This is a genomic window from Paenibacillus xylanilyticus, from assembly GCF_047246825.1.
Lineage (GTDB): Bacteria > Bacillota > Bacilli > Paenibacillales > Paenibacillaceae > Paenibacillus > Paenibacillus xylanilyticus_B.
In genome coordinates, this window is the sequence record NZ_JBFOLB010000001.1 from 288,358 (window position 1) to 346,028 (window position 57,671).

Here is a 57,671-nt window from a genome sequence, read left to right on the forward strand (position 1 = left end):
CCGGCACTGACCAAGCAGGACCTGTTATGGCCCATTGATGAATACACCAAGAATGATAAGGTATTTAATCAGAAAACGACGAACGAATACTTTCAGTATGAAGGCAGAGGTTATGGATTCACCGAAGATCAATCCTCATTTATCAGTGGGATCTTTTACAACCGGACACTCATGCAGGAGCTTGGCATGAAGCCATTACAGGAGTACGTGGACGAAGATCAATGGAACTGGGATACGTTCATTGAAGTAGCCAAACAAGCAAACAAGGACCGCAACAACGATGGAAAGCTCGACACATGGGGCTTGGCCCAAACGGGACTGCTTGAGCCTGTCCTGTACTCCAACGAAGCGTCTCTGACCAAGGATGACAAACAAAATCTGGAGGACCCAAAAACAAAAGAAGCGCTGAGCTTTGTATCCAAATTGGCGACTGAGAAGATAGGAAGACCTACGGAGGGCGGGGACTGGACGGAACCGGCGACCTTTTTCCGTCAGGGGAATACGCTCATGTACTCGGGAGCCATGTATGAAATTGAAGGCATTCGAACAGATATGAAGGACTACGACATTGGGTTTGTTCCTTTTCCTAAAGGGCCAAGTGCTACAGCGTACCATTCCGGGGAATCGCGTTACCAGGCATTGACTATTCCTAAGGCAGTAGAGCATCCTGAACAGCTGATGTATATCTGGGAGAAAATCAATGAAATTGAATCCATCTACGATTACCCTAGCCAGTCCACCCTGGAGACTCATCTGACGGATGAGGCCGATATTGAAAATGCCAAAACCGTTGCCGAGGGTATGCTTGTGCTGGACCACAATACGTTCCCATCTCTGCCATTCTGGGATTTCAATGGTGAGTTGGTCGACGGAGTATCTGTATCTACCGTTATCGAAAAATACAAGGCACCTTTCCAGGCGGCCATCGATGAAGTATACAAATAACGCACTTAGCCGCTCTCTCGGGACAAAAGGGGTTACATGCCCCTGTTCCGAGAGGCATTTCAATCCATACCAACTTACTCCACGGCAGAAGGAAGGGGGACGTATTCGAACATGCGGTCACGAAAGAAAAAGGTACTGATCCTGCTGATGGCCATGGTGATGATCATCTCATTAGGGAGCACTTATCTTACGAGAGATCGTGGTTCTGGCATCGTTCAGGCACGCGAGGATTTCGAAGCAGTATCAGGTACAGAAGACTCTCGCAGCTATGAGCATTACCTATCTGTTCATGCTGACGCAGACAAGCCGGAGCAGACCATACGGATTGAGGGAGAGTCATTCACTCAGGCGGTGAACGGGGAGTTCGAGATTGTCAACGCGTATGCCGGTTTGGACGGGAAAGCCGTCATCACTCCGGAATCCGGCACAATCAGTTGGGAGGTTCCTGTTCAAGCCAGCGGGTTATACCAAATGCGAATACATTATTATCCTGCTGCAGGCAAAAGCTCAGGGATTGAACGGCAGCTAGAACTGAATGGAGAGGTTCCGTTCAGAGGAGCCGATGTGCTGTTATTTGACAGGGTATGGGGGAATCGCGATGACCGTGTTCGCAGGGACGATCGCGGGAACGACCTTCGGCCACGGCAAGTTGAACAACCAGCCTGGCAGCTGGCCTCTTTTAAGGACAGTGCGGGTTACTTCGAAGAGCCATACCAATTTTATTTTGAAAAGGGAAAACAAAAACTGTCTCTGACTTCGCTGCGCGAAAGCATGGCGATCGATTATATCGAGCTGTACCGGGAAGAGAGCGTTCCAACCTACACAGAGCTGCAGGCTGATTATGAAGCAGCAGGTTTGAAGCCGACGGATCCTGTCATGATCAAAGTACAGGGAGAGGAGGCAGTGAGTAAATCCTCACCAACCCTTGCCCCCATCTCGGATCGCTCAAGCCCGTCTCTGGAACCGTATGATGTATCCAAAATTCGTGTCAACGCCATAGGGGGCCTCAACTGGAAGCTTCCTGGTGAATGGATCGAATGGGATGTGGATGTACCGGAGGACGGATTGTACCAGATTGCGCTCAAAGTGAAGCAGGATCAACTTCGCGGCGTGTATGCCACACGAAGTCTGACGATTGACGGCAAAATTCCTTTTGAAGAAATGAAGCGCATTCGATTCAACTACAGCCCGGATTGGCAGACACGTGTGCTGGGCATGAGTGAGAGTGAGCCTTACCTGTTTCATTTGAAGAAAGGAACTCACCGATTGCGCATGACAGTTACGCTGGGGGATATCGCTCCACTGCTGCGTACAGTGGAATCAAGCGTGCTGGAGTTGAACGAGATGTATCGCAAAATTCTGATGATTACCTCCAATAAACCTGATCCCATGAGGGATTATCAGCTGGAAAATCGCATTCCGGAGATGACCGAGGTTTTCAAGCTGCAGGCAGACATTCTAACATCGGTTGCTGACTACTTGGAGAAGGCGACAGGTGAACAGAGTGACAAGGTAGCCATTCTCCATGCCATGGTTATTCAGTTAGAGGACATGGCGGCAAGACCGGAAACCGTGCCCAAACGTCTGGATACCTTCAAAATTAACGTAGGCGGGTTGGGCACCTGGATTCTCTCCGTACGTGAACAGCCTATCTCACTGGATTATGTCCTGGTATCCTCACCGGATCAGGAGCTGCCGAAGGCAGAGGCTACAATGCTGGAGCAGATGAAACATGAAATGGGAGCCTATGTCGCTTCGTATACGGAGGATTACGACAGTATCGGAAACGTTGAACAAAATAAGGAATCCATTACGGTATGGATTACAACAGGACGCGATCAGGCCCAGGTCCTGAAAGGTCTGATTGATGATTCTTTTACGCCGGAAACCGATATATCCGTTCAATTGCGCCTCGTTCCGCCCAATATTCTGCTGCCTGCAACGCTTGCCGGGGAAGGACCGGACGTTGCCATGCAGATGGGCGAAGATATTCCGGTGAATTACGCCATGCGGAATGCAGCGGCGGATCTGAGTAAATTTCCGGATTTTGAACAGGTTGCGAGCAGATTTCGCGCAAGCGGACTGACGCCATACCAATTCAACAACGGAGTGTATGCCCTCCCGGAGCAGCAGCATTTTCCGATGTTGTTTTATCGAAAGGATATTCTGAATGAGCTTGGCCTGGAGCCGCCAAAAACGTGGCAGGATGTCTATAATGCCATTTCGGTGCTGCAAAAACACAACATGGAGTTCTACCTACCCATTGAGGATACGACGAACAATGCCAACATGGTACCCAACGCAACCTTTGCCATGCTGCTCTATCAGAACGATGGCGAATTTTATTCGGAAGATCAGAAGGAAAGCGCGCTGAATTCGGAAATCTCCATGGACGCATTCAAGCGCTGGACCCAATTTTATACCAATTACAAATTCCCTCTGAAAGCTGATTTTCCAAACCGTTTCCGTACCGGGGAGATGCCGATTGGTATTGCGGATTACACCACCTACAATATGCTGACGGTCATGGCGCCGGAAATTCGCAACCTGTGGGATTTCACAATTGTTCCCGGCACGCAGCTGGAAGACGGATCCATTAGGCATGAGGTGGCAAGTGCCACAAGTGCGGTCATGATGCTGGAGAACGCCAAGAACAGAGATGCTGCCTGGGAGTTCATGAAGTGGTGGACCGACAAGCAGACTCAGATCGAATATGGCAGAGAAATGGAAGGGCTCATGGGGGCAGCGGCGCGTTACCCGACTGCCAATATTGAAGCACTGGAGCAGCTGCCATGGCCGGTTAAGGATTATCAAAACCTGAAGAAACAGTGGGAGTGGGTAGAAGGCATTCCTCAGGTTCCCGGCGGGTACTTTACGGGCCGTCATCTGGACAATGCATTTCGTAAGGTGGTCAATGCCAATGAGAATCCCCGTGAAGCCTTGGCTGATTATGTCCTGTACATCGATGATGAAATCGAGCTGAAGCGCAAGGAATTCAATCTGAAGTAGAGAGAAGGGAGGGTAACGGTTGCACTCAGAAACCACCAAGTCATCCACTGCTCCTGCCATCAACGCAAGGCAGAGCAGCTGGTGGTCCCTATTGAAAAGGGATATATACCGAAGCAGGCACTATTATGTGCTGATGGCACCGTTTATGCTGATCTTTTTCATGTTTACTGTCATTCCGGTTGGCATCTCGCTGGGACTCAGCTTTTTCCACTTCAACATGCTGGAGCTGCCCCGATTTGTCGGCTGGCAAAATTATTCGCGGCTGTTCCTGAACGATGATGTTTTTTTGACGGCGCTTAAAAATACACTGCTGTTTGCCGTTATTACGGGTCCTGTCAGCTATATTGCCTGCTTTCTGTTTGCATGGATTATCAATGAGCTGTCACCCAAAATCCGTGCAATCATGACACTTGTGTTTTATGCACCTTCCATTTCCGGAAACGTTTTTTTTATCTGGTTAATCGTTTTCTCGGGAGACAGCTATGGATACATGAACGGTTTCCTAATGCGCCTCGGCGTTATTCTCGAACCGATTCAATGGCTTTCCAATGAGAAGTACGTGCTGGCCATAGTCATCATTGTACAGCTGTGGCTCAGTCTCGGCACGAGCTTCCTTGCCTTCATTGCCGGACTACAGACCATCGATCGTTCCCTGGTCGAAGCGGGTACGGTGGACGGTATCAAAAACCGCTGGCAGGAGCTTTGGTATATCACGCTGCCTTCCATGAGACCGCAGCTGATGTTTGGTGCGGTCATGCAGATTACAGCCTCGTTTGCCGTAGCCGAAATCTCCATCGCACTGGCTGGTTTTCCGAGCGTTAACTATGCAGCACATACCGTTGTAACCCATTTGATGGACTTTGGAACCATTCGGTTCGAAATGGGCTATGCATCTGCAATCGCAACCGTTTTGTTCGCCCTGATGCTGGGAACAAATGTTTTGACACAAAAAATGCTTAGAAAGATAGGTGAATGACAATGACCAGCAAGGTTCGTGCCGTTTTCGGCATGCCAAGAAGACTCAATCGGTCATTTACCGTCAGTCTGATGCTGTTTGCACTGCTGGGTCTGTTCGGCTCATTTATGGTATTGCCGCTGATTTATACGATCAACAATGCCTTCAAACCTCTGGATGAGCTGTTTATTTTTCCGCCGCGGTTCTGGGTGAATAATCCGACGATGGAGAATTTTGCGGATCTGATCAATCTGATGGGAAACTCCTGGGTTCCTTTATCCAGATACATTGCCAATACGCTATTGATTACGCTGCTTGGAACGGCTGGTCATATCCTACTCGCTTCCGCAGCGGCTTACCCGTTGGCCAAATACCGGTTTCCCGGTTCGAATGTGCTGTTCACCATCGTCATTCTGTCCCTGATGTTCTCACCACACGTCACGTCGATTCCAAACTACATGGTGATGTCCTGGCTAGGATGGATTAACACACATGCGTCCATCATTGTGCCTTCTCTCGCATTCTCGCTAGGTCTGTTTCTGATGAAGCAGTTCATGGAGCAAATTCCGGATGCGCTGCTGGAGGCCGCCAAAATCGACGGGGCGAACGAATACCGTATATTCTGGAGCATCGTCATGCCCAATGTGAAGCCCGCTTGGCTCACGCTCATGATTTTGCAATTTCCGGCATTATGGGGAACAGACGGCGGTAGTTTCATTTACAGTGAAAACCTGAAAACACTGCATTATGCGCTCAGTCAGATTATCCAGGGGGGTATCGCCCGGGCAGGTGTCGGTGCAGCGGTAGCGCTGCTGCTCATGATCGTGCCCATTACCCTGTTTATCATCTCTCAGAGCAGTGTTATGCAGACGATGGCAACTTCCGGTATGAAAGAGTAGAAGGGGGGCAGCAACATATTGAACAGCGTGTGGAAAAAATGCGGATGGCTCACCCTGGGTCTTGCCTGCCTCCTATGCTTTGGAAACGCAGCGTCAACGGCATTCGCTGACGGACAGACGGATGCGTACAACTATTCCTACTGGGGAGATGCGGTACGTTCTCCTGCTGCATATGAGGCGACAGGAATAGTTACGGGCAAGGAACTGGATATTGGTATGTTCAAAGAACCGAACGATATGCACGTCACTGCTGATCAGCGGGTGTATGTGCTGGATTCTGGCAACAGCCGAATTGTTGAGCTGAATCCGGAGATGAAGCTGACAAGGGTTATCGATTCTTTTGATCATGATGGAACGAAAGATCAGTTCAAACTTCCACAAGGACTGTACGTATCGGACAACGGGCAACTGCTAATAGCGGATACGGGTAACCAACGGGTTGTGCATCTGGATGAGCAAGGTCATTTGATCAAAATTGTGGAACAGCCTCAATCCGAGCTGCTAAAGCCTGACTTTCAGTTTAAACCACTGCGGGTTGTTATGGATAAAGGCGAGCGGATCTATGTCATGGCGGAAGGGGTCTTTGATGGCTTCATGGAGTTTAATTCGGACGGAACCTTTGCTTCGTTCATTGGAGCCAACAGAGTCCAGGTTGACCCGGTGGAGTATTTGTGGAAACGGTTCGCAACCCGTCAGCAGCGCAGCCAGATGGTCATGTTCACACCCACCGAGTTCACCAATATGGACATTGACGGAGAGGGCTTCATTTATGCAACGAGTGGAGACAAGACCGGATTACCGATCAAAAAACTGAATGCACAGGGCTTGGACATTCTGAGAAGGGAAGGATATTATCCACCTCAGGGTGATTTGTTGTACAGCAATGAGAAGGGGCCTTCACGTCTCATTGATGTCGACGTTGGGGACAGCGATATGTATTCCGTGCTGGATGCCAATATGGGACGGATCTTTACCTATAACGGAGATGGTTATCTGCTTCACATGTTCGGAGGTATCGGAAATCGGCTTGGACAATTCAACACCCCTATTTCTCTGGAACATGTGGGGGATCGCATGCTTGTCCTGGACAAAGCGCTCGGGGAAATCACCGTTTTTCAAACCACTGAATATGGACGGACGCTTCATGAAGCTGTACGAAGTTATTTCAATGGGGACGAGGAGGGTTCTGCGGCGCACTTTGCCAAAGCAGCTGATCTGAATGCCAATCTCGAATATGCCTACGCAGGCATTGGAAAAGCGCTCTTGCGCCAGAAGGAGTATTCACAATCATCACAATACTTTAAGCGAAGCATGGAAAGAGAAGGGTATTCCAAAGCGTTTCTCCTGTATCGAAAAGAACTGCTCCGCGAGCATTTTTCATGGATCATGTCCGGAGTGTTACTGGTCATTGTCATGCTGGTGATCGCATTTATGGTTCGCAGACAGAGAAAGGGGAGCACACATGCAAGCATCAAGTAGACAGCTGATCCAATATCCGCTTCATCTTATTTTTCATCCATTTGACGGGTATTGGGAGCTGAAATATGAACGAAATCAGAAAACAACACTGATGATCGCATGGATCATTCTTGCTGTGCTGATGCTGACAACGATTCTTCAGGCCCAATACAGCGGTTTCCTGGTCAATTTCAACAATCCGAAACGACTGAACAGTCTGATGGAAATGGTCTACGTCATTGTCCCCGTGCTGTTCTGGTGCACAGCGAACTGGTCGTTAACCACCCTTATGGACGGTGAAGGCAAATTTTCTGAAATCTTCATGTCCACATGTTTCGCATTGGTTCCGCTAATTTTGATACAGTTTCCCTGGATTTGGTTAAGTTTGATCATTTCCAGTCAGGAAACCGCCTTTTATTATTTCTTTAACATGGCTGCCACGGCCTGGACGGTATACCTGTTATTTGTCGGCAATATGACGGTGCATCAATACTCGCCCGCCAAAACAGTGCTGACCATGCTTTTGACGCTGGTTGCCATGGCATTCATGGCCTTTCTCTGCCTGCTGTTCTTCAGTCTTGTGCAGCAGATTGTGTCCTTTGCAGCCACCATCTATCAGGAACTTGTACTCCGGGGCTAAGGAAGGAGAATGGAGATGAAATATGACTTGGCCAAAAAAATGATCGTAATCCTGCTTGCATTCGGCCTGTTTCTTGGCGGATGTCAGTCCGATTCTGCACCTGTAACCAGAATGTCGGCGAATGCAGATGAGCAAGCGGAAGTGCCTGTGCTGCCACCTGGAGAGAAGCTGGCATCGTCTTTCAGTGATGCCCGTCTCCCGGATATGCTCGGGCTCGTTCAGAATGATCAGCTGCAGCTGCTCATCCAGGAGGATACAGCCGAAATTGCGGTAGTTCACAAGCGGAGCGGGCAGGTCTGGCGCAGCAATCCCGAGGAGCGGAATCTGGATGCGCTCGCTGCAGGAATTAATAAGGACCTGCTGTCGGCGCAGGCCAAACTCACCTTCTATAACAGCCTGGGACAGAGCAGCTCGGTCAATTCCTATACCGATAGTGCAGCCCATCAACAGATAAGCTACGAATTGATACCAAACGGTGTTCGGGTGAATTACCAGTTTGGAAGTGATGAGAGCTCAATCGAGGATCTGCCTGTCAAAATCAGCAAAGAGCGCTTCGAGCAGAAGCTGCTTGCTTCTCTCGACAAGGCCGGGCAGCGGGCTTTGAAAATTGGATATGCTCAGGATAAGGATGAAGATATTTATGTTCGGAACGACAAGGCGCTGCAAGGGCTTCAGCTAACGCGTGCCCTGAAGGCTTTTGAAACAGCCGGATATACTTCTGAAGACCTCGAACTGGACAATGCCGAGCACGGAATTGAGCAGGAGAAAAGCGGACCCCGCATGTTTATGGTTTCCATCGAATATGAACTGGACGGGGAAAACCTGGTTGTACGTGTCCCGGCAGCAGGCATCCATTTTCCAGAGCAATATCCGATTAACAGCATTTCTGTACTGGATTACTTCGGGGCAGGCGCAGCGGATCAGGAAGGGTCCCTGTTTGTCCCTGACGGCTCAGGAGCACTCATTCATTTCAATAATGGAAAGGTTCAATATCCTGCCTATCAGCAGGACATTTATGGGCCGGATCTAACAATGAAGCTTCGGGAAGTGGATTCCTCCGAGGAAAGAGCCAGGCTGCCGGTATTCGGCCTCATTCGTGAGGGCGGCGCATTTCTTGGCATCATTGAGGAAGGCGCGGCAGCGGCCGTTGTGAATGCAGATATCAGCGGAAAGCTCAATAGCTACAACAATGTGTATCCGAGCTTTTACCTTGTAAACAAGAGTGATATAACACTTCAGGCCAGCGACATGGTACGGACACTTCCCAAGTTCCAGAAGAAGCCGACCGCATCCGATTTTGTCGTTCGCTATGCCTTTGCTGGAGCAGAGAAAGCCTCCTATTCCGGTCTGGCTTCCTTATATCGTGACTACTTAATCCAGACGAATGGTCTTCCTGCGAAGCGAACGGCGGAGGGGGAAAAAGATATTCCGTTTTACTTGAAGCTTATCGGCGGAATGACGACCAAGAAACATGTGTTGGGCATACCTTACGACTCCACTGAAGCGTTGACCACCTTTGATGAAGCCCGTCAAATCTTGTCGACCCTCAAGGAAAAACAAGTAACCAACATTCAAGTTCGGTATGCGGGATGGTTCAACGGGGGGCTTCAACACCAGATGCCGGATTCCATCCAAGTGGATGGAGCCATTGGAGGACGAAAAGGCATGCAAGCCTTTAGCGACTATGCGCGTGAAGAGGGGATTGGCTTTTATCCCGATGTTGCTTTACTCAATGTACATTCCAAGAAAGGCTTCAGTCCTTCCAAGGAGGCTTCACGCACACTGACACAGGAACCGGCACTTCTGTATCCCATGGACCCGGCAAGACTGCGGCGTGACCGGGATCGACTCCCGTCCTATATCCTGTCTCCGCATTTGTTAATTGATGTGACTCAAGACATGTTAAAGGCTCTCCAACCCCTTCAGCCAGGTGGATTGTCCCTTCGTGATCTCGCTGGGCAGCTGAACAGCGATATGAATCCGAAAAAACTGATGGATCGTACAGGAGCACAAACTGCTGCCACCGAAACCTTGAAGCAAATTGCACAGCAAGGTATACCCGTTGTAGCGGAAGGAGGCAATGCTTATGCCCTGCCCTATGTGACAGGTCTGACGGATGCACCCATGTCCAGCAGCCGCTTCAAATTGGAGGATGAGGAAGTCCCGTTCTTCCAACTGGTTACACATGGAGGGATCAGCTATACGGGAGCTGCCTACAATCTGTCAACGTATACCGATGCGAGGCAATATGTGCTCAAGCTCGTGGAGTACGGTGCAAGTCCTTATTTCACTTGGTTTAACGCACCGAATCATGTTGTTAAGGAAACAGATTACGATGATCTGTATGCTGCACATTATGCGCAGTGGATGGATCTGGCAGCCGAAATGTATGAAGAGGTCAATCAGGCCAATCGCCCATTCGCAGACTCTCACATGGTTTCACACGAGAAGCTTGCTGAAGGAGTGTACCAAACGACTTACGAAAACGGCGGCTTCACGGTAGTGAATTATAACGACTTCCCAGTGCAGGCAGCAGGCCAGACCGTGGAAGCCAAAAGTTATGTGACAGGTGGTGAGCAACTCTGAAAGCGTTATGGAGAGGGAAGTGGGGGCGTCGAACCTATGCCCAGCAAAAGGCCGCTTGGGGAGTCATCTATGTGCTTCCCTGGCTTGTCGGGTTTGTACTGTTTTTCTTTGTTCCGCTGCTGGCTTCTCTGCGTTACAGTTTGAGCTCCATCCAGGCAAACGCGCAGGGCATATCCATCCAGTTCACGGGTATTGCTAACTATATCCAGGCATTGACGGTAAATACGAGCTTCAACCGGGCGCTTATTGAATCCATAACGGATGTTTTGGTCAATGTACCGCTGATCGTCATCTTTAGTTTGTTTCTGGCTGTGATTCTCAATCAGAAATTCCTGGGTCGGGCGATCGCGCGCTCCATCTTTTTCCTCCCGGTTATTCTGGCATCGGGGGTCATTATGTCACTGGAAAGCACAAGCCTGATCGAGGCTGTAAATCAGAACAGTACTGGCGGCAGTGCTTTGGGTACGTTTGAGCTGGAAAGCCTGATGCTGAACGCCGGGCTGAGTGAGTGGATTGTGACATATTTGAGCGGGGCTGTAGACCGCATTTATCAGATCGTTAGTCAGTCGGGTGTCCAAATACTGATTTTCCTGGCTGGCATCCAGACCATATCACCTCAACTGTATGAGGCATCCAAAATGGAAGGTGCTACGGGATATGAAGCCTTCTGGAAAATTACATTTCCGATGGTCAGTCCGCTTATTTTCGTCAACGTCATCTATACCATTGTGGATTCGTTTGCCAACAATGCCATGACAACGCTTATTCGGGATACGGGTTTCGTCAAATTCGATTTTGGATTAAGCTCAGCCATGGCGTGGGTGTATTTCGTGGCCATTGCCATCATATTGGTGCTCGTATCCCTCATTTTCTCCAAACGAGTCTTCTATCAAGATTAGAAAGGGGGTTGTTCGGATGATAATATCCAGACTGTTTTCACTTGAGCAGTGGAAAAGCTGGCTGTGGTCCATCGTGCGATTCACACTGATTGCCGGGCTATCCTTCGTGATTCTGTTTCCAATATTTCAGAAAATATCAACGTCCATCAAGGATAAGAGTGATTTGTATTCAGCCGTTGTGGTCTGGATTCCGCAGAATTTCTCCTTTGATAATTTCCGGGAGGCTATTCGTGTCATGGATTACTGGGCAACACTGTTCAATACATTTGCGTTATCCGCAACAACGACCATTTTGACAACGCTTTCCTGTGCACTTGCTGGATACGGGTTTGCCCGATTGAAATTTAAAGGCAGCAACCTGTTATTCGCCGGAGTCATCCTGACGATACTGGTTCCACCAACCACGATTCTCATTCCGGTGTACCTGAATCTGAAGAGCTTCGATCTCATGGGACTGATGACACTTCTTTCCGGCAAACCCGTGAATTTGCTGAATACATACTGGCCGTTTATCCTGACCGCCATTACAGCGAACTCACTAAAAGCAGGCTTGTATATTTTTATCTTCCGCCAGTTTTTCAGGGGAATTCCCAAGGAGGTAGAGGAGGCAGCTTACGTCGATGGTGCAGGCATCAGTCGTACGTTTGCACGCATTATGCTGCCTAACGCCATTCCGTCGATCGTTACGGTGCTGCTCTTTTCCTTTGTATGGCAGTGGAATGACAGCTTTTATACAACAACGTATCTGACATCCAGTAAAGTCATGTCAACCCAGCTTTCTTCCCTTCCTTACAATCTGGCCCAGCAGGTAAGCGATGGAGCATCCAAAGCCGATCCATTCTATCTAAGCATGATTCAGGATACAGGTATTTTGCTGGCGATCTTGCCTTTGATCATCATTTATCTGTTTGTACAGCGTTATTTCGTTGAAAGTGTAGAACGTACCGGAATCGTTGGATGACATATAGTCCAACTAGAGGATATTTACACTGGCACTCCGTTGACAGAATAACCTTCCGATCGCTGTTATCCCCAGATTTTTTGATTCCCTTCTCCAAAGGGAAAAATCCGGGGATAAAGGCGACCTCTTCGCTTCTCCAGGTTTCTTCTGTCCTCTCCGTTATAGTGTAAATGTTTAGTTGAACACATATAGGTGAGGAGGTGGTGCCGTCTGTTTCAAAGCTTCACAATTTAAAATAAAGGAGGGATAATATTTGAAAAGATTGCTGATAGCATTTAAATGTATGCTCGTTCTTGCTTTGCTGTTGTCCATTACTCCACTCGGGTCGGGACGCGCGGAAGCTTGGGTCGGCATGCCAATGGGCAAGCTTCACGTAAATGGAAAGAATCTGGTTAACAGTAATAATCAGCCCGTCGTACTGAGTGGTTGGCATCAGCCCTCAGGTGCTTATTGGACTTACCAGAACAGTAACTATTATCTGAATCTTCATGGCAATAACCGCCATGCTGCCACATTGGCTTATCTAAAAGACATTACGGATACATTCACAAGTACGAGTCCAAAGTACGGAAGCAGCCACGGCTGGAATATGAATCAGATTCGTCTGTTCATTGACCGTGAGGATATGGGTGACGTAGCAGCAGGCACTTACAATTTTGCTGGTGTACAAACGGTAACGCAGAATGTCATTATCCCTTATATACAATATGCAAAAACAAAAGGCGTCTATGTTACGCTCGGTCTCGACTTTACATTGAAGGATGACCAGGCTACCACCTCAGCCAATCTCCAAAAGTTTAACGAGATCTGGGGTTATCTTGCTTCCCGACCGGAGATCAAAAGTGCAGACAACGTACATTTCGAGCTGATTAACGAGCCTGTAAAATCATATGCGAACGGGCATTGGGGCGGCTACAACGGGGAGAATGACTTCGTGGACCACTGGAACGACCTGCGTAATTTCCAGAACTCCATCATATCCACAATTCGCAGCAAAGGTGCTGACAATGTGATCTGGGCAGCAGGCCTCGGATACAATCAGTTCTACAGTTTGACGGCGAGCCATCCTCTAACAGATCCGCTGAACAACTATGGTTATGCGGTTCATTGGTATCCGGGATATGGTGCCCATGACAATATGTCGATTCTGCAGGATCAGTGGAATACGAATGTGAAGGCTGCGGCCGATAAATATCCAATCAACATCACCGAAGTAACATGGTTCAAAAAGAAAGCGGGAGATTCGGAATACTGGAATCTGTTCAACGGCAGCAATGAAGGATTTGGAAACAATACGAAGACCATTTTCAACGCAGCTGGAAATGTCAGCATTGCAGCACACATGAACGGATTTATTTTGGATGCTGGACAACGTAGCTCCTTTGCCGACCCTACAGCAGGCCTAAAATGGGATGGCGATGCTTCACGGAGCGCGATGGGAAGGTTCCTCTTCGAATGGTTTTATGAACGTGCACAAACCTACCCGAACGGCGGCAATCCGTCAACCGGTCTGATCCCGGGTGCGACCTATAAGATTGTAGCCAGACATTCGGGGAAAGTAATTGATGTGCCGGGCGGGGTGAATGAGAACAATCTGCAGCTTCAGCAATGGTCCGATCTGGGAGGCAATCCTCAAAAGTGGGTCCTGAACCAGATTGCGGGTGGGATCTATAGTTTGACGAGTGTGAATTCGCCCGATAAGGTCATCGACATTCGGAATGGAACCAGTAACAATGGAGAAGCGGTTCAGCTTATGAGCAATTTGAATACCACAGCGCAGCACTTCAAAATCAATGATCTGGGCAATGGGTATTGGAGTATTATAAACGTTAACAGCAATAAAGCCATTGAGGTAACAGGTTCTGCGACGACAGATGGTGCAAAATTGCAGCAAAATACCTTTACCAATGCGACCAATCAGCAATGGAAGTTTGTTGCAGTCAATTAAAAAGCATGTATAAGTAAGGACCTTCAAGCCATGATTTGGCTTTGGAGGTCCTTACTTGTACTCAGGAGAGGAGTGAAAATCAGCAAAACATTGAAAACTAGCTTGCGCTTTAGAGTTAGCGGGTTTTCTTCTATTTAATAATACTGGATCTTTTAATTGGATTTTTAAGGATTTGTACCAAAAAGAAGAAGTTGTACCTTCACCTAGCGCAAATGAAGGGTGTATCATTAACAGAACACTTTTGTAAACGCTTACCAAAGGAGGAGGTACATATGAAGCACCTATGGTCCAAATTCTCGCCGTTGTTTCGCAGATTTATGATTTCTTATCTCATTATTCTCATGATTCCTCAAATCGCCGGATATGCCTCCTATAGAGCATCCATTGAAGCAGCGAGGACAAGCTCGATTGAGAACAGCCTCAAATCGCTCAACCTGAGCAAGGAAATTATCGAACGAAATCTTATGCTGGTGGAGGATTTTACGAGACAGCTGGCAATTAACCAGGATTTATACCGTTTAATAGCCGATCCTAAGCCGCACGACGCTAATAATGTCTACGGTTTGAGCCGCATGCAGCGCAGTCTGTCCATGTACAGCAGCACCAACGATTATTTGTCTCATTTCTTCATTTATATTCCGAACTATAACGTCATCATTACACCCACGACGGTCTATTACCGACCTGAACATTATTATGCTGCCAATCCACTGGAAAGCATGACGTTCGAAGAGTGGAAAGAAAGCATATTGAAAAAGCCGCATTTAAACGAAATTATTCCCCTTCGAAACTATAAGCATGAGATTCGCACCAATGTGCTTGTGGACGCACCTGCTATCACATTTCTTCAGTCACTTCCTTTAAACAGCTTCAACAAACCACAGGCTACCATTGGCGTCATGATTGATGAGAATCAGATGGCGAGTTTGACTCAGCATATTGTGGAGCAATATGGGGGTTGGACACTGGTGACAGATTCCAGTGGGGATATCATTTTCTCTCGCGGTATAAATGAAACCGAGGCGGAAAACTTGAAAGATATGCCTGCCGGCAAGGACGATGGAGTGCGGCCTACGGGTGACGGACGGCTGCTAATTTCCATTCACTCCAAACAAAATGGATGGAATTACATGGCTGGCATCCCCGAACGTGCGCTGATGGTAAAGGCAGATCAGATCAAGCACGTTACCTTAACCTTTACGCTAGCAACACTTGGTTTCGGATTATTGATTGGGCTTCTGCTGGCTTACCGACACAGCGCGCCGATTCATCGGCTTCTGTCCGTGTTCCGGGAACAGGATATTGGGCTGCCTGGAAAGGCAAGCAACGAATATGATTTTTTGGCAAGCAACATCACGAGCCTTATTACCAATAACCATTTACTCAAGAATGCAATAAATGAGCAGATTCCCATGCTGCGGGACGGGTTTATCAAGCGTCTGCTGACGGGTGAGTTTTACACCATCCGCGAGTTGGAGGCGATTTCTTCCCAGACCGGCATATCCCTCCATACCAGCCGGGGCTTTGTGGGAATCCTGAAGGTAGACGGTTATGGCAGTCCGGATAGCGAAGAAATTATTCAAGAACTAAGCTTAGCGAGACTTATCGTGCGCGAAACCATGACGACATGGCATGCCGACGTGTTGATAACAGACTGGGGAACAGATCAGATAGCTTTTGTGCATCCGCTGAGCAAAGAACCTTCAAATACAGCCTTACACACAACGGTATCCGAACTGAGCAAACGGATGAATGGTGTATACCAGGATTACCGGGTATCGACCACAATCGGAATTGGTTCTTCTTATGAGGTATGGAATGATGTTGGCCGTTCGTTTAACGAAGCCAGACAAGCGTTGGAATATGCCATTCATATGGGGACAGAGCATCTGGTGAGATTCGAGGACACCGTAAAGGAAACCGAATTGTACTACTATCCGATTGAGTCCGAACAGCGTCTGCTAAATACGCTGAAGGCGGGAGAAATGGAAGAATCCGATCGTGTTCTGGATCAGTTGTTCAGCCGAAATTTTACAGAGCGAGAGCTGTCTTATGACATGACACAGCAGTTCGTTGTGGAACTAAAGGGAACATTCCTGAAGTTGGAACCCAAGATCATGCTGGACGAAGCACATGTCGAGGAGTTTAAGAATCGGATTGCGGCCATTCAGGTAACGGACAGTGTTGGCGTACTCCGGGACAAGTTTCATCAACTGGCGAAAGACGTCTGCCGGGACGTACAACGCAAAAAATCCAACATGCATGCGGAAATTGTTAACGAAACGATGGCTTACATTCAGAAACGTTATGCCGATGCGACCTTGACGGTGTATCGGATTGCGGAACAAATGGGGAAACCGGAAAAATATATCTCGCAATTATTCAAGCAGTACACCGGGGAGAACCTTTCCGACTATCTGGAAGTGGTACGAATTAACAAAGCTGCTGAACTGCTGCGTGAGAGTCAGCAGACGATTGATGAAATTGCCCTGACAACCGGATATAACAGCGCGCATTCGTTCCGAAGAGCCTTCAAGCGAGTCAGAGGGGTTTTGCCTAGTTCATTTCGCCAGATGGAGGATCAAATGAAATAAAGCTGCACAATCATTATCACCAAACTAAGCGGAAACCACAAAAAAATCAAATTGAAAAGTAAAGCAATATCAGGCTTCCCGACCTTTTTGTCCTTGAATCGTACCTCATCGAGCAAAGTGTACCTTTACGCGACCAGGTGGGCCCTCTTATGATTACGAACAAGAAAGCGCTATCAAAAAATGAGGGCCTTATTCATATAGGCTACCTACTGGGGGGATGACTCTGAGAACGACAATTTCGAATGGCAAAACGGTAGTGAAACAAGGCAGGCGCTCTGCAGTGAAACTGGCCTTGTCCAGAAGCTGGAGGAGGCACTGGCAGCTGTACCTGTTGATGATTCCTCCAGTTGCATACTTCCTTATTTTCAAGTATGTGCCCATGGTTAATGCAGTGCTCGCTTTCAAAGATTACAACGTGATCAAGGGGATTTGGGGGAGTCCGTGGGTAGGCACCAAATATTTTGAGCTGCTTTTTCAAAACCCCGCGTTCGCTACCCTCATCAAAAACACGCTGTATATTTCGTTTTACAGTTTGGTCGTGGGTTTTCCGGTCCCGATATTGCTGGCACTGGCGTTGAATGAAGTCAAGAACGCCCGATTCAAGAAAACAGTGCAGATGGTTACTTATGCACCTTACTTTATTTCAACAGTTGTCATGGTATCCATTATCATGCTGTTCCTATCCCCGCGGCTGGGCATTGTAAACACGATTGCAGGGTCGCTTGGTTTTGAAGCAGTCAATTTTCTTGGAGAGCCTGGGCTGTTCCGTTCCATCTATGTGTTTTCTGATGTCTGGCAGAGCATGGGATATTCGGCGGTCATTTATTTGGCAGCACTAGCGGGTATTGATCCTTCATTGTATGAGGCAGCCAAGGTTGACGGAGCTAACCGGTTTCAGAAAATGTTGAACATCGATCTGCCCGGCCTGCTGCCGGCGGCAGTCATTATCCTGATCCTGAGCGTTGGCAATATCATGGCGGTCGGATTCGAGAAAATTTATTTGTTGCAAAATCCGTTGAACCTATCCGCTTCCGAAATTATCTCCACATATGTGTACAAGATGGGTTTGCTGAATGCCAATTACAGCTTTGCTACCGCTGTTGGCCTCTTCAATTCGCTTATTAACCTGATTCTGTTGTTAACAGTCAATGCTGCCGCCAAGCGTCTGTCCAATACAAGCTTGTGGTAATGCGGCAAAAGGAAGGGGGATAAAAGATGAGCAAATTGCAATCCCAAGCCAGTTCGGCGGTTAGTCGGAGGAGCACAATCAGAGAATCTTTTGGGGACCGGGTGTTTATAGCCATCATCTACGTCATTCTGACTGTAGTCTTGATTGCGGTACTCTATCCACTGATCTATATCGTAAGCTCTTCCCTGAGCAGCCCGGCAGCAGTTACTTCCGGAAAAGTTTGGCTGTGGCCCGTGGATATGACACTGGACGGCTATAAGTCTGTACTGCGCAACGATCAGGTTATTATGGGATATGCCAATTCGTTATTTTATACCGCAATCGGAACACTAATTAGTGTAGCGCTGACCATTATGATTGCTTATCCACTTTCCAAAAAGACCTTTGTCGGGCGCAGTCCTCTCATGATGTTCATTACGTTCACCATGCTTTTCTCCGGCGGATTAATTCCAACTTATCTGGTGGTCAAATCCATGGGACTGATCGATACTCGCTGGGCTCTTCTGATTCCAAATGCCATTTGGGTATGGCAAGTCATCATCGCACGCACCTTTTTTCAGAATTCAATCCCGGAAGAACTGTCCGAGGCAGCCGATATTGACGGATGCAGTGATATTCGTTTCATTTTCAGCGTCATTCTGCCTCTCGCCAAACCGATCGTGGCTGTTTTGTCTTTGATGTATGCCGTTGGACAGTGGAACGCATATTTTGATGCGCTAATCTATTTAAAAACGCAATCACTCTACCCGCTTCAGTTGATTCTCCGCAGCATTCTGATTCTGAGTAACAGCACGGGAAATATGGATGTGGGAGAGATGGTGAAACAGCAGCAGATGGCCGAGTTGATGAAGTTTTCGCTCATTGTTATGGCCAGCTTGCCCGTACTCGTCATCTATCCGTTTGTTCAGCGATATTTCGTTCAGGGCATGTTGATTGGCTCCGTCAAGGGCTAGTTCACGACAATCATTCATAAGGGAGAGGGTCTATTTGAGAAAAACAGGAACATTCGTACTTGCTTGTATACTGCTTCTGTCTGTGGCACTGGCGGGATGTTCATCCAGCGGGGAAAAGGGAGAGGGGGCTTCATCCGGAGACAACGCCTCCATTAACGTATTCGCTCACCAAAGCTCGGATACCAACCTTCAAACGAACAAGTTTACGAAAAAAATGGAAGAGAAGTTCAACATTAAGATCAACTGGACGACCGTTCCTTTTGACGGTGCAGCTGAAAAAAGACAGATTTCACTGGCTTCGGGTGACTACCCTGACCTGTATTTGCTCATTCCATGGGTGGACCGTTTTTCTCAAACAGACCTGTTAAAATTTGGCCAGCAAGGTGTCATTGTACCGCTCAATGATCTGATTGACCAATATGCGCCGAATATCAAAAAGGTACTGGACAGCAGTGAGTACTATAAAGCGATGAATACTGCGCCCGACGGCAATATTTACGGTCTGACGGGCTTGAATGAATGTTTCCACTGTTCCTATCCGAACAAGTTGTGGATGAATACCAAGTGGCTGAAGCAGCTCGGCTTATCCGAGCCCACAACGACAGAGGAATTTAAGGAAGTGCTGAAAGCATTCAAAACCAAGGACCCGAACGGCAACGGCAAAGCCGATGAAGTTCCACTTAGCGGTTCCATTGAAAATTTCGGCGTGCATATCATTCCCTATTTGATGAATGGGTTTATCTACGACGATGACAGAACCTATCTCATTGCGAAGGAAGGCCGGGTTGAGACGGTTGCGAGCAAACCGGAGTGGAAGGAAGGACTTGCCTATATCAAGTCGCTGTACGATGAAGGCTTAATTGACCCCGGTGCGTTCACGCAAAATGTTGGGGCATTTAAAAAAATCGGAGATAACGCTGATGCGCAGCTTCTTGGCGCAGGTGCAGCCATGCACCCGTCTCTTTTTGTAAATACGGCCGAGGATTCTCCGTATGGGAAGGATTACAATCCGATTCCTCCGTTGAAAGGGCCGCATGCCAATTATGCAACCTATAACTATCCAATAGATCCTGGAGCATCGTTTGTACTCACAAACAAGGCAAGCGAAGAAACGCAGATAGCAGCCATAAAAATGCTGGATTATCTCTACACAGAGGAAGGAGCCATGAGCGCATATCTGGGTGAGGAGGGCACGAGCTGGCGCAAGCCGCAAGAAGGAGAAGTGGCCCTTAATGATCAGGTGCAGCCACTCTACAAAGCAATTCCACTCCCGACAGGAGAGGAGCCGCGTAATGACAGCTGGGGTGCGCTCAGTCAGTACAATCACCACAGAGCTTACCGGGATGCCGAAGTACAAGGCAAGGACATCTATGCGGGTGACGGATATGAGCGCCGACTTTATGAGGCGACACTGCTGATGGAAGGCAAAGAACCCGATGAGATATTTCCGCATTGGGCACTATGGGTGGATCCGGCAAATGCAGATGAAACAAGCATGATGCAGACGAATCTCAAGGATTATATTGACCAGAACGCCCTGCAATTCATCACTGGAGCGAAGAGTCTGGAAAAAGATTGGGACGATTATGTGAAAGGGCTGGAGGGCCTGAATATGAATCGTTATCTTGAAATTATGCAGTCCGCGTATGATTCTTCAACCATTTCCAAGTAAGAAGAACATACCTGATTGAGTTTTAGAATCAGCTGTGCGAGCACAGACCGTCCATCTTCCTAAAAAAACGGACCCGGTTCGCAGTCCTGCGAATCAGGTCCGTTTTTTAGAAGATGGATACCCTTACTTTGTGTGCGCTTACAATGATCTGCTTTAATATATGCGATAGCAGCCGCTCAAAGCCAACAGACTGAAGAAATACAGACAGTTGTCATAGTACCGCCGCTCGCCCTGGCGCAGCGGAGTGTTCCAAAACTGGTGCACGAACTGGCTTACATGCGGACCGTCTGCGGCCAGAGAAGCCATGGCATTGGTGGCGAGAAGTCCAATGGGATGCAGCGACGGCTCATCGAAAGGTTCACCTTCGATGGTGTAACGACGATAATCGGATACTTGAATCTCACTGAAAAACGCCTGTATCCGATTGGACTGCTCCACTTGCCAACGATCCTTGCCGAACCATTCCCAGTCAAGGGCTACGTTGGCCGCAACCCGGTAAGCGTCACTGTAAAAATGTCTGAAATCTCCATGACGCTGAGGCGGTGCGGGTGTGCCATCAAAATTGGCATACTCGGGCGAGAGTCCGGTCACCGGGTGACATGCTTTGTGCAGGTACGCCCGGCTCGCTGTCGCAGCCTCTCTCCAAAAGGCTTGATCGCATTCATCTGCGTACTTCGCAAACAGTTCATAAAAATGGGGCAGATGATAGGAGGGGTCACTAAACGGTGATTCTGGCACAAATTTGATTAATTTGGTTTCCGGGTCCCACATGGGATCGCCCTCGCCATGTTCACCTTGATGCACGCAGGCGTGTAGGATTTTTCTCGCTTGCTGCGCATAATCATATGGCGCGGCTCCCTCTCCCCATCGGTTGGAGGCAAAGAATAGGGCCATAGCAAAAAATTCTTCCCCGTCCGGAGCAGGGCCTTGCGATATCCGCGTGCCGTCAGGTTTGCAATGCCATGCAAAATAGTCCTTGTATCGGCCATCGGCATGCTGCATGAATGTTTTCGAGTAATTCCAGAGTCGATCGAATTCTTCTTTTTTGTCCATTTGCACAGCCATCATCATGCCATAAGACATGCCTTCCGAGCGAACGTCGTTATTGCCGGTATCGAGAAGGTATCCTTTGTCCTCAGCCATGGGGTAATAAATTCGCGTATTAGGGTCACCGTAGAACAATTCGGTCCATGTGTCTTCGATTTTTGCTCTAATATCTTCGTCAGAGTAGCCGTGCTCCAAGAACAGATTTCTGTACTCGGAAGTATTGTAAGCGCCTTCAGTAATATGAGCCAAGTTAATTTCCTCCTTGATCGATCGTACTCACTTTAGTATAGCATGCGAGTTATGGATCAAATTAAAGCATTTTCCTTAAAAATCTTAGTTTATTGGCCTGAACTATTGGCCCGAAGAAAAATATGGGCAATAATTCAATAGTGTTTAACCGAAGTGAAATTTCATAATAAATCATCGCTATCGATTCACATATCATGAAAGAGTACTGATCTGCTGAAATACGTCATTTTTATTCCTTATTTGGCTGATAAAATTAGATTAAACTCATACAAATTTCACCTAATATTCGTATTGGAGGTTCACAATGAAGGAATCGAATCGGAACCATCGAATGTGGTACAGCAAACCGGCGGAGGTGTGGAACGAGGCTTTGCCAATCGGGAATGGTCGTCTCGGTGCAATGATATTCGGTGGCGCAGCTGAAGAGCGCCTGCAGTTGAATGAGGACTCGATGTGGTATGGTGGACCACGCGATCGTAATAATGAAGATGCACTGCCCAATCTGCCGCATATCCGCAAGTTAATAATGGAAGGGAAACTCCAGGAGGCTGAAGAGATTGCATCCATGACGATGGCCGGGCTTCCGGAAGCCCAACGACATTATCTGCCTCTTGGGGACCTGCAGTTATCATTCGTTAATCATGATGGTCCCATCGAGGATTATGTTCGAGAGCTTGATTTGAACCGGGGCATCTCCAGAGTTAGCTATCAAGTCAATGGTATCTGTTATACACGTGAGCTGTTTGCCAGCCATCCGGATCAAGCCATCATCATCCGAATTTCAGCAGACAAGAAGAATGCACTGTCTATAAAAGCCCGATTTAATCGACAGAAGTGGAGGTATTTGGAGAAAACAAAGAAGTGGGAGCAGAGCGGGCTCATCATGCTTGGTGAATGCGGTGGTAAAGACGGAAGTTCCTTTGCGACTGTTTTGAAAGCGGTGCCAACTGATGGTGCCTGCCGGCTCCTTGGCGAGTACTTGCTGGTGGAGGACGCGAGCTCGGTCACGCTGATGCTGGCTGCGGAAACGACTTTCCGCAATAAAGATCCGGAATTGTACACTAAACGTCGCGTGGAAGAGCTCAGCCGGACTGCTTATGATACGCTGCTTGCACGGCATACATCGGATTATGGTGAACTGTATAACAGAGTTGCATTGAACTTGACCCAAAGGATTGACTACCATGATCTTCCGACCGACGAGAGATTAAAACAGTTTCAACAGGGAGAAGAAGATCCCGGATTGATCGAAACCTATTTTCAGTTTGGTCGTTATCTGCTGATTTCCTCAAGCCGGCCAGGCTCTTTGCCTGCAAATCTTCAAGGGATATGGAATGACAGTTTTATGCCGCCATGGGACAGCAAATTTACCATCAACATCAACACACAAATGAATTATTGGCTCGCTGAAAACTGCAATCTAGCAGAGTGTCATGAGCCATTGTTCGATCTGATTGAGAGAATGCGTGAGCCCGGCCGAATTACGGCTCGGACGATGTATGACTGCCGGGGTTTCACTGCACATCATAATACCGATATTTGGGCAGACACGGCCCCTCAGGATACCTACCTACCAGCTTCCTTCTGGCCGCTGGGCGCTGCTTGGTTATGCCTGCATTTATGGGAGCATTATCGCTATAGTCAGAATCGCATTTTTTTGGAGAAGGCCTACGAAACCATGAAGGAATCTGCACAGTTTCTCCTTGACTATTTGATCGAGGATGCAGAAGGGCGCCTGATTACCTGTCCATCCGTTTCTCCAGAGAACAGTTACAAGCTGCCTAATGGCGAGATTGGGGTGCTCTGCGCAGGTGCTTCAATGGATTTTCAGATTATAGAAGCTCTGTTCACTGCCTGCATCCGCAGTGCCGAGTTGATCGGAAGAGATCTTTCATTTAGAAAAGAACTTGCTGCAGTACTGGAACGAATTCCGAAACCGCAAATCGGTAAAAATGGACAAATTCAGGAATGGATGGAGGACTATGAAGAAGTGGAGCCGGGACACCGCCACATCTCGCATCTATTTGGGCTGTACCCTGGAGAAAGTTTCACTCCAGAACACACGCCGGAGTTGGCGAAAGCTGCACGTACCACTCTGGAGCTCAGACTGAAAAATGGTGGTGGACACACCGGCTGGAGCCGGGCCTGGATCATTCATTTCTGGGCAAGGCTTCAGGATGGGCAGAAGGCTTATGAAAATGTCAGGGCTCTCTTGGAGCACTCCACGTTGCCCAATCTTTTTGACAATCATCCGCCGTTTCAGATTGACGGCAACTTCGGTGGGTCATCCGGAATTGCCGAAATGCTAATGCAGAGTCACACAGAAGTGATCCGGCTTCTGCCTGCCTTACCCGACAACTGGGATGAAGGGAGTGTTCAGGGACTCAGGGCCCGAGGCGGATATACACTGGACTTCTCCTGGATGATGGGAAGAGTTACTGAAGTCACCGTAAAAAGTACAATTGCTGGACTTTGTCAGTTGGAAGGCCCTGGCCTTGAGCCGATTTCCTTCCATGCAGAAGCTGGACGATCCTATACTTTTACTTAAACAGATTCCGTTCAACGTGTTGTTACAAGGTCAATTATCCGTAAACGAGTTACTCTTATTAGTGGGGAAAGGATGGTTTTCATGCAAGGTACAAGTGAGCCGCTTTTGGACTTCGAATCACAAGCTTATCGTGATCTGATTTCAAAATCGCTGTTGAATAAGGGGCATAACGCCAGACTGAAAAGGGCAATCGAGAAAACAAAACGAGGGGAGCCTGTAACGATTGCATACATCGGTGGCTCGATTACCCAAGGTGCTGGCGCTGAACCGATTCATATGAATTGTTACGCTTACCGATCCTTTGACCTTTTCAGGAAAATGTTCGCTCCAACAAGCAACGTGCCATTACGTTTTATTAAAGCTGGTTTGGGCGGCACGCCTTCCGAGCTCGGTATCATCCGTTATCACCGGGATGTACTTAGAGAAGGAACGGTTCAGCCAGACATCGTGATTGTGGAGTTCGCAGTGAACGATGCCGATGATGAAACCCAGGGGATATGTTATGAAAGCCTTGTGCTCCAAGCTCTTGGTGCTGACAATGATCCTGCTGTCATTCTGCTGTTCAGCGTATTTGAGAACGACTGGAATCTGCAGGATCGCTTGGCACCTGTAGGTTGGCATTATAATCTCCCGATGGTTAGCGTGAAAGATGCGGTTGTGGAGCAGTTTAAATATACCCCAGCGGAAGGAGGCATCATTTCCAGAGAGCAATTCTTTCACGACATCTATCATCCGAGCAATGCCGGGCATTTCATCATGGCCGATTGTCTGGGCTGGTTATTCGAGGTAACGAATCATTCTGACCTGGACAAAGAAAATTTGGCGATGGATAAACCACCGCTAATCGGAAATCATTTTGTAGATGTGAAGCTGCTGGATCGACTGAATGGCGACGCTATCGCCCGAATCGATGCGGGCGGATTTGGGAGAATAGACACGGATCTGCAAATGGCAGAAATGGATGATCACGCCGTCGGCACTCCTCATTTCCCTAATAACTGGATGCACACAGGAGATCGTGATGATGGAAATGGCAGCTTTAAAATGATCCTGCGGAGTAAATGACTCATTCTCGTCTTCAAGGACTCTGGAAGCGACGAGTTCGGGATCGCCAATATAAGCGTGGATGGTAAGCTGGTAAGAAAAGCCGACCCGAGTCAAATTAAGTGGACCCATTGTCATGCCATGCTTCTGTTTGATGAAAAGGATGCAAGGGAGCACACCATCGAGATTGAAATGGCTGAAGGCCATGAGGACAAACAGTTTACGATTCTGGGCTTTGGCTATGTCAATTAAAACGCGGTATGAAGCTTAACAGAAGTCACTGGATGCAAATGAAGGAAAGGGGAGGCTCGTAGCGAGCGTGAATTAGACTCGAATCATGCTTTCTTGAAAATTTGCTCAAGTGCTGTGCTTTTTGGAGTTCATCCAGAAAGTACAGAACAAATAGACAGGAGCATTCCTACTGTGGCTGTGCGGCAGGGAGCGTTCTTGTCTTTTGTTCTAATACCAAAAAAATACATAGCCCTCATAGACTGTTAAGAACTCAGTTTTATCAAAACGCTGTAAATGAGTAAAGCTTTGGATACTAAATCAAATATTGTCTGTTGTAAAAGAGCTGAAAGCTCTAGATAATTAAAAAGGTACGCTTTTCCAGGAAATTTGCATCAGAGTCCGGGTCTAGGATGCCCTATGGTTCGAAAGAAGGTAATGCTGCTCATTTACCAGGTAAAAGATATGCATCATATGATACTATTGGTTTGAAATGAAACGTGATCACATTCGCTGTCGAACACAAAACAAACTTCATTTAATGGGAAGGGGGAAACATGAAATGATGGATGTTTTATTGGTGGATGACGAGCCATGGGTGCTGGAAGGATTGAGAACCATGGTCAATTGGGAAAAACACGGTTTTCGAATCTGCGGAGAGGCCGAGAACGGAAATGCCGCCTGGACCATGATTGAGCTTCTTCATCCAGATCTGGTGTTTACAGATATTCACATGCCTTCCGTGAGTGGCCTTGATCTGATTGACCGTTCCAGACACGAGCTGGCCAAACCACCGCGATTTGTCATATTAAGTGGATACGATAGCTTCGAGTATGCGAAAACAGCACTGGAACAGCGGGTGGAAGATTACTTGCTCAAGCCCATAGATGAAGCCGAGATTGAAACCGTATTGGAGCAGATGAGCCGTAAAATCCAGAAAGAGCATGATTCAGAGAAATTGTATCAACGCGAGCGTGCCTTATATGTGAATTGTTTGTTCAAACGCCTGCTTCAGGGTGAAGAAAGCTGCGAACTAAAAGCGGAAGTAGAAGAAATGCTGCAAATGGAAGGTCATGAGAACATGGCATGTCTATTGATTGAAACAGATATGTGCAAAGAGGACGTACATGCACGGTTGCATGGTGTTGCTGAGGCTCATTGGTCAGAACCCTTTACGGATGCCGAAGGAAGAATTGGCGTGTTCGCCGCTGAAATTGAAGATTCTCTGACGCTGCTTGAGATGTTGGGGAGAAGTTTGTTTGAGATGCACTCTGCACATGCGTCAATCATTGTAGCATTCGGAAATGAATCAGGCGGAGTAGGTGCTATGCGGACAGCGTATGAAAAAGCACAATCTGCGATCAAATGGAAGCGCTATCATCAAGGGTGTGGAATTGTTCATCATCAGGATTTGCCACAAAATAATGCCTTGTCGAGTGTGAATCAAAAAGCGTTGACAAACCTGATGGAAATCATAATGTCCGGGGAAGAGGAGCGGTTGGAAGCAAAGGTACAAGCGCTGCTTGCCAAACCTGACTCAGGGCAGCCAGTGTCGGAAATCGAATACGTCAGGGTTCAATTGCTTGCTCTTGAAATGGGTGTCCTCAAGAAACTGAAGGAGCTGGATGGGGATGTGGACCACTTTATGCTTCACGTTCAAAATATGTCAGGCGGTATTACTGAAATAGACTCATATCCTGTGTTTTTGGAGTATGCACTTGTATTAAGTCTCCACGCTTTGAAGACGTTACAGGATCAGCGAAAAGAAAAGGAATGTAACACGATTTTCTGTGTGGTGCAGTATGTCAATCAGGAGTTCAGGGAGAAGCTGCAGCTTCAGGAGCTTGCACAAAAATTTCATATGAATGCCAACTATTTGGGGCAAGCATTTAAACAGCAGACCGGCAAAGCTTTTCGGGAGTATTTAAATGATAAACGAATTGAAGAGGCGAAGCGGCTATTACGCCAAAGCTGTATAAGTATTGCCGACGTTGCGGTGAATTCCGGTTATCCGAATGCCGACTACTTTGTAAGCCAATTCAAGCGAATGACTGGCATGGCTCCTTCTGCATATAGAAAGCAGCAATAGGCCTTTCGGAAGATGAGATGAACGAAGGATGGCGATAGCAAACATGTTCAGAAAAATCCGTTTCCGCAGCATCGTGAACGATATCCCGTTGAATTATAAGTTTATTCTGATCTATGTAATTGGAATTTTGCTGCCCATCTTTGCGAGTAATTATTTGTTTATGGATCGCATGTCCGGGCTGATCAAGGAGCGTGAGGAGCACAATTTGCAAATATCGCTGGAACGGGCAAGAAAGGACATTCATACCATGATTGATGGTGGCATTGCTGTCAGTCATGCCTTGATCACGGACAAATTATTGTCCGAATCCATGGATCGGGTGTATAACGGCCAACTGGATTTCTACAGCACGCTCGATGATCAGCTTCGGCACCGGGTGACCTCCTATATTCCTGTGAACAATCAGATTCAGCGAATTGGCATTTATACCGACAATCCAACCATTGTGCCTGGAGGGGATTATTATTTTCTGGATAGTACGACGCGCTCCAGCACGTGGTTCAAGCAGTGGAAAGCGGCGGGGGAGTCCCTGCGCGTGCTCGCCTACCGTGATCAGGCAGCCAATGATCGGGCTGCGACTTCTTCTTACTTTAGCGTGATCGAAAAAATGGACTATTACAATGCGGACAGCTCTTATCAGAAACTGGTCCGCATCGACTTTTACCTTAATCGTTTCTATGACGTGATCGCCAGAGAAAAGAGTTCGCTGGATCTGTATCTGGTTAATGCCCAGAATCAAATCATCGTGTCTGCGGATGACAAATATCAGGGCGAGGTGGATAGCAATTATGCGTTGTTCGATATGAGTAAGGCGGCAGACAAAGACCTACATATTGTTTCGATTGGCAATGCCAGCTATGTGAAAGGCTGGAAGCTGATTGGCGTGCCCCAGGAAACGCGTGTCAAAGAAGCGATGCTATCCATGCAGCTCTATTTCGGCATGCTGGCGGGGATCATTACCCTGATCACTTCCATTTTCATTTATGTCATGCTGCGGTCCTACAATTATCGGGTGAAACGCTTGTCCAGACACATGCAAAAAGTCGGGAATGAGAAATTCGAGCTGATCAACATAGACGGTGGACAAGATGAGATTGGTCACTTGATCCGGAATTTCAATATGATGACTGCCCAGATTCATTCATTGATCAACAATGTATACAAGCTGGAAATTCAGCAACGGAGCCAGGAAGCCGAGCGTATCCGCGCCGAGCTTAATATGTTGCAAAGCCAGATGAATCCTCATTTTTTATTCAATACGCTGAATGCACTGCTTGTGGTTAGCGCCAAAAATAATTATACGGATGTCAAGGATATCATAAAGGACTTGTCCAAGCTGCTTCGTCGTCTCTTGAATTGGAAGGACGATGTGGTCACGCTGGAGGAGGAGATGAGTTTTACAGTCATGTACCTGGGGATTGAAAAATTCCGTTTTCGGGACAAGTTTGAGTACTACATTGACATTACTGATGAGGCACGACAGTATAAAATACCGAAAATGAGCATCCAGCAATTGGCGGAAAACGCCTGCAAACATGGCATTCAGGCCATTGAGGGTCTTGGCTATGTGAGAATTCGAGCTGAGGTCGTGAGTGAGCGTCTGCGTATCGTTGTATCCGATAATGGCAAGGGCATGGACAAGGAGCGTCTGCAAGAGGTTCTCTATCATATGCGAAGCAAGGAGGAAAGTGGAGGAAGCAATATTGGCATGCGTAACGTGTATCGCCGTCTGGAATTGTACTATGACGATAAAGTGAGTTTTAACCTGGTGAGCAGAATGGAAGAGGGGACTGAGGTATCTTTCGAAATTCCGTTGCAGCTGCTGGAACGTCAGGAAAAAGGAGGCAAGGATAATGGCATTTAAAGTGCTACTGATTGATGATGAGCCATGGGCGCTCGAAGGCTTGCAGCTTTGGATTCCTTGGGAAAGTCTTGGCTTCGAGGTGTGTGCCGTCTGCGGAAACGGGGCGGAAGGATTGAAACAAATGGAGGAGCTGAAGCCGGATCTTGTCATGGTAGATATACATATGCCAATTATGGATGGACTGGAGATGATTGAGGAATGGCGGCACAGAGGCAACTGGACAACTAAGTTTATTATTCTTACGGGTTACAGCGATTTCGAATATGCGCGAAAGGCACTTAAATTCAGAGTTTCCCGTTATCTGCTCAAACCACTGGATGATGAACAGGTGGAGTCCGAAGTTCGCATCATGAGAAAGGAACTGCTCAAGGAGCAAGAGCAGCATCAAATTGGACAGATCGCACAGAGAGAGCAGAAAATGTTGACAATGAAGGAAGCGCTGATGGGCAGCACGCTATCGACAGAAGCTGCTCACTTAATGGAGTCGCTGTCCCGTGCAGCAGATGTCTGGAATGTATGCCTGATTCAGGTGTCCGCTGAAGATTATGGCCGATGGAGCAGTCATGCTGCGGAGTTTCTAAACGGATGGGATGCCGTTTATATGATTCGTTTGCGAAGTGATCTTGTTTCGATCGTGTTTGGCGAATTGGCCTCTGCAATCCAGGGAACGAAAGAAACGGTAAGAACGCGATTGGAGACACTGGCTCGCCGTTTGGCGGGCTTTCGTGTATTTATGGCGGTAGGCTTACCCGAATCTTCCCTCATTAGCATTAGCAATTCCCGCATTACAGCAGAGGAAGCGATGCTGCATGCCTTTTATGAAACGGAACGGAACAAGATTATAGAATATGAAGCGGTCAAGTATCACGCCTTTCAAAGGCACTACAATCAGGTAGAGCTGCTGGAGAGAGTACTGGGGGCGTTTCAGCTCATTGATCACACCAGTTATCAGTCCGCTGTGGGGTTTATTGAACAAACATTTCGGGAAACCAGGGTTCACCCGGAAGCGGCTCGCAAATTTGTAATATACCTTCTTCATGAAATTAGGGCTTATATGGGAGCAAAAATGGCGGAGGATTCAGCAGATTCAAACCGTCTATTTGAAATCCCGAATCTGGACGAAGCCCTTCTTACCTTTGATGATTTGATTGGCATGCTGCATTCGTGCGGACGAGTCTGTTTTGAGCTTTTGCTTAAGGAGAACGCCTCAGAAGCGCAAGGTATTGTACAGGATATTAACGATTATATTTATGCGCATTTCCGGGAGGGGTTGACCATTAAGATGCTGGCTGAACGCTTCTTTCTGCATCCGGCCTACTTGGGACAACTGCTGATACGAAAAAATGGAATCGGCTTCAATGAACTGCTCCATAATTTGAGGATTGAGGAGGCTTGTCGGCTGCTCCAGCTGAATCAGTACAAAAATAGCGAAGTTTCAGAAAAGGTTGGATACTCCAGCTACCATCATTTTCTGAAGCAGTTTGAGAAACGTATGGACATGTCTCCTAATGAATATAAGAAAAACGTCTAGGCAAAGTACCTTCAAAAAAGAAAGCAGAAGATTTAGCGGAATTTTTTTTCTTGCAATATCAGGAAAATAATGTCCTACAATGTAAACCTTTAGGTATTTATAGAAAACCTGAGCTTTTCTCGGAAAGAGCTATAATTCGAATATAGTTTCCATGCGACGTAAAATTTATAATGAAATTATTCAAATGAAAGGGCTTTCATCAAGGCGAGATCAAACTTTGGAGGTGCTTTATGGGGGACAGTAAAAAGAAGTTTTTCCGTATGGGGGCAACTATGCTGTTGTCACTGAGCGTTGTACTGGCTGGTTGTTCCGGCGGTACAAATGACCCAGGCAGCGGAGAAGAGGGAAGTGGTACAGAGGTAGGGCCTGACAATCCGATAGAAATCTCGGTATTCCTGAACGAGGCCGGACAGCAGCCAACCGCTGACAACAAGATTTACAAGAAAATGAAGGAAGAGCTTGGTGTTTCATTCAAATTCGAATTCCTGGCTGGTGACAAAAACCAAAAACTCGGTGTCATGATTGCCGGTGGGGATTATCCAGACCTGATCTCTGCGGATACCAAACTGACGGCAGCCGGTTCGGTTATTCCACTTGAAGATCTGATTGAGGAACACGCTCCCAATTTGAAGAAGCATTACGAAAAATACTGGAATCAAATGAAGGACCCGAATGATGGACATATCTACTACCTGCCAAACTATGGTGCATATAACGGCGAAGTAGCTGACACCTATTACAGCGGTCCCGCGTTCTGGATTCAAAAAGCCGTACTGAAAGAGTTCGGTTATCCGACTCCAAAAACACTGGATGAATACTTCGACCTGATCGCGAAATACAAAGAGAAATATCCGACTATTGACGGCAAGCCGACCATCGGTTTTGAGGTCCTGAACTATGACTGGAAAAACTGGGGCTTGTTGAACCCGCCTCAACATTTGATCGGTCATCCGAATGATGGCGGAGTGGTCGTCAACGATGGCAAGGCGGAGATCTTCGCCGATAAGGATTATGCCAAACAGTACTATCAGAAGCTAAATGAAATCAACGCCCAAGGCTTGCTAGATAAGGAAGCGTTTGCACAGAACTACGACCAATATATGGCCAAATTGTCCAGTGGTTCCGTACTCGGCATGTTCGATCAACATTGGAATTTCCAAAGCGCGGAAGATTCCCTTATAACGCAAGACAAAATCGAACGTACTTATGTAGGTTTCCCGCTTGTGTATGACAACAGCACCAAAGACTATTATCGTGACCGCGCAGCACTGAATCTCAACAATGGTTTCGGTATTACCGTGAGTGCCAAAGACCCTGTAAAAATCCTCAAAGTGCTCGACAAACTGATGGAGGAAGAATGGCAGAAAACACTCACTTGGGGCATTGTGGATGAAGACTATTATGTCAATGAAGAAGGCCGCTTTATGAAGACACAAGAACAGCGCGACAATGCTGCGGATGCTGCCTGGAAGCTTGCTAACAAAGCAGACGCATTTTATGGAACTGCACCGAAAGTCGAAGGGTACTTTAGCGATGGCAACGCAACTTCGGCAAGTAATCAGCCAGAAGAATACCAGGCAAGCCTGAAACCGTTTGACAAGGAAGTTTTGGATGCATATGGTTTCAACAGCTATATCGATTTCTTCAGTGCTCCACCAGAGAATCCGGTGACTTACCCTGCTTGGTCTGTCGATCTGGTTGAGGGATCTCCAGCCAAGATTGCCAATACGAAGTTGAACGAATTGTCGACCAAATATTTGCCAAAAGCAATCTTGGCCGGTACATCAGAGTTTGACAGTGTTTGGAATGAATACGTTTCTGAAATTCAAAAGCTGGACATCAAAACATATGAAGATCGCATCAATGAAGTGTTGAAGTGGAGAATTGATAACTGGTCTGTGAAATAAAAGATTAGCGTCAGGAAGGAAGGATGCCTTCCTTCCTGATTTTGTGAAAAACATGCTGCTGGACGCGGTCTGTCATCAAGGAAGATGCGTCGGCGGACGTTTTTCCTTACATTATAAAGATGGATAGGGGCTTGATATTATGGAGGAAATTGTAGTGGGAACCAAGCCGCACAGCCCGAAGAAAAAACCGAAAATCAGGCGGCTGACCTGGCAAAACATCAAAGCACAGAGACAGCTCATATGGATGTCTGTTCCTCTGCTTGCATACATTATTGTCTTTGCCTATGTGCCTGTCTGGGGCTGGACGATGGCCTTTCAGGATTACAAACCGGCCAGAGACTTCTCGCAGCAAACTTGGGTAGGATTCAAGCATTTTCAATTTTTATTTAGCGATGACAATTTCTTGCGGGTGCTTCGCAATACGCTCGCCATGAGCGTCATTAACATGGTTTTGGGTTTTGTTACCGCCATTGTTTTGGCATTGTTGCTCAATGAGATCAAAAAGATTATGTGGAAGCGGACGGTACAGACCATCTCGTACCTGCCCCATTTCTTATCATGGATTATCGTTACCGGCATCGTGGCGACATCGCTCGCTTCTGATGGGATTATCAACGATATCCTTATGAAGCTGCACTTGATAAATGAGCCTATTCTGTGGCTGACGGAAGGGAAATATTTCTGGGGAGTCGTAGCCAGTTCCCATATCTGGAAAGAAGTCGGCTGGAGTACAATTATTTATTTGGCGGCCATGGCCTCTATTGATCCGGCACAGTATGAAGCAGCCGATATTGATGGAGCCAATCGATATCAAAAAATGTGGAATATCACCTTGCCGGGAATCAAGCCTACCATTGTCATCCTGTTGATTATGTCCATTGGGCATATTCTGGAAGCGGGCTTCGAGGTTCAGTATTTGCTGGGTAACGGGTTGGTTGTTGACTGGGCGGAAACGATTGATATCTTCGTGCTCAAATACGGGATTGCACAGGGCAATTATTCGCTCGCAACTGCAGGCGGAATATTCAAAACCGTAGTCAGCATTACCATGTTACTTGTAGCGAATTGGACCGCCAAGCGGCTTGGGGAAGAGAGGCTCTTATAATATGAAAAAAACACCATTATCCGGTTTAGGGAATACAGCGGCACTTTCCGTACGCCGCCCTGGTGCCAGGGGCATCGAACCGTTTCTGTTCAACACTTTTAATACCATCTTCATGATACTGCTTGTCATTGTGACGTTGTATCCGTTCTTGAACACGATTGTCGTTTCGTTTAATGCAGGGAATGACACCATTCGGGGAGGCTTATATTTATGGCCTCGCGATTTCACCATGCAGAATTACAAAGCCGTATTTGCGTCAGGTACAATTTATAACGCGTTTATGGTTTCCGTTGCACGTACAGTTCTTTCTACCGTTCTGAATATTTTCTTAACTACCATGCTGGCTTATACGCTGAGTCGGCGCGATTATATTTTCCGCAAGCTGATTACAACCATATTTGTACTGACGATGTATTTCAATGCAGGGCTAATTCCGGGGTACTTCCTGATGAAGGATTTGCATTTGCTCAATTCCTTCTGGGTGTATGTCCTGCCATCACTGGTCAGTGCGTTCAACCTGATCGTTATTCGTACTTATATATACACGATTCCCGAAAGCTTGATCGAATCTGCCAAAATTGACGGTGCAGGAGATTTCAGAATTTTCTGGAAAATTATTTTCCCGCTATGTAAACCAGTGCTGGCGACGATTGCGCTCTTCGTCGCAGTTGGGGCCTGGAATTCCTGGTTCGATGCATTTCTGTACACGTCATCCCGTCAAGAGCTGAGCACCCTGCAATATGAATTGATGAAGCTGTTGTCTTCTAGCATGAATGCCAACAGTAATCCTTCCGTAGCCAATGGCGTGGGGGTGGAGCATTCAACACAGGTAACGCCAATTTCTATTCGAGCGGCAGTGACGATTGTCGCGTCTGTTCCGATTCTGCTCGTATATCCATTTATGCAAAAGTACTTTGTCGTTGGACTTAACGTAGGGAGTGTGAAGGAATAATGCCACAGCTTCAATCGCAGACAATTCATTATGCCAACCCGATTCTTCCCGGATTTTATCCGGATCCGAGCATTGTGAAGGCAGAGGATTACTTTTACCTTGTTTGCAGTTCGTTTGAGTATTTTCCCGGTGTGCCGATTTTTCGGAGCCGGGATCTGATTCATTGGGAGCAGATCGGAAATGTACTGGACCGGATGAGTCAGCTTGATTTGACCGATCAGAAGAGCTCGGACGGGATCTATGCTCCTGCGCTGCGTTATTACCAAGGCACGTTTTATATGATAACAACTGACGTGAGGGGCATCGGTAATTTCTACGTCACGGCAACCAATCCTGCCGGACCGTGGTCCGAACCAATTCGCATACCTTACGGTGGAATTGACCCATCTCTGTTTTTTGACGATGACGGCAAAGTGTATGTTACTGCACAGCAAGGTGCGGATTACAATTCACACGCCATTCAGTACGAGATCGATATTGCGACGGGAGAAGCGCTTTCTGAACCACAAGTCGTCTGGCATGGGGATGGTGGGCCTTGGACCGAAGGGCCGCATTTGTACAAAATCAACGGCATGTATTATATGATGTCTGCTTCCGGCGGGACAGCCAAAGAACATCGGGAAATCATCGGCCGAAGCGACAAGCCTTACGGGCCCTTTGAACGCTATCCCGAACCCATCCTGACTCACCGCAACCTGGACCATCCCATCCAGTATCTGGGACATGCCGATCTGGTGGAGGATCATCACGGCGACTGGTGGGCCGTATTCCTTGGCGTTCGATTGACCGAGGAGGGGTACAGTGTGCTCGGAAGGGAAACGTTCCTCGCACCGGTCATTTGGAACGAAGGCTGGCCGCACATTGACAACAATGAAGGAACGGTAAGCCTGGATATGGTTGTTCAGCGCCTGCCGATGACAGTGCCTGCCATACCGGAGAGCCACGCAGCAATCGTGGAGGGCCGTGAAGACTTTGATGCAGAGCTTGGGCCTCAGTGGCTGTTTGTGCGCAATCCGTCAGAAGGAGCATGCTCCATTACGGAACAACCAGGTTTCCTGACATTGTATGGTCAGGAGGCAGGTCTCAGTGACGTTGGCCAGATTACATTTATTGGCCGGAGACAGCAGCATCTTCAAGCCAGCTTTACAGCTAGCATGTCGTTTGTGCCAGCTGCCGATGGTGAAGAAGCTGGATTATGCATCCGCCGGGATGAGGATGCACACTATGAGCTTGGGGTAAGGCGATCAGAAGGACGCAACATGATCTTTGCCCGCCTAACGGTACGTGGAGAGTCGAAAATCGTGCATGAGAGCGAGACCGAAGCGGACGTGCTGCGGCTCCGAATCGAATCGACAGAAAAGGAATATAAGCTTAGTTGCTCCCCGGATGGAGAGAACTGGTTAAGCGTGGGTTCAGGTGCGGCGCGGGCCATTTCTCCAGAGGATTTTGTGCATAAAATGTGCTTTACCGGAGCGGTAGTCGGGCTGTATGCTACCGGCAATGGCAAGGCAAGCCTCACGCCTGCCCGCTTCGACTGGTTCGAGTATGTGATCTAGCTCTCAGGATACGTACAGGAGCCACAGGAGTGAGGGGATTCGGCAATACAGAGGAGGGAAATCATGGCTGCGTTGCGAACAGAGACTCCATTGAAGACATTGTACAAGGATGCTTTTCACATCGGAGCAGCAGTGAATCCGAGAACAATCGAAAGCCAGAAATCACTGCTTGAGTATCACTTTAACAGTATAACGGCTGAGAACGAAATGAAATTCTCCAGCGTGCATCCGCAGGAGGAGTTGTACACATTTGAAGACGCAGACGTCATTGCTGCATTTGCCAGAGAGCAAGGCATGGCGCTTCGTGGCCACACATTAGTCTGGCATAACCAGACCCCGAATTGGCTGTTTGAGAATGATAAAGGCGGTCTTGCGGAGCGTGACGTATTGTTGGCGCGGCTTCAATCACACATTCAGACAGTGGTTGGCCGATATAAGGACGTCATCTATTGCTGGGATGTCGTGAATGAAGTTATATCCGATGATGAGAACGATGAGAGCGCATTTCTGCGGCCTTCCAAATGGCTGGATATTGCCGGAGAGGACTTCATCGCGAAAGCGTTCGAATTCGCTCATGAAGCAGATCCGCAGGCGCTTTTGTTCTATAACGATTACAACGAGTCCAATCCGCATAAGCGGGAGCGCATCTATCGGCTCGTTCGTTCGCTGCTGGATCAAGGCGTACCGATTCATGGTGTCGGTTTACAGGCGCACTGGAATTTGTTCGATCCTTCTCTGGACCAAATGCGTACCGCGATTGAGAGGTATGCGCAGCTTGGCCTACAGCTTCAGCTTACCGAACTGGATGTGTCGATGTTCCGGTTCGAAGACAGACGTACGGATCTGGTTCAACCCACGCGTGACATGCTGGAATTGCAAGCCGAACGATACGAATCCATATTCCGCCTGCTTCACGAATACAGTGAACACATTAGTGCCGTGACATTCTGGGGGGCTGCTGATGATTATACCTGGCTGGATCATTTCCCTGTTCGGGGACGGAAAAACTGGCCATTCTTGTTCGATGAGGCACAGCGCCCCAAGGAAGCCTATCGACGTGTTGCCCGAATAGCTGCGCCCAAGTAAACATGAACTAATGAAGCATCATGAATCAGTTTTACATCTGGTAGAGATGGGCTCGATAGTATATTTTATGGAAGGAGTCATTGGGATGTCCAAATTATCTAACATGCATCAACCTCTAGTCACTCATATTTTCACTGCCGATCCGTCAGCGCATGTGTTCGAGGATCGCCTCTATATTTACCCTTCCCATGATCTGGATCACGATGGTCCGGTGAATGACAATGGAGATCAATACAAAATGGAAGATTACCATGTTCTATCCATGGCTGGCCCGGATTCACCCGTGACGGATCATGGCGAGGCGCTGCATGTGAAGGATGTTCCATGGGCGTCCCGTCAGATGTGGGCGCCGGATGCCGCATTTAAAAACGGCACGTATTACTTATTTTTTCCTGCGAGAGACCATGAAGGCATTTTTCGCATAGGCGTGGCTACATCACCATCACCGGCAGGCCCGTTCAAGCCGGAGGAGCATTATATTGATGGTAGCTACAGCATTGATCCTGCCGTCTTCATTGACGAGGATGAACAGTCCTACATGCTCTTTGGCGGGCTGTGGGGCGGACAATTGGAGAAGTGGCAGACAGGTAGTTATGTAGAACATGCAGAAGGCCCTGCTCCCGATGAACCTGCGCTCGGTCCAAGAATTGCGAAGCTGAGCGAGGATATGCTCTCAATGGCTTCGGAGGCGGTGGAAATTCTTATCGTGGATCAGGAAGGAAAGCCACTGACTGCAGGTAACGAGGATTGCAGATATTTCGAAGGGCCATGGATGCACAAGTATAATGGCAAATATTATCTGTCCTACTCGACGGGAACGACGCACAAGCTGGTGTATGCCATCGGAGACAGCCCAATGGGACCATTTACGTTTCAGGGAACCATCCTGCCGCCTGTTTCGGGTTGGACAACGCATCACTCCATTGTTCAATTTCAAGAGAAATGGTACTTGTTCTATCATGATTGTTCTCTTTCTGGAGGCATCGACTACAAACGCTGCGTAAAATTGGCCGAGCTGACGTACAATTCGGACGGTACTATTCGTATGATTGATCCCTATCCAGAGAAGTAACAGAACTAAAGGTACTGCATGAATGGCGGAAGTACCTATAATCGTGGCCTTTAAGTTGCCCTTGATTTGTTGTTTGTTTCAAGGGCACTGGCACGGTTTTGAAGTTCAGAGTGTAAGTGTAAGAAGCAAGCTATGCTTTTTACCCTCTTTTTATGTAAGCGCTTTAATAAGTATAGATCTTTATTTCCCTTAAACGAGCGGATTTTGCCAACCATGCATCCTGATTTACATAAAAACGTCTTTGCTTAATGCGGTTCGGCCTCATGGAAGGCATCAGGGCAGCTCGGTAAGCAAGTCCTATACTTTATCAGGTTGCTGTTAAATTATGTAAGCGCTACACTTTAAGAGAAGGAGTACGTTTGATACTGATATATCTGAAGTTTTGACTCCTTCAACATGCTTTTCTTGGATTGTAAAATCTTGCGGAAAGGATGGTGATGCTGTAACAGTTGGAAATTGGACGTGATGACCGGGATCTGCACCGAAGACACCGTTTATCCGGATATCTTCATTGTCAAAGTTGCAATAACAACGCTGGAGAAAGACCCGGGGAATGGGTTACGAAAGCCCACTGTTGGAAGCGCTTGCTTCAAATAACAAGCAATTGATGAACCTTCCTTATAGCGTACTTGAGAACGGTTGGAATCTTCTGTACCACAGCCTACCATCAAAATGGCAGGAGAGTATGAGGATAGACGTTCACAATTCCGGTTTTCGGCTGTGTCGATTAACTAAGACTCATCCAGTTCGAAGGGATAATGCAAGCCATGAAGGGAGTACTACACATGATATCTTCAGCACCGGCGGGATTTGACCAATACCGAGATAACATACCGCGCGGAGTAATCGAGACGCTAGAATATCACTCCGAAACGGTTGGCAATGTACGTAAAGCAATGGTGTATACACCGCCAGAATTTTCTACGCAGCTCACGTATCCTGTCCTTTATCTGCTGCACGGGATTGGTGGGGACGAAACAGAGTGGCACAACTATGGCGCACCGCAGATTATTCTCGATAATCTTTACAACGACAACCTGCTTGAACCGATGATTGTTGTTCTTCCCAACGGTCGCGCCATGCCCAATGATCGCGCTGAGGGAGACCTTTTCGAGCCTGAGAAAATAAGAGCTTTTGAACGTTTTGAATCGGACCTGATTCATGACCTTATACCTTTTATCGAGTCCGTTTATCCCACAAATAAAACCAGGGACAACAGGGCAATTGCAGGCTTGTCCATGGGAGGAGGCCAGTCCCTGAACATCGGATTGGGAAACCTTGACCATTTTGCTTGGGTCGGTGCCTTTTCCGCAGCTCCAAACACCAAAGCTCCGGAATTTCTCGTACCCGATCCGGCGGAAGCTTCCTCACTCCTCTCGTTGCTGTGGCTTTCCTGTGGTGATCAGGATAATCTCATACAGATTAGCATTGGCGTACATCAATACTTGGAGCAGCAAGGATTACCTCACGTTTGGTATGAAGAGAGCGGAGGGCATGACTGGCCGGTGTGGAAGAACGATCTATATTTATTTTCGAAACGTCTTTTCAAGTAATCTGATCCATGAAATACCCAGACCCAGGGAAATGAAAATCGACATATGGTCAGTACTAAATCCATTTAAATATCAGGAGGTATTCTACCATGTTCAAATTCAGCAAAAAATTATTGACGGTCGTTCTTGCAGCTTCCATGAGTTTCGGAGTATTTGCGGCTACATCAAGTGCGGCGACAGATTATTGGCAGAATTGGACAGATGGCGGAGGAACGGTCAATGCCGTGAATGGCTCTGGCGGAAATTACAGCGTAACCTGGCAGAACACCGGGAATTTTGTTGTCGGGAAAGGGTGGACATACGGTACGCCTAATCGGGTAGTCAACTACAATGCCGGCGTATTTTCTCCTTCCGGTAACGGATACTTGACCTTTTACGGCTGGACCAGAAATGCACTTATTGAGTATTACGTGGTGGACAACTGGGGGACATATCGTCCAACCGGAACATATAAAGGTACGGTAAACAGTGATGGCGGCACATACGACATCTATACAACGATGAGATACAATGCACCTTCGATTGACGGTACGCAAACCTTCCCTCAGTACTGGAGTGTCAGACAAACCAAACGGCCAATTGGAGTAAACTCTACCATCACGTTTAGTAATCACGTGAATGCGTGGGCAAGTAAAGGAATGTATCTGGGCAACAGCTGGTCCTATCAGGTAATGGCAACAGAAGGATATCAAAGCAGCGGAAGCTCTAATGTGACGGTCTGGTAACATTCGTTGATCTTTCAATTAAACCAGGAGGTTATTGTAACCCATACCTTCTTGGACAGACTCAAAGCAGGACAGGTTCACAGCCTGTCTTGCTTTCAATTTACAGTTCCAAAGGAGACATTTGAATGAAGAAGTGGATGGTCATTCTTTTAATCATAGCAGTCGCTGGCCTGAGCGCTTGTTCAACAACCGGCTCCGGTGTTGGCGATAATCTTGTTTTCGTGGAGGGTGGGACGTTTAAGAATAACAAGTCCACTTTTAGTGGCAAGAACATAAAGCTGTCCGACTTTTACATTGGGAAATACGAAGTGACTCAGAAGGAATGGCAGGAGATTATGGGCGAGAATCCGTCCGGTTTCAAAGGAGATGATTTGCCGGTTGAAATGGTGAGCTGGTATGATGCGGTGGAATATTGCAACCAACGAAGCATCAAGGAAAACCTGAAACCTTATTATGAGATCGACAAGAATACGACGGATACAAACAATAAGAATGAAAACGACCATTTAAAATGGACAATTACCATTAATGAAGGTGCTGATGGATATCGCTTACCTACAGAAGCGGAGTGGGAATATGCCGCAAGCGGGGGTATAAAAAGTCTGAATTATGTCTACAGTGGAAGCAATAATCCTGATGAAGTGGCGTGGTACTGGATCAATGCTGGGGACAAGATATTAACCGGAGACTGGAGCTGGCCGGCCATCGAGAATAATCGGAATCAAACGAAAAAAGTGGGGACGCTGAAGGCAAACGAGTTAGGAATCCACGATATGTCTGGAAATGTGAGAGAATGGTGCTGGGACTGGTACAGTCATCCCGAAAGCCCGGAGAACACTTGGCGTGTGGTCAAGGGAGGTGGCTGGATTGGCGGTGTTAACAACAATGAAATTTCCTTTCCGGGAAAATTCGATGCAAATGGGTTTGGACCCGATCAGGGTTTTCGAGTCGTAAGAAGCAAATAATCGGTCCCTTCATTACAGAAGGGCCTTTTTTTATTTTCAATGCTTACGAACTTTTACCTAATCTATATGAAGCGCAAGTTTCATTTTGTCGATCCTTTGTTCGGCACGCGGATGTCCCATTCGCACAGTCAAGCAGTCCACCCAGCGCGTAGACTATAGCAGATCAGCAGATTGAGGTGATATTCCATGGCTAAAACCAATGAAATACGTGTAAAGGCAAAGCGGTATAAGGATCGGCCGGTCTGTGTGACTCTTCATAACGGTGAAACATACATCGGTTACATCACTGGGGTGAGCAGCCGAGGCGTGGTACTTACCAATGGAGGAAAAATGTCACGTCCGGCAACAGGAGTAGGGAGTTCCCATGCTGCTAAACGAAAAGCTGGTTCGAGCGGCAAAGGCAAATCTTCGCCGAGTCGGAAACGGGTGAACAGCATGCACAAGTCATCTATGCGATCAAGTACAGCATCTCGTGCACAAGTATCATCCTTTTTACCCATGATGGGCTCGTTGTTAGGCGGTTTCGGGGGTCTGGGCGGTGCGGCTTCGGCTGGGGGCATGCTTGGTGGAGGTTTGCGCTTGTTCGGCATGATCCAGCGATTCGTGCCGGTCGTAAAAATGGGTTACGGGATGATCAAGTCCATCCAGCCGTTTATGGGGGCGGTACAAGGGCTAATGGCTCCGCCTAGCCAGCAGGCAGAAGAGGATGAGGAATAATCCAGTATTCAGCCCCTCCGGAAGACGGAAGGGGCTTTTTGACTATGCAGTGAAGAAAGTCGTCCTGAATTTTACACGAATATAAAAGTATTTGAAGATTTGGATAGTCGACCAGTATAAGGTAGGCTTAACTCTCCATTTACTTTGCGAGTACACTCTTCTAACAAATACCTTTTATGATAGAGAATGCTTGTTCACTTAGAGCAAACCAAAATGGAATAAAAGGAGATGCGGGTTAAATTGAACAGAAGAAAGATATTTCAGCGAAGTGTTTCCATCGCTGTGCTAAGCAGCATGATTCTGGCAACGGGAATGCCATTTTCCTCCTTGCCTGCAGTACACGCAGAAACGGTGTCATTGACAGACAGCGGGGAACAGACACAAACTCAGCAAGCTGTAAATGTTCAGGTAAACCACACCACTTCGGATTGGATTACCGAAATGCAAAATTATACGGTTACCGCCACGGTATATGGCACAGAGCAGCTGTTGACCGGGCGCATCTCTTTTTCCGTCGATGGTCAAATGTTTGCACCCGTTGAACTCGGGCCAGTAGAACAGCAGCCAGGTACATACGCAGGGGACATTCCCGGAGAGGCACTGGTCGGCCGTGAGTTGAACTATTCCATCGATATTATGGATTATGAAGGGAAGATCATTCATTCGACATCATACTCCACGAGGATTCGTCCATCTATGTCGCCCATGCAGCAGAACACAGGGCCAGAGCTTCTAATTACCGAGATGGTACCGGATACGACGAATGTGCCAAATGTTAGTTCAGATGCGTACGAGTTCGTTGAGGTCTATAACAATACGGATCAGGACATAAACTTCAAAGACTATGTCTTTTTCTACAATAACAAGGATACGTGGAAGACAGAAGAGGGTACGGATATCATCGTTCCTGCTCGGAGCCCGATCGTATTCTGGATTTTGAACGGAAGCAACAACCACCTTACGACCGAGCAATTCAATGAAAATTTTGGGACAACCCTCATTGAAGGGGATCGCTTATTCCGCATTGAGGGTGGAGGCGGCATGGCTAACGGCAGTCCCAGATCACTTGTAATCAAGAACCAAACCAATGAGAGCATCGTTTCCGCTGCCTACGAACCGGCTCACGTCAAGGCGGATATGGGGATATTCTTCAAACATCCTGCTGCCGGAAGTACACAGATGAGCTTCATGGAGAATACAGGGGGAATTCCTGCCACGCCAGGCGTGATTGATCCTGCACAAGCGGTTCCGCCAGTTGTGGAGGAGGGATCGCAAACCGAAATTGTGCATACGGTTCCAACGGTTCCCTTGGAGATTCAGGATTTTGAGGTGAAGGCTCAGGTTAAAAATCCGGGTTCGAATCCGGATGGAAGCAAGTCGGCAGTTAAGTTATTATACAAAACTCCTTCCCAACATCGCTACACTGTAACGACTATGACGAATGTAACTAACACGGACGATTATACAGCAACGATTCCGGCTTCCGTGCTTACTGCTCCGGAACTCGAGTACCGAATACAAGCAGGAAACCTGGACATCCCTTATTCGGCTCAGGTACACATGGATGCGTTCGACCCGTCCAAAGCACCGACGCTGCTTATTACTGAACTTGTGCCAAATACAACGAATATTCCGGGTACGTCTACAGATGCCTATGAGTACATCGAGGTTTATAACAATACGGACCAACCGGTTAATTTTAAAAACTATAGCCTGTATTACCGTTATCCAGACAAAGGACCCAGCGCGGACGTGGAATGGGGAGCAGTCCATCCCGATTTTGTCATTCCTGCGCAGCAATCGGTCGTATTTTGGATTAAAAATAGCGTCAACGCTTCTTATACCGAAAATGATTTCAATCAATTTTATCAAACCAGCCTAATCCCCGATGTTACGCTGCAATCAATTCAGAGCGATGGGATGGCGAACTCCGGTCGCAGAGCCCTCGTGATCAAAACGAATACCGGCAAGGAAATTTCTTCTGCCTATTATGATGCCGACCAGGCGTATGAAGACGGTACCAAAGGCGATGAAACTAAGGAAGATAAAGCGATCACTTACGCCTACCCAGTAAACGGCAGCACGATGATGATCAAATCAAGTTCAGGTGTGCAAGCTCCCTCGCCAGGCAGCATCTTGCCCGAACAGGTCCCTTCAGAGCCGGTTCATATCAATTTGGATGCAGTTCCGCCAACGGTTCAGGACTTGACGAACATGACCGAGGCAGATCAATCCAAAGGATTGGAGCTAATCGTCGACGCCAGCGATGACCGAGAGGTGACGTCGGTTGAGGTATTCGTTCGTTCAGACAAACAGGCCGAATATACGGCTCATCGTTTGACAGAAGACTACGATGATATGATGTACCACTATAAAATGACATCAGCTGATCTGATCGGACGCAAAACCATCGAGTATTATTTCGTCGCCTCTGATGGCGTTAATGAATCGAGAACAAAGACAACCAGCATATCCGTGACAGGAGGGGGAAGCGATGAACCGCTTCGCCTGAACGTAAATGATCAGGATATTATTAACGGTGTTTACACGATTAAAGGAACCTCGCAAATGGCGGGCACGGACATTGCCCTCAGTATTGACGGAGAAGTTTTACCCGAAGATGATACCTTTGCCGCACTTGAGCATGATGCATACTTCGTTTTCGAAGCAGTTAACGTCGATTATTACTTTAAGAATGCTGTAACGATGGGACCATCAGAGCTGGAAGACAAATCCATTCTTTATACGTTCATGGAACCCATTACGACATACACAACGTTGTCCTTTCCAATCGATTCGGAACGTTTGGTTAAGGGCGACAATGTGATCTATATACGGGCAGGTTCCAAAACTTCGCCATTTGATGAACGTCCGGAGGAAAACAAAGATGATTTTGAAGTCAAAAACGTCCGGTTGCTTTTGGCAGACGGCACTGAAATATGGGATCCGGCCTACGCTGAAAAAGAGAAACAGATCAAAATGGGTGATTCTGCCGGGAAAAGTGAATCGATTGGCTTTCATTTCGACCTAAAGCCTGAACTTTTGAAGGCTAAAGCCTATGCGTGGGACACAACCCACATCCCGGATGGCACTCATGAAGTAGCCGTAACCGATGGTGCAGATCAGGTAACGGCCAAAGTCATGGTGGATAATACGGCTCCCGAAATCACGCCGACGGTCGAAGAGGGGAAGGAATACCGTGGAGATTTCGACATCGATGCTGAGATCAACGATGCAATAGCTGGCGTGGACAAGGTTAGTGTGAGGCTCGACGGCAAGGAGATCGTTCTGCCCCTGAGAACCTCGTCTGGGCAAATGCAGGCCGGAAAGCACACACTGGAGATTCAGGCAACAGATAAAGTGGGCAACGTTGCGGAGAGAACTGTGAATTTTGAAATACCCGATGAGAACCCGCTTCCACCGGAGTTAGTATCTCCCAAGCAAAATCAAACGAATGTTGGATCAGATGCCAACCTGACAGTTAAAGTTCAGGACCCAAGCAACGACGATATGGACGTGACATTTTACAGAGGTTACAAATACGATGGAAGCCGAGCCGAAGGCTTTACGGGCTATATGAACACTTCCGTTACCGAGCCGCCTAAAGAAATGACTCCTTCGGGAGAAAAGGCCATGAATGCAGAGGATTACAGGAAGATCGCCGAAATCGACGGAACATATCTCGTTAATGACTCGGTGGAGCAGTTCCCTTACCAGCGCTTTGAAGTAAAGATTGATCCATCCGTGAAAAGCACGGATCGTGTCGAAATCGAATGGCAGGGCAAGTCACTTGAAGACAGGAAAGTAAGCTTGTATGCCTGGAGCATGAGCGAGCAAAAGTGGAATCAGTTGGATCAAGTTATTGCTGGTACAGAAGATTTTGAATTAAAAGCTGTGGTAAAAGCGGGTGATTATGCGAATGATCACATCATCCAGGTTATGGTGCAGGATGAACTTGTGGAAAAAGCTGAGACCACAGGCAGCAAACCAACTCCGGAGTCACAGGATCCGTACGATTTTTCGTTTGTTTGGATGTCGGATACGCAGTATTACTCCCAGAGCTATCCGCAAATCTATCAAAATATCGTGAACTGGATCGCCGGGCAAAAAGAAAACATGAACATCAAATATGTTATTCATACGGGGGACGTCGTCGACAAAGCGGATCAGGAATACCAATGGATCGAAGCAGACAAAAACATGAAGGTGCTTGAGGATGCTTCAATTCCGTACGGCGTATTGGCAGGAAATCATGATGTTGGACACCAGGACAACGATTACGCCAAATTCCAGCAGTACTTTGGAGAGGACAGATTCAAAAATAATCAGGTATTTGGCGGGTCATACGAGAATAATCGTGGACATTATGATTTGGTTTCAGCGAACGGTAATGATTTCGTCATTGTTTACATGGGGTGGGGGCTTGGAGAGGAAGAGATTGAATGGATGAACGAGATCGTCTCCAAGTATCCGGAACGCAAAGCGATTCTCTGTTTGCACGAATATCTGCTCGTATCCAATAACCGTTCACCGATTGCGGACCAGATTTATGAGAAGGTCGTAAAACCGAACAAAAATGTGATTGCTGCCCTATCCGGACACTATCACGATGCAGAGCTTAAGGTTGATCAGCTGGATGATAACGGAGACGGTATTCCTGACCGCAACGTCTATCAAATGCTGGCTGACTATCAAGGAGCAGCAGAAGGTGGACTTGGCTATATACGGCTTATGCAGTTTGACATGGCTAACAATAAGCTTCATATCAAGACGTATTCGCCTTATCTCGACGATTACAATTACTACGATCCCGAGACGGAACAAGGCAAAGACGAATTTAGCCTAGATCTTGGTCTGGCACCAACAACGAAGCGAGTAGCCACTGATTATATCGGGGTACAAGTTTACACGGAACAGGAAATAGGCTCTAAGGCTAACGTTGCGAGTGGGCAAGAAGCTTCTGTGGATTGGAAGCGGCTTTCAAACGAGAGCTACTACCAGTGGTACGCCAAAGCAGAAGACAAATATAGTGGAAGTGCCCTATCTGATATTTGGGGGTTCCATACAGGGACTTCTTCTCCGGGGGAACAAACACCTGGTAATGGAGGAGGTACAGGTAACGGAACCGGTAATCAGGGAACTCCTACGGATAGCTCCAACGAGTCAAATCCTCCAGCAGCGATTAGCAGCAGCAACGGCCGAATTACGCTTGGTGCATCTTCCGATGGGACCTATCGTGCAGATTCACATGAGATGGAGCAAGCCGTTACTTCAGCAAGTGGCGGGAAAGTAGTCGTTTCACTTGAAGACAAGCAAGAGCCGGACGGGCAGTTTGATGTGTATCTTCCTGCAGAAGCGGTGAAAAAGGCGAAAACAAGCGGACTTTCAATCGTGATTTCAACACCGACATTAGAAGTTACGCTCCCAGCTGCCTCCATACCGCAACAATGGGGAGTGGCGGATCAGCTGCTGCTGCGAATGACTACTTTAATGAATGACGATATGAATCAGCTGTTGAGTGACCGTCTAAGTGAGTCACAATATTATTCACGCACGGAGATTGGACAATCGCTGCGTATGTTTATGCTCCAAGGAGAGAACGAGACGGAGGTCACGGTATTCGGTAGTCCGGTCATGCTTGAACGGACATTGACGGCCGAACAGCAAAAGCAGATTCAATCGGAGTATGCTGGCGTTTATCTGCTTGGGAAAGAAATTGAATATAAAGGCGGTCGCTTCGGAAGCGGAACTGTGACATTTGAGGCGGACCATCCAGGTCTATACGCCATTCTGGAATATCATAAACAGTTCAAAGATATGAAAGACTCTTGGGCAGAGCGTTACGTCAATACATTAGTGGCGAAACATCTCATCCAAGGTATGGATAATGAGAATTACGGTCCTGCCTTGCAGGTAAGTCGGGGCGATTTCATTACCCTGATTATGCGTGCTGCAGGGTTGAGTTCTTCGGAAAAAACAGTGGGTTATACCGATGTTTCCGCAGACGCGTATTATGCTGCAGCTGTGGCCGAAGCAACCAAACTCGGTATCGTGCAAGGAAGCGGTAATCTCTTCAGGCCAAAAGATTCCATCAGCCGGGAAGAGGCCGCCGTGATTTTGATGAGAGCTTCCGAAGTGTTGTTTGATGTTAAACAAGCAGACATAGTGAAATCTTCGTTCTCGGATCAAAGCCAGGTATCTTCTTGGGCAAAAGAAGCTGTCGAGCACGTCAATGGACTGGGATTGATGACAGGCAAAGCTCATCTTCGGTTTGACCCAAAAAGTAAAGTCACACGTGCAGAAATGGCTAAAATCGTGTATATGCTCATAAATAATTAAACAACTTAAATCCTGTTTTGGAAGCAAGTGAGCCATCAAGTAAGGGTTCCAACTACGCTTTAGAAAATCATACAACCAACCAAATAACCTCCCTGACTGTGGGGGTTATTTGGTTTGAATTGAAACTGCTGAATCTTCCGCAGATTTGCGGGGTGCGCGGAAAGAGAGAGTATTCGATATTTGACATCTATATCGTTATATCGTAATATTCTAATATAACGTTCTAGGAGAGATGAATATGGATACTCCCGCTTTTGAAAGTAGCGATCTAAAGCAGTTCGACGAGCCTGCAAATCTGCTTAAAGCTCTGTCACACCCAATTCGCCTGTGCATTGTACGTGGGCTGATGCGAAAAAAGAAATGTAATGTTTCCTATATGCAGGAATGCCTGGATCTTCCGCAATCAACCGTATCTCAGCACTTGCAGAAGCTGCGGAGTACGGGTATTGTCGCTACCGAGCGCAACGGCCTTGAAGTAAATTATGTGCTTGCCGACCAACGAATTGCACAGATTGTTACTATTTTGTTTGGAGAGGAAGATTGTGAATCATGAATAGAAAAGTATTGATTGTTGGGGGCGTTGCAGGTGGTGCATCTGCAGCGGCTCGCCTGCGGCGTCTGGATGAACATGCGGAAATTGTCATCTTTGAAAAAGGATCTTATATCTCGTTTGCCAATTGCGGTTTACCTTATTATATTGGCGGAACGATCGCTGACCGCGAGCGTCTGCTGGTACAAACCCCTAAGGGGATGGCAGATCGCTTTCGAATTGATGTACGAACGAAGAGCGAGATTATAGCTGTCGATCCGCACAATCGCACGGTACAGGTACAAAGCCATGAGCTCGGTCAATATGAAGAAAGTTATGATGAGTTGATTCTGTCACCTGGTGCACGTCCGATCATTCCCGATTTGCCGGGAAAGGATAACGAACTTATTTATACCGTGCGAAATATTCCAGATATTGACCGTATCAAAGAACAAATAAATTCGTCTAACAACGATTCGGCAATCGTTATAGGTGGTGGCTTTATCGGTGTAGAAATGGCAGAAAATTTAAGGGAAGCAGGACTTGAAGTGACTTTGGTTGAGGGCAATGATCAGCTGCTCACTCCGTTTGATCCCGAACTGGCAGCTGCACTGGCACAGGAAATGGAACAGCATGGCATAAACCTGTTATTTTCCCAGCGTGTTCAGGGCTTTCTTGCACAAGAACAGGGCATTGGTGTTAAGCTTGCGAGTGGTGATGTTTTGTCCGCAGATATGGTTATTCTTGCGATAGGCGTCACTCCGGATACTTCTTTCCTGAAGGATAGTGGTATTTCCCTGGGTACACGAGGTCATATCATTGTCAACGAAGCGCTGGAAAGCAGTGTACCGCATATTTATGCTGTTGGTGATGCCATCGAAGTAAGTGATTACATTCATGGACATAAGACAGCTGTTCCGCTTGCAGGGCCTGCCAACAAACAGGGTCGAATCGTTGCTGATCGAATTGCCGGAATACATTCCACTTACAAAGGAACACAAGGGACATCCATAATTAAAGTGTTTGGAATGACAGGAGCCTCTACCGGCAGTAATGAAAAAACATTAAAGCGTCTTGGTATTGATTATCGGACGGTCATCGTGCATCCTGCTTCCCATGCATCTTATTATCCTGGTTCGAGTGCGATTACGCTTAAACTGCTGTTTACACCGGAAGGTAAAATTCTGGGCGCTCAGGCCGTAGGATATGATGGTGTGGACAAACGGATTGATGACATAGCCGTAGCCATTCATTTTGGTGGTTACGTCAGCGATCTGACGGAGCTTGAGCTGAGTTATGCACCGCCTTATTCTTCTGCGAAAGATCCTGTTAACATGGTTGGCTATGCAGCGGAGAATCTCTTGGCCGGACGTGTGAAAACTTTCACCTATGATCAGTTGTCTGCACGCGAACCGGAACAATCCATACTGCTTGATGTACGAAGTGACTTGGAACATCGTAATGGGAATATTCCGGGTTCAGTAAGCATTCCGGTGGATGAGCTTCGTCAGCGTTTAAATGAACTGGATTCCACCAAAGAAATCTGGGTATACTGCCAGGTCGGTTTACGTGGGTATACGGCTTCGCAAATTTTGCGTCAGCATGGCTTTAGCGTCAAAAATTTGAGTGGAGGCTATAAAACATACCGTCAAGCTCAATTTAAGCCAGCCCCGTTTTCTACCGTAAACCGTGAACATGATGGTGGTCAGGATCATAGCGAGCAAGTGCCTACTGTAAAAGGAGTTTCGTTTCGGGAGACCAATCTGGCATCCGGACAGCCAGTGCATATTGATAAGGAACTGGATGTATGCGGTTTGAGTTGTCCCGGTCCCTTAATACAAGTCAAACAGAAAATGGATGAACTGACGGATGGACAGACGTTGCATATAAAAGCTTCGGACCCGGGTTTTTATGAAGACGTGAAAGCTTGGGCAACGATGTCTGGTTCCCCGCTCCTGCAGTTGGAGCGTGGCAAGGGCGGTATTATTGAGGCGATTGTAGCCAAGAAAACAACACAGCCAGTATCTCCAGCGATGGAAACTGCTAATACTGAGCCTGCCAGCACGATGGTGATTTTCAGCGGAGATCTGGATAAAGCAATTGCTTCTCTGATTATTGCAAATGGTGCAGCTGCAAGTGGACGCAAAGTAACGATGTTTTTCACATTCTGGGGATTGAATATTATTCGTAAACATGAGCCGCAGCCAGTAACCAAAACCATAATCGGTCGTATGTTTGATATGATGCTTCCACGTGGTAGCCGCAAGCTTGGCATGTCCAAAATGAACATGTTGGGTATTGGGCCGAAAATTATCCGAGGTCTTATGAAGAATAATAATGTTCCTTCACTGGAAGAACTGATTCAAACGGCAACTTTCCAAGGAGTTGAGATCGTCGCCTGCCAGATGTCCATGGATTTAATGGGGATTCAACGCGAAGAATTAATGGATGGTGTTAAGCTTGGTGGTGTGGGTTACTACCTGGGCCAGGCTACTCATGCAAATCATAACCTTTTTATATAAAAAAATTGAAGCTGCAGCAAATAGTCGTCATTGAAGAATGCTGGCATCTGGTGAACAAATTCTTAAAAGTACAATGAAGAGAAGACCATCCAACGATAAGTACTGTTGGATGATCTTCTTTTTCTTACATACAGAAACCAAACCATACCTGAAAATGTTGTGTAGAGACAAGAATATTGCCCTATGATTCACTATTTTTGCGGCTGTGGCCTAGACTTGTGCAGTGGGACGGATTACAATCTCGTTTACGTCAATATCGTCTGGTTGCTCAATGGCAAATGCTATGGCACGAGCAACCGCATCCGGAGGCATTGCCATTTCGTCCCGAATAGATGCGAGTTTATCTCTTACTTCGCTATTTGTTACACTTTCAGTGAAATTTGTTTTCACAATACCAGGCGATATTACGGTTACACGCATTTGATTGCCGGCCTCCTGACGAAGCCCCTCGGAAATGGCCCGAACTGCGAACTTTGTTCCTGAATAAACAGATTGATTGGGCACAGTCTTATGTCCTGCGGTGGAAGAGGTGGTCACGAAATGTCCCGATCCTTGTTCACGAAAAAGAGGTAGCGCTGCGGCTATTCCGTACAGAACGCCCTTCATGTTTACATCGATCATCGCTTCCCAATCTTCGATCCTTAATTCATCAAGGGGAGAGATCGGCATGACTCCGGCATTGTTAATAAATACGTCAATCTTGCCGTACTTTTCACAACCTAGCGCGACAAGACGGGTTAAGTCTTCACGCCGTTTCACATCAATGCTTGCATAAACCGCTTGACCCCCCTGATTCACAATTCGTTCCGCAAGTTTCTCAAGTCGATCGATTCCGCGTGCTCCAAGTACAACTTTAGCTCCACGTGCGGCAAGCAGAAGTGCCGTTGCTTCTCCGATCCCGCTGCTAGCCCCGGTAATGATAACAACTTTACCTTGAATTCCTGAATGTATTTTGTATTGTTCTTCGCTCATGGATGAACCCTTCCTTCATAGTGAGTTTTGCTAGTGCTCTGCTGCACTTACACTGTGAAGTATAGTTAAATCTACGTTATATGAGGTAGACCATTCATGCGCTTTTATTGCCTAATCCTGCCCTGCCAGATACAATTGATGAATCAGATTGACCTTATAAGGATCGGTGATTCATGTGAACGACCACATCAAAACGAATGCCATCACAACCCCTCAACAAGAATTGCTTCGTCTCATCGAGCGGCATTCTGCTGTTGAAGGTATGAATTCCACTGCCATACCCGAACTACATTTCAGACGTGCCAGCCAACAATCGGAACCGACATATACAATCAATATGCCCTCTCTATACATCATTGTTCAAGGATCGAAGACAGCTACGTTGGTTGGCGAAACATACCATTATGATTCAGCTTCCTATATGGTGTCATCCGTGCATCTTCCCGTGATCGGCAGAATTACAAATGCTTCAACGCAGCTTCCTTATTTGAGCCTGCAATTGATACTTCATCCGGACGTTCTGCTGGACATCGTCAATAGATCGAATCAAAAGAAAAGTTTAAAGACGGGACGGGGCATAATGGTCAATCAGTCCACGCCAACGATGTTAGAGGCGGTGATCCGGCTTGTAAAACTCCTTGATTGTCCCGCCGATATTCCCATGTTGGCCCCACTCTACATTCGGGAAATTTTTTATCGAGTGCTGCAGAGCGAGCAGGGGATGTTACTTCAGCAATTTGCCGTCATTGGCAGCTATGCGCAAGGTATATCCAAGGCAATCCAACATATTAACCGAGACTACTCCAAACCTCTCATTATTAATGAGCTGGCTAAAGAAGTAAACATGAGCGTAACGTCCTTGCACAAACACTTCAAGCGTGTAACTGGATTGAGTCCGTTGCAGTATCATAAGACGATTCGATTGCAAACGGCACGACGTTTGCTTCTCACAGAAGGCTTTTCAGCGGCAAATGCGGGTTTTAGCGTCGGTTATGAGAGTCCATCCCAGTTCAACAGGGAATACGCCAGGTTGTTTGGACTTCCCCCAATAAGCGATATCAAGCATCTCCGAGATTCCGTATATGAACTCAATTGATTTGGGTAATCATGCTAATTTAAAAATTCAAAACAGGGCGGGGATATTCTATGAAGGTAACCAAAAAAATGATTGATAAACAATTACGATTTAAAGGCAGACTTATTGACTTATTGTTGAAATCCTCTTCCGAAGAAAAGTGGGTGGAGTCGATGGTCAAATTTAAAATAAGATCAGACAAATCGGCGGGGAAAATAAAAGACATTGAGGGCATTACATGCAGCGAAATGTGGATCCCCCGTCATAATAGCGATTCTAAAATACGTATTCTCATTTATCGACCTAATCACCCTCAAGATCTTCCCGGGGTCCTTTGGATTCATGGCGGTGGGTATGCAATGGGGAATCCAGAGCAATTTGTTCATGCTTGTACAAGATTAATCCGTGCCAAAAACTGTGTGGTTATCGCCCCGGATTACCGTTTATCCGTAGAAGCGAAGTATCCGGCTGCGCTGGAGGATTGTTATGACACACTGCTTTGGATGAAAAATCAGGCAAAAGAGCTTGGAATCCGTGACGACCAACTCATGGTAGGCGGAGAAAGTGCAGGTGGAGGTCTGACGGCTGCGCTTACGCTATATGCGAGAGATAAAGGAGAAGTGAAGATCGCGTTCCAAATGCCGCTTTATCCAATGATAGATAATAGAAATGATACGGAATCAGCAAAAGATAACAATGCCCCAATCTGGAACTCGAACTATAATAAATGGGCGTGGAGACTATATTTAGGGGCGTTAGCTGAAGATGCGGTTCCGCCTTATGCAGCGGCGGCCAGAGCTTCAGACTACAGCAATCTGCCGCCTACGGTCACTTTTGTCGGGGATATTGAACCTTTCAGGGATGAAACCATTCACTATGTGGAACGTTTAAGAAAAGCCGGGGTTTCCGTTGAATTCGAAATATTTAAGGGATGTTATCATGGATTTGATATTATTAACCCAAACGCAGAAGTGAGCAAAAGGGCGACAGCATTTTATATCAATGCCTTTAAATATGCTGTAGATCATTATTTTGTTAAGCAGAATGTTTAAAGGGTTTGATCATATAATGATCATCGCTAGGAGTCAGGTATCGAAATCGATTAATTATGAAATAATTGAAGTGTAGATAAAATGGGGGAACCAAAGTAGGTTCCAGCTGTAAAATAAGTTATGGTCCATAACAGAGCACTGGAGTAGGATATAAGAGCGAATCTCCTAAACTTGATACCACTCAGTCCAATCACCAAAGGCAGCACATATCGCACAATGGGAATAAACAAACCGATACACATCGCCCAATTGCCGCGTTTATTCAGAATCCGTTCAGCCTTGATCATATGTTTATTGTCTTGTAATGTGTGCCTTATTTTTTTCCCAAATAACTTACCTGCAAAATAAGCTATAGTAATCGCCGTTAATAGTCCGGATAAGATACAGAAATATGTGATCCATGAATTGATGACACCTGTCTGGCTCAAAATGGCACCACTGATAATTGTGATCTCATTGGGTATTGGAATTCCGAAAGGGCCCAGGGAGAAGGCAAAATAAAAAATCAGATAACCATACTGATGAAGTAACTCCGTAATCGTCGTACTGATCATTCATGTACCTCCTCTCTTGTTGATATAGCAATCATAATGAATAAATCTAAGGAATTAATGAGTAAATTTCTAAAGAAAATCTAAAGATAACTTCGTAAAGAGATCTTATATCTACATTCCACCCGAAAAAAGTCTTGCCGACATGTGTGTTGGCAAGATCGTATCCATTACTGTGATATGATTTTAACTTTATTATCTCTATGTTCATAATAATATCATTCAGTGGCATGCACAACTCTCAACAAATCAAGGCTTTTCTCCGTATTCTTTACCGAAGTCCGCCATCTTCTCAAGGATCGGCAGCAGTTTGTTTCCCTTGTTAGTTAACGAGTACTCTACTCGTGGAGGAACTTCTGGATACACATCGCGCTTGATAACGCCATCGTTTTCCAACTCTTTAAGCTGCTTGGTGAGAGAGCCTTGTGATAAACCTCCAAGGAATTTTTTTATATCCGTATAACGGCGTGTTTCACCTTTCAGATACCATAGTATAAAGTATTTCCATCGTCCTGAAAGGACATTTTGAGTAAAGGCGATCGCGTACATTTCCCTTTTTTCATCGATAAATTCTTGATCAAATCCTTCATTACAAACTCTCATTTAACTCACTCCTCATCTATAAGTACAAAAAGATGTACCAAGTTCATTTAAATTGCCCTCTTTGCAAACGAGATGAATAAACTTATGATTGTTTCAAATCACGTACACAAGTTTAGTTTGCGTAATATGTGAAAGATATTATTCTTATTTCGCTATATAGTTAGTAAGCTAAATAAATATACCATAGAAAGGAGTAGTTGATAAGTGAATATTAGCAGGACAGTAGTGGGGCTATAGACACTCGGAGGTTTCAGCAGATACCAGTGAAATTAAAATAAAAGGAGATGTTTTACATTGAGTAAAAAAATTCGAACCGGAATCATAGGTGCATCAGTTAACAATGGTTGGGCAAGCGGTACTCATATTCCGGCCATTGAACATTTGGATGAGTTTGATCTTACGGCAGTTGGGACAAGCAATATGGCGAGTGCGAAGAAGAGTGCAGAAGCTTTCCGCGTAGATCACGGTTTTGATAACATGGAAGATTTGGCTCAACATCCGGATGTGGATATGGTAGTCGTCAGTATTAACGTCAAGGAACATTATAATGCTGTTCAAACCATTGCTCCTGCTGGAAAACCGATCTATTGCGAATGGCCACTCGGATCCAATACAGGTGAAGCGCTTGAAATGCAGAAATGGGTAGCTGATCGCCAATTGCCAAATGCGATTGGATTGCAAGCCAGACAGGCCCCGGCAATTCAATATGTGAAAGATCTAGTGGCAGAAGGGTATGTTGGAAAAGTATTGTCAGCCAATTTGAAGATCTCCATTGATGGAATGGGTGGTGTTGGTGACAAGTCCACAGCATATTTGTTTGATCGGAAGATTGGAGGGAACTTGCTTACCATTGTAGGTGGACATAATTTGGATGCATTTACCTATATGCTCGGGGATTTCACCGAACTTTCGGCCGTCACGGCGCAACAGTTCCCTGAAGTCGAATTGGTGGATATCCAGAAAGTCATCAAGAAGACGACAGATGATCAAATACTGATTACAGGAAAATTGACGAGTGGTGCAGCAGCCAGTGTTCATATTCAAGGCGGAGTCAAACATCAGACCGGACTTACACTTGAAAT

Annotated in this window: 40 protein-coding genes (2 of these 40 only partly in view); 36 read left to right on the top strand and 4 right to left on the bottom strand. The window is 46.9% G+C overall.

The genetic code is table 11. From position 1 onward, the window contains the following. From AB3N00_RS01280 to AB3N00_RS01345, 14 genes are all read left to right on the top strand, one after another. A protein-coding gene (locus AB3N00_RS01280) for an extracellular solute-binding protein (protein WP_413032932.1) crosses the window boundary here: on the top strand, positions 1 to 945 show its 3' portion. The gene continues 411 nt to the left of window position 1, outside the view; 945 of the gene's 1,356 nt are visible here — the last part of the coding sequence; its start codon lies off the left edge, out of view; it ends in the stop codon at positions 943 to 945. A gap of 111 nt (positions 946 to 1,056) precedes the next feature. Then, on the top strand, positions 1,057 to 3,954 hold the full coding sequence (locus AB3N00_RS01285; RefSeq protein WP_413032933.1) for an extracellular solute-binding protein: 2,898 nt from the start codon (positions 1,057 to 1,059) through the stop codon (positions 3,952 to 3,954). Between the two features lie 58 nt (positions 3,955 to 4,012). After that, on the top strand, positions 4,013 to 4,930 hold the full coding sequence (locus tag AB3N00_RS01290; RefSeq protein ID WP_413035158.1) for a carbohydrate ABC transporter permease: 918 nt from the start codon (positions 4,013 to 4,015) through the stop codon (positions 4,928 to 4,930). A gap of 2 nt (positions 4,931 to 4,932) precedes the next feature. Further along, positions 4,933 to 5,808, top strand: coding sequence for a carbohydrate ABC transporter permease (locus AB3N00_RS01295; RefSeq protein ID WP_413032934.1), 876 nt, complete (start codon positions 4,933 to 4,935; stop codon positions 5,806 to 5,808). Between the two features lie 15 nt (positions 5,809 to 5,823). After that, positions 5,824 to 7,287 (top strand): hypothetical protein, encoded by a 1,464-nt coding sequence (locus AB3N00_RS01300; RefSeq protein ID WP_413035159.1) that lies wholly within the window; start codon positions 5,824 to 5,826, stop codon positions 7,285 to 7,287. Next, positions 7,271 to 7,906, top strand: a complete 636-nt coding sequence (locus AB3N00_RS01305) for a Yip1 family protein (RefSeq protein WP_413032935.1) — start codon at positions 7,271 to 7,273, stop codon at positions 7,904 to 7,906. The genes AB3N00_RS01300 and AB3N00_RS01305 overlap by 17 nt, the downstream gene beginning before the upstream one ends. A 15-nt stretch (positions 7,907 to 7,921) precedes the next feature. Continuing rightward, positions 7,922 to 10,492 carry a DUF5696 domain-containing protein gene (locus AB3N00_RS01310; protein ID WP_413032936.1) on the top strand — a complete coding sequence of 857 codons (2,571 nt, stop codon included), beginning with the start codon at positions 7,922 to 7,924 and terminating at the stop codon, positions 10,490 to 10,492. Continuing rightward, on the top strand, positions 10,489 to 11,391 hold the full coding sequence (locus AB3N00_RS01315) for a carbohydrate ABC transporter permease (protein ID WP_413035160.1): 903 nt from the start codon (positions 10,489 to 10,491) through the stop codon (positions 11,389 to 11,391). Before AB3N00_RS01310 ends, AB3N00_RS01315 begins: the two co-directional genes overlap by 4 nt. Before the next feature lie 16 nt (positions 11,392 to 11,407). Then, on the top strand, positions 11,408 to 12,352 hold the full coding sequence (locus AB3N00_RS01320; RefSeq protein ID WP_413032937.1) for a carbohydrate ABC transporter permease: 945 nt from the start codon (positions 11,408 to 11,410) through the stop codon (positions 12,350 to 12,352). A 253-nt stretch (positions 12,353 to 12,605) separates the two neighbouring features. Beyond that, positions 12,606 to 14,300, top strand: coding sequence for an RICIN domain-containing protein (locus AB3N00_RS01325; protein WP_413032938.1), 1,695 nt, complete (start codon positions 12,606 to 12,608; stop codon positions 14,298 to 14,300). Between the two features lie 272 nt (positions 14,301 to 14,572). Next, on the top strand, positions 14,573 to 16,894 hold the full coding sequence (locus AB3N00_RS01330; RefSeq protein WP_413032939.1) for a helix-turn-helix domain-containing protein: 2,322 nt from the start codon (positions 14,573 to 14,575) through the stop codon (positions 16,892 to 16,894). A gap of 334 nt (positions 16,895 to 17,228) precedes the next feature. After that, positions 17,229 to 18,083, top strand: coding sequence for an ABC transporter permease (locus AB3N00_RS01335; RefSeq protein WP_413035161.1), 855 nt, complete (start codon positions 17,229 to 17,231; stop codon positions 18,081 to 18,083). Between the two features lie 26 nt (positions 18,084 to 18,109). Then, positions 18,110 to 19,036 (top strand): carbohydrate ABC transporter permease, encoded by a 927-nt coding sequence (locus AB3N00_RS01340; protein WP_413032940.1) that lies wholly within the window; start codon positions 18,110 to 18,112, stop codon positions 19,034 to 19,036. Between the two features lie 34 nt (positions 19,037 to 19,070). Beyond that, on the top strand, positions 19,071 to 20,708 hold the full coding sequence (locus tag AB3N00_RS01345) for an ABC transporter substrate-binding protein (protein ID WP_413032941.1): 1,638 nt from the start codon (positions 19,071 to 19,073) through the stop codon (positions 20,706 to 20,708). A gap of 153 nt (positions 20,709 to 20,861) precedes the next feature. Here AB3N00_RS01345 and AB3N00_RS01350 read toward each other — a convergent pair whose 3' ends face one another. Next, positions 20,862 to 22,004, bottom strand: a complete 1,143-nt coding sequence (locus AB3N00_RS01350) for a glycosyl hydrolase family 8 (RefSeq protein WP_413032942.1) — start codon at positions 22,002 to 22,004, stop codon at positions 20,862 to 20,864. 304 nt (positions 22,005 to 22,308) lie between these two features. Here AB3N00_RS01350 and AB3N00_RS01355 point away from each other — a divergent pair, with 304 nt between their 5' ends. From AB3N00_RS01355 to AB3N00_RS01445, 19 genes are all read left to right on the top strand, one after another. Continuing rightward, the gene (locus AB3N00_RS01355) at positions 22,309 to 24,552 is read left to right on the top strand and encodes a glycosyl hydrolase family 95 catalytic domain-containing protein (RefSeq protein WP_413032943.1); all 2,244 of its coding nucleotides are present in this window, start codon (positions 22,309 to 22,311) and stop codon (positions 24,550 to 24,552) included. Positions 24,553 to 24,633: 81 nt separating this feature from the next. Then, positions 24,634 to 25,617 (top strand): SGNH/GDSL hydrolase family protein, encoded by a 984-nt coding sequence (locus AB3N00_RS01360; protein WP_413032944.1) that lies wholly within the window; start codon positions 24,634 to 24,636, stop codon positions 25,615 to 25,617. Positions 25,618 to 25,674: 57 nt separating this feature from the next. Further along, a complete protein-coding gene (locus tag AB3N00_RS01365; RefSeq protein WP_413032945.1) occupies positions 25,675 to 25,848 on the top strand; it encodes a hypothetical protein in 174 nt (57 codons plus the stop codon). A 538-nt stretch (positions 25,849 to 26,386) separates the two neighbouring features. After that, positions 26,387 to 27,913, top strand: coding sequence for a helix-turn-helix domain-containing protein (locus AB3N00_RS01370; RefSeq protein WP_413032946.1), 1,527 nt, complete (start codon positions 26,387 to 26,389; stop codon positions 27,911 to 27,913). Positions 27,914 to 27,956: 43 nt separating this feature from the next. Continuing rightward, the gene (locus AB3N00_RS01375; RefSeq protein WP_413032947.1) at positions 27,957 to 29,777 is read left to right on the top strand and encodes a sensor histidine kinase; all 1,821 of its coding nucleotides are present in this window, start codon (positions 27,957 to 27,959) and stop codon (positions 29,775 to 29,777) included. Then, a complete protein-coding gene (locus AB3N00_RS01380; RefSeq protein WP_413032948.1) occupies positions 29,767 to 31,308 on the top strand; it encodes a response regulator in 1,542 nt (513 codons plus the stop codon). The genes AB3N00_RS01375 and AB3N00_RS01380 overlap by 11 nt, the downstream gene beginning before the upstream one ends. A gap of 230 nt (positions 31,309 to 31,538) precedes the next feature. Next, the gene (locus AB3N00_RS01385) at positions 31,539 to 33,215 is read left to right on the top strand and encodes a sugar ABC transporter substrate-binding protein (RefSeq protein WP_413032949.1); all 1,677 of its coding nucleotides are present in this window, start codon (positions 31,539 to 31,541) and stop codon (positions 33,213 to 33,215) included. Between the two features lie 139 nt (positions 33,216 to 33,354). Continuing rightward, a complete protein-coding gene (locus tag AB3N00_RS01390; protein WP_413032950.1) occupies positions 33,355 to 34,320 on the top strand; it encodes an ABC transporter permease in 966 nt (321 codons plus the stop codon). Positions 34,321 to 34,432: 112 nt separating this feature from the next. Then, on the top strand, positions 34,433 to 35,272 hold the full coding sequence (locus AB3N00_RS01395; protein WP_413035162.1) for a carbohydrate ABC transporter permease: 840 nt from the start codon (positions 34,433 to 34,435) through the stop codon (positions 35,270 to 35,272). Continuing rightward, positions 35,272 to 36,828, top strand: a complete 1,557-nt coding sequence (locus AB3N00_RS01400; RefSeq protein WP_413032951.1) for a glycoside hydrolase family 43 protein — start codon at positions 35,272 to 35,274, stop codon at positions 36,826 to 36,828. The genes AB3N00_RS01395 and AB3N00_RS01400 overlap by 1 nt, the downstream gene beginning before the upstream one ends. A gap of 63 nt (positions 36,829 to 36,891) precedes the next feature. Further along, on the top strand, positions 36,892 to 37,914 hold the full coding sequence (locus AB3N00_RS01405; protein ID WP_413032952.1) for an endo-1,4-beta-xylanase: 1,023 nt from the start codon (positions 36,892 to 36,894) through the stop codon (positions 37,912 to 37,914). An 85-nt stretch (positions 37,915 to 37,999) separates the two neighbouring features. Continuing rightward, positions 38,000 to 38,986 carry a glycoside hydrolase family 43 protein gene (locus AB3N00_RS01410; RefSeq protein ID WP_413032953.1) on the top strand — a complete coding sequence of 329 codons (987 nt, stop codon included), beginning with the start codon at positions 38,000 to 38,002 and terminating at the stop codon, positions 38,984 to 38,986. A 785-nt stretch (positions 38,987 to 39,771) separates the two neighbouring features. Beyond that, positions 39,772 to 40,539, top strand: coding sequence for an alpha/beta hydrolase (locus AB3N00_RS01415; RefSeq protein ID WP_413032954.1), 768 nt, complete (start codon positions 39,772 to 39,774; stop codon positions 40,537 to 40,539). A gap of 89 nt (positions 40,540 to 40,628) precedes the next feature. Then, the gene (locus AB3N00_RS01420; RefSeq protein ID WP_175398879.1) at positions 40,629 to 41,264 is read left to right on the top strand and encodes a glycoside hydrolase family 11 protein; all 636 of its coding nucleotides are present in this window, start codon (positions 40,629 to 40,631) and stop codon (positions 41,262 to 41,264) included. 125 nt (positions 41,265 to 41,389) lie between these two features. Continuing rightward, complete coding sequence (locus AB3N00_RS01425) at positions 41,390 to 42,229, top strand: formylglycine-generating enzyme family protein (protein ID WP_413032955.1); 840 nt, start codon at positions 41,390 to 41,392, stop codon at positions 42,227 to 42,229. A 186-nt stretch (positions 42,230 to 42,415) separates the two neighbouring features. After that, positions 42,416 to 42,946 (top strand): hypothetical protein, encoded by a 531-nt coding sequence (locus AB3N00_RS01430; RefSeq protein ID WP_413032956.1) that lies wholly within the window; start codon positions 42,416 to 42,418, stop codon positions 42,944 to 42,946. Positions 42,947 to 43,186: 240 nt separating this feature from the next. After that, a complete protein-coding gene (locus tag AB3N00_RS01435; RefSeq protein ID WP_413032957.1) occupies positions 43,187 to 49,285 on the top strand; it encodes an S-layer homology domain-containing protein in 6,099 nt (2,032 codons plus the stop codon). 238 nt (positions 49,286 to 49,523) lie between these two features. Further along, positions 49,524 to 49,838 (top strand): ArsR/SmtB family transcription factor, encoded by a 315-nt coding sequence (locus AB3N00_RS01440; RefSeq protein WP_413032958.1) that lies wholly within the window; start codon positions 49,524 to 49,526, stop codon positions 49,836 to 49,838. Continuing rightward, entirely contained in the window at positions 49,835 to 52,336 is a 2,502-nt protein-coding gene (locus tag AB3N00_RS01445) for an FAD-dependent oxidoreductase (RefSeq protein ID WP_413032959.1), read from the top strand. Before AB3N00_RS01440 ends, AB3N00_RS01445 begins: the two co-directional genes overlap by 4 nt. 210 nt (positions 52,337 to 52,546) lie before the next feature. Here the strand turns inward: AB3N00_RS01445 and AB3N00_RS01450 are convergent, their stop codons facing one another. After that, positions 52,547 to 53,308 (bottom strand): SDR family oxidoreductase, encoded by a 762-nt coding sequence (locus AB3N00_RS01450; RefSeq protein ID WP_413032960.1) that lies wholly within the window; start codon positions 53,306 to 53,308, stop codon positions 52,547 to 52,549. Positions 53,309 to 53,570: 262 nt separating this feature from the next. On the opposite strand from AB3N00_RS01450, the gene AB3N00_RS01455 reads away from it, so the two are divergent. Together AB3N00_RS01455 and AB3N00_RS01460 are read left to right on the top strand one after the other, a co-directional pair. Continuing rightward, entirely contained in the window at positions 53,571 to 54,404 is an 834-nt protein-coding gene (locus tag AB3N00_RS01455) for an AraC family transcriptional regulator N-terminal domain-containing protein (protein WP_413035163.1), read from the top strand. Between the two features lie 50 nt (positions 54,405 to 54,454). Next, on the top strand, positions 54,455 to 55,435 hold the full coding sequence (locus AB3N00_RS01460; protein ID WP_413032961.1) for an alpha/beta hydrolase: 981 nt from the start codon (positions 54,455 to 54,457) through the stop codon (positions 55,433 to 55,435). Positions 55,436 to 55,485: 50 nt separating this feature from the next. Here AB3N00_RS01460 and AB3N00_RS01465 read toward each other — a convergent pair whose 3' ends face one another. Together AB3N00_RS01465 and AB3N00_RS01470 are read right to left on the bottom strand one after the other, a co-directional pair. Then, positions 55,486 to 55,989 (bottom strand): DedA family protein, encoded by a 504-nt coding sequence (locus AB3N00_RS01465; protein WP_413032962.1) that lies wholly within the window; start codon positions 55,987 to 55,989, stop codon positions 55,486 to 55,488. Positions 55,990 to 56,235: 246 nt separating this feature from the next. Continuing rightward, positions 56,236 to 56,589, bottom strand: a complete 354-nt coding sequence (locus tag AB3N00_RS01470; RefSeq protein WP_413032963.1) for a winged helix-turn-helix transcriptional regulator — start codon at positions 56,587 to 56,589, stop codon at positions 56,236 to 56,238. Between the two features lie 294 nt (positions 56,590 to 56,883). Here AB3N00_RS01470 and AB3N00_RS01475 point away from each other — a divergent pair, with 294 nt between their 5' ends. Continuing rightward, positions 56,884 to 57,671 carry the 5' portion of a Gfo/Idh/MocA family protein gene (locus tag AB3N00_RS01475; RefSeq protein ID WP_413032964.1) on the top strand. Its footprint extends 316 nt past the window's final position, so only the first 788 of its 1,104 coding nucleotides appear in the window; it begins with the start codon at positions 56,884 to 56,886; the stop codon falls past the right edge of the window.

Excerpts from the sequence above, each read along its gene's own strand:
- AB3N00_RS01360 (WP_413032944.1), top strand. The coding sequence starts at position 24,634 with ATGCAAGGTACAAGTGAGCCGCTTTTGGACTTCGAATCACAAGCTTAT.
- AB3N00_RS01330 (WP_413032939.1), top strand. The coding sequence starts at position 14,573 with ATGAAGCACCTATGGTCCAAATTCTCGCCGTTGTTTCGCAGATTTATG.
- AB3N00_RS01440 (WP_413032958.1), top strand. The coding sequence starts at position 49,524 with ATGGATACTCCCGCTTTTGAAAGTAGCGATCTAAAGCAGTTCGACGAG.
- AB3N00_RS01420 (WP_175398879.1), top strand. The coding sequence starts at position 40,629 with ATGTTCAAATTCAGCAAAAAATTATTGACGGTCGTTCTTGCAGCTTCC.
- AB3N00_RS01390 (WP_413032950.1), top strand. The coding sequence starts at position 33,355 with ATGGAGGAAATTGTAGTGGGAACCAAGCCGCACAGCCCGAAGAAAAAA.
- AB3N00_RS01445 (WP_413032959.1), top strand. The coding sequence starts at position 49,835 with ATGAATAGAAAAGTATTGATTGTTGGGGGCGTTGCAGGTGGTGCATCT.
- AB3N00_RS01285 (WP_413032933.1), top strand. The coding sequence starts at position 1,057 with ATGCGGTCACGAAAGAAAAAGGTACTGATCCTGCTGATGGCCATGGTG.
- AB3N00_RS01310 (WP_413032936.1), top strand. The coding sequence starts at position 7,922 with ATGAAATATGACTTGGCCAAAAAAATGATCGTAATCCTGCTTGCATTC.
- AB3N00_RS01380 (WP_413032948.1), top strand. The coding sequence starts at position 29,767 with ATGGCATTTAAAGTGCTACTGATTGATGATGAGCCATGGGCGCTCGAA.
- AB3N00_RS01470 (WP_413032963.1), bottom strand. The coding sequence starts at position 56,589 with ATGAGAGTTTGTAATGAAGGATTTGATCAAGAATTTATCGATGAAAAA.
- AB3N00_RS01385 (WP_413032949.1), top strand. The coding sequence starts at position 31,539 with ATGGGGGACAGTAAAAAGAAGTTTTTCCGTATGGGGGCAACTATGCTG.
- AB3N00_RS01415 (WP_413032954.1), top strand. The coding sequence starts at position 39,772 with ATGATATCTTCAGCACCGGCGGGATTTGACCAATACCGAGATAACATA.
- AB3N00_RS01355 (WP_413032943.1), top strand. The coding sequence starts at position 22,309 with ATGAAGGAATCGAATCGGAACCATCGAATGTGGTACAGCAAACCGGCG.
- AB3N00_RS01455 (WP_413035163.1), top strand. The coding sequence starts at position 53,571 with ATGAATTCCACTGCCATACCCGAACTACATTTCAGACGTGCCAGCCAA.
- AB3N00_RS01410 (WP_413032953.1), top strand. The coding sequence starts at position 38,000 with ATGTCCAAATTATCTAACATGCATCAACCTCTAGTCACTCATATTTTC.
- AB3N00_RS01465 (WP_413032962.1), bottom strand. The coding sequence starts at position 55,989 with ATGATCAGTACGACGATTACGGAGTTACTTCATCAGTATGGTTATCTG.
- AB3N00_RS01425 (WP_413032955.1), top strand. The coding sequence starts at position 41,390 with ATGAAGAAGTGGATGGTCATTCTTTTAATCATAGCAGTCGCTGGCCTG.
- AB3N00_RS01375 (WP_413032947.1), top strand. The coding sequence starts at position 27,957 with ATGTTCAGAAAAATCCGTTTCCGCAGCATCGTGAACGATATCCCGTTG.
- AB3N00_RS01430 (WP_413032956.1), top strand. The coding sequence starts at position 42,416 with ATGGCTAAAACCAATGAAATACGTGTAAAGGCAAAGCGGTATAAGGAT.
- AB3N00_RS01340 (WP_413032940.1), top strand. The coding sequence starts at position 18,110 with ATGAGCAAATTGCAATCCCAAGCCAGTTCGGCGGTTAGTCGGAGGAGC.
- AB3N00_RS01370 (WP_413032946.1), top strand. The coding sequence starts at position 26,387 with ATGATGGATGTTTTATTGGTGGATGACGAGCCATGGGTGCTGGAAGGA.
- AB3N00_RS01305 (WP_413032935.1), top strand. The coding sequence starts at position 7,271 with ATGCAAGCATCAAGTAGACAGCTGATCCAATATCCGCTTCATCTTATT.
- AB3N00_RS01405 (WP_413032952.1), top strand. The coding sequence starts at position 36,892 with ATGGCTGCGTTGCGAACAGAGACTCCATTGAAGACATTGTACAAGGAT.
- AB3N00_RS01320 (WP_413032937.1), top strand. The coding sequence starts at position 11,408 with ATGATAATATCCAGACTGTTTTCACTTGAGCAGTGGAAAAGCTGGCTG.
- AB3N00_RS01400 (WP_413032951.1), top strand. The coding sequence starts at position 35,272 with ATGCCACAGCTTCAATCGCAGACAATTCATTATGCCAACCCGATTCTT.
- AB3N00_RS01460 (WP_413032961.1), top strand. The coding sequence starts at position 54,455 with ATGAAGGTAACCAAAAAAATGATTGATAAACAATTACGATTTAAAGGC.
- AB3N00_RS01335 (WP_413035161.1), top strand. The coding sequence starts at position 17,229 with ATGATTCCTCCAGTTGCATACTTCCTTATTTTCAAGTATGTGCCCATG.
- AB3N00_RS01450 (WP_413032960.1), bottom strand. The coding sequence starts at position 53,308 with ATGAGCGAAGAACAATACAAAATACATTCAGGAATTCAAGGTAAAGTT.
- AB3N00_RS01395 (WP_413035162.1), top strand. The coding sequence starts at position 34,433 with ATGATACTGCTTGTCATTGTGACGTTGTATCCGTTCTTGAACACGATT.
- AB3N00_RS01295 (WP_413032934.1), top strand. The coding sequence starts at position 4,933 with ATGACCAGCAAGGTTCGTGCCGTTTTCGGCATGCCAAGAAGACTCAAT.